This is a genomic window from Nocardioides sp. AX2bis (genome assembly GCF_902506435.1).
In the GTDB taxonomy this organism is placed as follows: Bacteria; Actinomycetota; Actinomycetes; order Propionibacteriales; family Nocardioidaceae; genus Nocardioides.
In genome coordinates, this window is sequence record NZ_LR733215.1 from 306,807 (window position 1) to 362,225 (window position 55,419).

57 protein-coding genes and 2 pseudogenes (1 of these 59 cut by a window edge) are annotated in these 55,419 nt (G+C 73.2%); 35 read left to right on the plus strand and 24 right to left on the minus strand.

Features of this window, described 5'->3' with window-relative positions:
* Positions 1-2,345: the 3' portion of an ATP-dependent chaperone ClpB gene (gene clpB / locus GV155_RS01485; protein ID WP_160004594.1), read on the plus strand. 244 nt of this gene lie to the left of the window's left edge; only the last 2,345 of its 2,589 coding nucleotides appear in the window; its start codon lies beyond the left edge, outside the window; the stop codon is at positions 2,343-2,345.
* A 106-nt stretch (positions 2,346-2,451) separates the two neighbouring features.
* On the opposite strand, the gene GV155_RS01490 is transcribed toward clpB, so the two are convergent.
* Together GV155_RS01490 and GV155_RS01495 are read right to left on the minus strand one after the other, a co-directional pair.
* Complete coding sequence (locus GV155_RS01490; RefSeq protein ID WP_201300015.1) at positions 2,452-3,762, minus strand: haloacid dehalogenase-like hydrolase; 1,311 nt, start codon at positions 3,760-3,762, stop codon at positions 2,452-2,454.
* A 110-nt stretch (positions 3,763-3,872) separates the two neighbouring features.
* Entirely contained in the window at positions 3,873-4,370 is a 498-nt protein-coding gene (locus GV155_RS01495) for a MarR family winged helix-turn-helix transcriptional regulator (protein ID WP_160004596.1), read from the minus strand.
* 93 nt (positions 4,371-4,463) lie between these two features.
* Between GV155_RS01495 and GV155_RS01500 the strand changes: the two genes are divergently transcribed.
* Together GV155_RS01500 and GV155_RS01505 are read left to right on the plus strand one after the other, a co-directional pair.
* Complete coding sequence (locus GV155_RS01500) at positions 4,464-5,099, plus strand: YceI family protein (protein WP_160004598.1); 636 nt, start codon at positions 4,464-4,466, stop codon at positions 5,097-5,099.
* 55 nt (positions 5,100-5,154) lie between these two features.
* Positions 5,155-6,057 (plus strand): dioxygenase family protein, encoded by a 903-nt coding sequence (locus GV155_RS01505; RefSeq protein WP_160004600.1) that lies wholly within the window; start codon positions 5,155-5,157, stop codon positions 6,055-6,057.
* Positions 6,058-6,163: 106 nt separating this feature from the next.
* On the opposite strand, the gene GV155_RS01510 is transcribed toward GV155_RS01505, so the two are convergent.
* On the minus strand, positions 6,164-6,634 hold the full coding sequence (locus tag GV155_RS01510) for a YdeI/OmpD-associated family protein (protein ID WP_160004602.1): 471 nt from the start codon (positions 6,632-6,634) through the stop codon (positions 6,164-6,166).
* A gap of 129 nt (positions 6,635-6,763) precedes the next feature.
* Here GV155_RS01510 and GV155_RS01515 point away from each other — a divergent pair, with 129 nt between their 5' ends.
* Positions 6,764-7,891 carry a zinc metalloprotease gene (locus GV155_RS01515; RefSeq protein WP_236553832.1) on the plus strand — a complete coding sequence of 376 codons (1,128 nt, stop codon included), beginning with the start codon at positions 6,764-6,766 and terminating at the stop codon, positions 7,889-7,891.
* A 269-nt stretch (positions 7,892-8,160) separates the two neighbouring features.
* Here the strand turns inward: GV155_RS01515 and GV155_RS01520 are convergent, their stop codons facing one another.
* From GV155_RS01520 to GV155_RS01530, 3 genes are all read right to left on the minus strand, one after another.
* Positions 8,161-10,257: a M14 family zinc carboxypeptidase gene (locus GV155_RS01520; RefSeq protein ID WP_160004604.1), complete on the minus strand. Its 2,097-nt coding sequence runs from the start codon at positions 10,255-10,257 to the stop codon at positions 8,161-8,163.
* An 84-nt stretch (positions 10,258-10,341) separates the two neighbouring features.
* Positions 10,342-11,763, minus strand: a complete 1,422-nt coding sequence (locus GV155_RS01525; protein WP_160004606.1) for an FAD-binding oxidoreductase — start codon at positions 11,761-11,763, stop codon at positions 10,342-10,344.
* A 31-nt stretch (positions 11,764-11,794) separates the two neighbouring features.
* A complete protein-coding gene (locus GV155_RS01530) occupies positions 11,795-12,709 on the minus strand; it encodes an AEC family transporter (RefSeq protein WP_160004608.1) in 915 nt (304 codons plus the stop codon).
* Between the two features lie 79 nt (positions 12,710-12,788).
* Here GV155_RS01530 and GV155_RS01535 point away from each other — a divergent pair, with 79 nt between their 5' ends.
* Complete coding sequence (locus GV155_RS01535) at positions 12,789-13,736, plus strand: 2-hydroxyacid dehydrogenase (RefSeq protein ID WP_236553834.1); 948 nt, start codon at positions 12,789-12,791, stop codon at positions 13,734-13,736.
* A 2-nt stretch (positions 13,737-13,738) separates the two neighbouring features.
* Here the strand turns inward: GV155_RS01535 and GV155_RS01540 are convergent, their stop codons facing one another.
* On the minus strand, positions 13,739-14,986 hold the full coding sequence (locus GV155_RS01540; RefSeq protein ID WP_236553837.1) for an alpha-hydroxy acid oxidase: 1,248 nt from the start codon (positions 14,984-14,986) through the stop codon (positions 13,739-13,741).
* A gap of 73 nt (positions 14,987-15,059) precedes the next feature.
* On the opposite strand from GV155_RS01540, the gene GV155_RS01545 reads away from it, so the two are divergent.
* From GV155_RS01545 to ppk2, 3 genes and pseudogenes are all read left to right on the plus strand, one after another.
* Positions 15,060-16,175 carry an L-talarate/galactarate dehydratase gene (locus GV155_RS01545; RefSeq protein WP_160004612.1) on the plus strand — a complete coding sequence of 372 codons (1,116 nt, stop codon included), beginning with the start codon at positions 15,060-15,062 and terminating at the stop codon, positions 16,173-16,175.
* Positions 16,176-16,243: 68 nt separating this feature from the next.
* A complete protein-coding gene (locus GV155_RS01550) occupies positions 16,244-16,933 on the plus strand; it encodes a FadR/GntR family transcriptional regulator (protein WP_160004614.1) in 690 nt (229 codons plus the stop codon).
* 93 nt (positions 16,934-17,026) lie between these two features.
* A pseudogene (gene ppk2, locus GV155_RS01555) lies at positions 17,027-17,845 on the plus strand (polyphosphate kinase 2).
* A gap of 143 nt (positions 17,846-17,988) precedes the next feature.
* Here ppk2 and GV155_RS21080 read toward each other — a convergent pair.
* Together GV155_RS21080 and GV155_RS01565 are read right to left on the minus strand one after the other, a co-directional pair.
* Positions 17,989-18,243 (minus strand): MOSC domain-containing protein, encoded by a 255-nt coding sequence (locus GV155_RS21080; protein WP_442938855.1) that lies wholly within the window; start codon positions 18,241-18,243, stop codon positions 17,989-17,991.
* On the minus strand, positions 18,132-18,791 hold the full coding sequence (locus tag GV155_RS01565) for an MOSC N-terminal beta barrel domain-containing protein (RefSeq protein WP_160004616.1): 660 nt from the start codon (positions 18,789-18,791) through the stop codon (positions 18,132-18,134). Before GV155_RS01565 ends, GV155_RS21080 begins: the two co-directional genes overlap by 112 nt.
* Before the next feature lie 157 nt (positions 18,792-18,948).
* On the opposite strand from GV155_RS01565, the gene GV155_RS01570 reads away from it, so the two are divergent.
* A complete protein-coding gene (locus GV155_RS01570; protein WP_160004618.1) occupies positions 18,949-19,536 on the plus strand; it encodes a hypothetical protein in 588 nt (195 codons plus the stop codon).
* Between the two features lie 39 nt (positions 19,537-19,575).
* Here GV155_RS01570 and GV155_RS01575 read toward each other — a convergent pair whose 3' ends face one another.
* On the minus strand, positions 19,576-20,793 hold the full coding sequence (locus GV155_RS01575; protein ID WP_160004620.1) for a hypothetical protein: 1,218 nt from the start codon (positions 20,791-20,793) through the stop codon (positions 19,576-19,578).
* Positions 20,794-20,886: 93 nt separating this feature from the next.
* On the opposite strand from GV155_RS01575, the gene GV155_RS01580 reads away from it, so the two are divergent.
* Entirely contained in the window at positions 20,887-21,822 is a 936-nt protein-coding gene (locus tag GV155_RS01580) for an ArsR/SmtB family transcription factor (RefSeq protein ID WP_236553841.1), read from the plus strand.
* Between the two features lie 99 nt (positions 21,823-21,921).
* Complete coding sequence (locus GV155_RS01585) at positions 21,922-22,518, plus strand: hypothetical protein (RefSeq protein ID WP_160004624.1); 597 nt, start codon at positions 21,922-21,924, stop codon at positions 22,516-22,518.
* A gap of 12 nt (positions 22,519-22,530) precedes the next feature.
* On the opposite strand, the gene GV155_RS01590 is transcribed toward GV155_RS01585, so the two are convergent.
* Together GV155_RS01590 and GV155_RS01595 are read right to left on the minus strand one after the other, a co-directional pair.
* The gene (locus GV155_RS01590; RefSeq protein WP_160004626.1) at positions 22,531-22,737 is read right to left on the minus strand and encodes a hypothetical protein; all 207 of its coding nucleotides are present in this window, start codon (positions 22,735-22,737) and stop codon (positions 22,531-22,533) included.
* A gap of 5 nt (positions 22,738-22,742) precedes the next feature.
* Positions 22,743-23,240, minus strand: coding sequence for a hypothetical protein (locus GV155_RS01595; protein ID WP_160004628.1), 498 nt, complete (start codon positions 23,238-23,240; stop codon positions 22,743-22,745).
* Positions 23,241-23,363: 123 nt separating this feature from the next.
* Here GV155_RS01595 and GV155_RS01600 point away from each other — a divergent pair, with 123 nt between their 5' ends.
* Positions 23,364-23,849 carry a hypothetical protein gene (locus GV155_RS01600; RefSeq protein ID WP_160004630.1) on the plus strand — a complete coding sequence of 162 codons (486 nt, stop codon included), beginning with the start codon at positions 23,364-23,366 and terminating at the stop codon, positions 23,847-23,849.
* 30 nt (positions 23,850-23,879) lie between these two features.
* On the opposite strand, the gene GV155_RS01605 is transcribed toward GV155_RS01600, so the two are convergent.
* Both GV155_RS01605 and GV155_RS01610 read right to left on the minus strand, forming a co-directional pair.
* The gene (locus tag GV155_RS01605) at positions 23,880-25,451 is read right to left on the minus strand and encodes an alkaline phosphatase D family protein (protein ID WP_236553842.1); all 1,572 of its coding nucleotides are present in this window, start codon (positions 25,449-25,451) and stop codon (positions 23,880-23,882) included.
* 106 nt (positions 25,452-25,557) lie between these two features.
* A complete protein-coding gene (locus GV155_RS01610) occupies positions 25,558-25,875 on the minus strand; it encodes a putative quinol monooxygenase (RefSeq protein ID WP_160004632.1) in 318 nt (105 codons plus the stop codon).
* A gap of 109 nt (positions 25,876-25,984) precedes the next feature.
* Between GV155_RS01610 and GV155_RS01615 the strand changes: the two genes are divergently transcribed.
* Together GV155_RS01615 and GV155_RS01620 are read left to right on the plus strand one after the other, a co-directional pair.
* A complete protein-coding gene (locus GV155_RS01615; RefSeq protein ID WP_160004634.1) occupies positions 25,985-26,881 on the plus strand; it encodes an NAD-dependent epimerase/dehydratase family protein in 897 nt (298 codons plus the stop codon).
* Between the two features lie 10 nt (positions 26,882-26,891).
* Positions 26,892-27,287 carry a hypothetical protein gene (locus GV155_RS01620; RefSeq protein ID WP_160004636.1) on the plus strand — a complete coding sequence of 132 codons (396 nt, stop codon included), beginning with the start codon at positions 26,892-26,894 and terminating at the stop codon, positions 27,285-27,287.
* A gap of 292 nt (positions 27,288-27,579) precedes the next feature.
* On the opposite strand, the gene GV155_RS01625 is transcribed toward GV155_RS01620, so the two are convergent.
* Positions 27,580-28,014, minus strand: a complete 435-nt coding sequence (locus GV155_RS01625) for a VOC family protein (RefSeq protein WP_160004638.1) — start codon at positions 28,012-28,014, stop codon at positions 27,580-27,582.
* A gap of 123 nt (positions 28,015-28,137) precedes the next feature.
* Here GV155_RS01625 and GV155_RS01630 point away from each other — a divergent pair, with 123 nt between their 5' ends.
* The gene (locus tag GV155_RS01630) at positions 28,138-28,317 is read left to right on the plus strand and encodes a hypothetical protein (protein ID WP_160004640.1); all 180 of its coding nucleotides are present in this window, start codon (positions 28,138-28,140) and stop codon (positions 28,315-28,317) included.
* Positions 28,318-28,473: 156 nt separating this feature from the next.
* Positions 28,474-29,930: pseudogene (locus tag GV155_RS01635) on the plus strand (benzaldehyde dehydrogenase).
* A 99-nt stretch (positions 29,931-30,029) separates the two neighbouring features.
* On the opposite strand, the gene GV155_RS01640 reads toward GV155_RS01635, so the two are convergent.
* Positions 30,030-30,632, minus strand: a complete 603-nt coding sequence (locus tag GV155_RS01640) for a helix-turn-helix domain-containing protein (RefSeq protein WP_160004642.1) — start codon at positions 30,630-30,632, stop codon at positions 30,030-30,032.
* Between the two features lie 105 nt (positions 30,633-30,737).
* Between GV155_RS01640 and GV155_RS01645 the strand changes: the two genes are divergently transcribed.
* From GV155_RS01645 to GV155_RS01665, 5 genes are all read left to right on the plus strand, one after another.
* Positions 30,738-31,703 (plus strand): NAD(P)/FAD-dependent oxidoreductase, encoded by a 966-nt coding sequence (locus GV155_RS01645; protein ID WP_160004643.1) that lies wholly within the window; start codon positions 30,738-30,740, stop codon positions 31,701-31,703.
* A complete protein-coding gene (locus GV155_RS01650; RefSeq protein ID WP_160004644.1) occupies positions 31,700-32,380 on the plus strand; it encodes a class I SAM-dependent methyltransferase in 681 nt (226 codons plus the stop codon). Before GV155_RS01645 ends, GV155_RS01650 begins: the two co-directional genes overlap by 4 nt.
* Positions 32,381-32,389: 9 nt before the next feature.
* The gene (locus GV155_RS01655; RefSeq protein ID WP_160004645.1) at positions 32,390-32,833 is read left to right on the plus strand and encodes a hypothetical protein; all 444 of its coding nucleotides are present in this window, start codon (positions 32,390-32,392) and stop codon (positions 32,831-32,833) included.
* On the plus strand, positions 32,830-33,501 hold the full coding sequence (locus GV155_RS01660) for a hypothetical protein (protein WP_160004646.1): 672 nt from the start codon (positions 32,830-32,832) through the stop codon (positions 33,499-33,501). The genes GV155_RS01655 and GV155_RS01660 overlap by 4 nt, the downstream gene beginning before the upstream one ends.
* Positions 33,502-33,600: 99 nt before the next feature.
* A complete protein-coding gene (locus tag GV155_RS01665) occupies positions 33,601-34,197 on the plus strand; it encodes a GIY-YIG nuclease family protein (RefSeq protein ID WP_160004647.1) in 597 nt (198 codons plus the stop codon).
* On the opposite strand, the gene GV155_RS01670 is transcribed toward GV155_RS01665, so the two are convergent.
* The 5 genes from GV155_RS01670 to GV155_RS01690 are packed head-to-tail and all read right to left on the minus strand — an operon-like array spanning position 34,178 to position 39,031.
* Entirely contained in the window at positions 34,178-35,455 is a 1,278-nt protein-coding gene (locus GV155_RS01670; RefSeq protein ID WP_160004648.1) for a glucarate dehydratase family protein, read from the minus strand. The genes GV155_RS01665 and GV155_RS01670 overlap by 20 nt on opposite strands.
* Positions 35,452-35,847: a universal stress protein gene (locus GV155_RS01675; protein WP_160004649.1), complete on the minus strand. Its 396-nt coding sequence runs from the start codon at positions 35,845-35,847 to the stop codon at positions 35,452-35,454. The genes GV155_RS01670 and GV155_RS01675 overlap by 4 nt, the downstream gene beginning before the upstream one ends.
* Entirely contained in the window at positions 35,844-37,388 is a 1,545-nt protein-coding gene (locus GV155_RS01680; protein ID WP_160004650.1) for a tripartite tricarboxylate transporter permease, read from the minus strand. Before GV155_RS01680 ends, GV155_RS01675 begins: the two co-directional genes overlap by 4 nt.
* Before the next feature lie 18 nt (positions 37,389-37,406).
* Positions 37,407-37,976 (minus strand): tripartite tricarboxylate transporter TctB family protein, encoded by a 570-nt coding sequence (locus GV155_RS01685; protein ID WP_160004651.1) that lies wholly within the window; start codon positions 37,974-37,976, stop codon positions 37,407-37,409.
* A gap of 53 nt (positions 37,977-38,029) precedes the next feature.
* A complete protein-coding gene (locus GV155_RS01690; RefSeq protein ID WP_201300018.1) occupies positions 38,030-39,031 on the minus strand; it encodes a Bug family tripartite tricarboxylate transporter substrate binding protein in 1,002 nt (333 codons plus the stop codon).
* 144 nt (positions 39,032-39,175) lie between these two features.
* On the opposite strand from GV155_RS01690, the gene GV155_RS01695 reads away from it, so the two are divergent.
* The 6 genes from GV155_RS01695 to GV155_RS20375 all read left to right on the plus strand — a co-directional run bounded on the left by GV155_RS01695 (position 39,176) and on the right by GV155_RS20375 (position 46,079).
* The gene (locus tag GV155_RS01695; RefSeq protein ID WP_160004653.1) at positions 39,176-40,111 is read left to right on the plus strand and encodes a LysR family transcriptional regulator; all 936 of its coding nucleotides are present in this window, start codon (positions 39,176-39,178) and stop codon (positions 40,109-40,111) included.
* Positions 40,112-40,207: 96 nt separating this feature from the next.
* Positions 40,208-41,134 carry a 5-dehydro-4-deoxyglucarate dehydratase gene (gene kdgD, locus GV155_RS01700; RefSeq protein ID WP_160004654.1) on the plus strand — a complete coding sequence of 309 codons (927 nt, stop codon included), beginning with the start codon at positions 40,208-40,210 and terminating at the stop codon, positions 41,132-41,134.
* Entirely contained in the window at positions 41,131-42,762 is a 1,632-nt protein-coding gene (locus GV155_RS01705) for an aldehyde dehydrogenase (NADP(+)) (RefSeq protein WP_236553845.1), read from the plus strand. The genes kdgD and GV155_RS01705 overlap by 4 nt, the downstream gene beginning before the upstream one ends.
* Positions 42,759-44,081 (plus strand): enolase C-terminal domain-like protein, encoded by a 1,323-nt coding sequence (locus tag GV155_RS01710; protein WP_268892562.1) that lies wholly within the window; start codon positions 42,759-42,761, stop codon positions 44,079-44,081. Before GV155_RS01705 ends, GV155_RS01710 begins: the two co-directional genes overlap by 4 nt.
* A gap of 126 nt (positions 44,082-44,207) precedes the next feature.
* A complete protein-coding gene (locus tag GV155_RS01715; protein ID WP_160004655.1) occupies positions 44,208-45,296 on the plus strand; it encodes a hypothetical protein in 1,089 nt (362 codons plus the stop codon).
* A gap of 21 nt (positions 45,297-45,317) precedes the next feature.
* On the plus strand, positions 45,318-46,079 hold the full coding sequence (locus GV155_RS20375; protein ID WP_201300019.1) for a hypothetical protein: 762 nt from the start codon (positions 45,318-45,320) through the stop codon (positions 46,077-46,079).
* A gap of 15 nt (positions 46,080-46,094) precedes the next feature.
* Here the strand turns inward: GV155_RS20375 and GV155_RS01725 are convergent, their stop codons facing one another.
* Positions 46,095-47,285, minus strand: coding sequence for a pyridoxal phosphate-dependent aminotransferase (locus GV155_RS01725; protein ID WP_160004656.1), 1,191 nt, complete (start codon positions 47,283-47,285; stop codon positions 46,095-46,097).
* 44 nt (positions 47,286-47,329) lie between these two features.
* On the opposite strand from GV155_RS01725, the gene pyrE reads away from it, so the two are divergent.
* From pyrE to GV155_RS01750, 5 genes are all read left to right on the plus strand, one after another.
* Complete coding sequence (pyrE, locus tag GV155_RS01730; protein ID WP_236553846.1) at positions 47,330-47,878, plus strand: orotate phosphoribosyltransferase; 549 nt, start codon at positions 47,330-47,332, stop codon at positions 47,876-47,878.
* 29 nt (positions 47,879-47,907) lie between these two features.
* Positions 47,908-48,846 (plus strand): proline dehydrogenase family protein, encoded by a 939-nt coding sequence (locus GV155_RS01735; protein WP_160004658.1) that lies wholly within the window; start codon positions 47,908-47,910, stop codon positions 48,844-48,846.
* Positions 48,847-48,859: 13 nt separating this feature from the next.
* The gene (gene proC, locus GV155_RS01740; protein WP_160004659.1) at positions 48,860-49,666 is read left to right on the plus strand and encodes a pyrroline-5-carboxylate reductase; all 807 of its coding nucleotides are present in this window, start codon (positions 48,860-48,862) and stop codon (positions 49,664-49,666) included.
* Between the two features lie 129 nt (positions 49,667-49,795).
* Positions 49,796-50,515 (plus strand): mycothiol-dependent nitroreductase Rv2466c family protein, encoded by a 720-nt coding sequence (locus GV155_RS01745; RefSeq protein WP_160004661.1) that lies wholly within the window; start codon positions 49,796-49,798, stop codon positions 50,513-50,515.
* A complete protein-coding gene (locus GV155_RS01750; protein ID WP_160004663.1) occupies positions 50,512-51,105 on the plus strand; it encodes a hypothetical protein in 594 nt (197 codons plus the stop codon). Before GV155_RS01745 ends, GV155_RS01750 begins: the two co-directional genes overlap by 4 nt.
* Here GV155_RS01750 and GV155_RS01755 read toward each other — a convergent pair.
* Positions 51,088-51,504 carry a hypothetical protein gene (locus tag GV155_RS01755; protein WP_160004665.1) on the minus strand — a complete coding sequence of 139 codons (417 nt, stop codon included), beginning with the start codon at positions 51,502-51,504 and terminating at the stop codon, positions 51,088-51,090. The two genes, GV155_RS01750 and GV155_RS01755, sit on opposite strands and share 18 nt — an antisense overlap.
* Positions 51,505-51,544: 40 nt before the next feature.
* Here GV155_RS01755 and GV155_RS01760 point away from each other — a divergent pair, with 40 nt between their 5' ends.
* A complete protein-coding gene (locus GV155_RS01760) occupies positions 51,545-52,498 on the plus strand; it encodes a haloalkane dehalogenase (protein WP_160004667.1) in 954 nt (317 codons plus the stop codon).
* A gap of 79 nt (positions 52,499-52,577) precedes the next feature.
* On the opposite strand, the gene trpS is transcribed toward GV155_RS01760, so the two are convergent.
* Complete coding sequence (gene trpS, locus GV155_RS01765; protein WP_160004669.1) at positions 52,578-53,543, minus strand: tryptophan--tRNA ligase; 966 nt, start codon at positions 53,541-53,543, stop codon at positions 52,578-52,580.
* A 277-nt stretch (positions 53,544-53,820) separates the two neighbouring features.
* On the opposite strand from trpS, the gene GV155_RS01770 reads away from it, so the two are divergent.
* Both GV155_RS01770 and GV155_RS01775 read left to right on the plus strand, forming a co-directional pair.
* Positions 53,821-55,011: an acetoin utilization protein AcuC gene (locus tag GV155_RS01770; RefSeq protein ID WP_236553848.1), complete on the plus strand. Its 1,191-nt coding sequence runs from the start codon at positions 53,821-53,823 to the stop codon at positions 55,009-55,011.
* 227 nt (positions 55,012-55,238) lie between these two features.
* The gene (locus GV155_RS01775; RefSeq protein WP_442938799.1) at positions 55,239-55,403 is read left to right on the plus strand and encodes a helix-turn-helix domain-containing protein; all 165 of its coding nucleotides are present in this window, start codon (positions 55,239-55,241) and stop codon (positions 55,401-55,403) included.
* Positions 55,404-55,419 lie beyond the last annotated feature (16 nt).

Consider the following 55,419-nt stretch of genomic DNA (forward strand, 5'->3'; position numbering starts at 1 on the left):
TCCAGCAGCCGTCCGCCTCCGCGGCCCTGACCCGCGTGCTGGCCGGCGCGCTCGACCTGGCCTCCTCGCTCAAGGACGACTACGTCGCCACCGATCACCTGCTGATCGCGCTGGCCGGCACCGAGTCCGGCGCGCAGCGGCTGCTGACCGACGCCGGCCTGTCCGAGCAGGGGCTGCGCGAGGGGCTCACGTCCGTGCGCGGGAACCGCCGGGTGACCAGCCAGGACGCCGAGTCGACCTACGAGGCGCTGGAGAAGTACAGCGTCGACCTCACCGCCCTGGCCGAGTCCGGCGACCTCGACCCGGTGATCGGCCGTGACGCCGAGATCCGCCGGGTCATCCAGGTGCTGTCCCGACGTACCAAGAACAACCCGGTCCTGATCGGCGAGCCCGGCGTCGGCAAGACCGCCGTGGTCGAGGGCCTCGCCCAGCGGGTCGTGGCCGGTGACGTGCCCGACTCCCTCAAGGGCCGCCGCGTGCTCTCCCTCGACCTGGCCGCGATGGTGGCCGGCGCGAAGTACCGCGGGGAGTTCGAGGAGCGGCTCAAGTCGGTGCTCGAGGAGATCAAGGACGCCGGTGGGCAGGTGATCACCTTCATCGACGAGCTGCACACCGTCGTCGGCGCGGGCGCGGGCGGCGACTCGGCCATGGACGCCGGCAACATGCTCAAGCCGATGCTGGCGCGCGGCGAGCTGCACATGATCGGTGCGACGACGCTCGACGAGTACCGCGAGCGGATCGAGAAGGACCCCGCTCTCGAGCGCCGCTTCCAGCAGGTGCTGGTCGGCGAGCCGAGCGTCGAGGACACGATCCAGATCCTGCGCGGGATCCAGGAGAAGTACGAGGCGCACCACGGGGTGCGGATCACCGACGCCGCCCTGGTCGCGGCGGCGACGTTGTCAGACCGCTACATCACCGGCCGCCAGCTGCCCGACAAGGCGATCGACCTCATCGACGAGTCCGCCTCACGGCTGCGGATGGAGATCGAGTCCTCCCCGGAGGAGATCGACGAGCTCCGTCGTCGGGTCGACCGGATGAAGATGGAGGAGTTCGCGCTGGCCAAGGAGTCCGACGACGCCTCGGTCGACCGGCTGGCCACCCTGCGTGGCGAGCTGGCCGACGCCGAGGAGGAGCTGCGCGCGCTCGAGGCCCGGTGGGAGCAGGAGAAGAGCTCGCTGGAGGGCGAGGGCGAGCTGCGCCGCCAGCTCGACCAGCTGCGCGGCGAGGCCGACCGGCTGCTCCGCGACGGCGACCTGGCTGCCGCCAGCGAGATCAACTACGCCCGCATCCCCGAGCTGGAGCGACAGATCGAGGCGGCCGCGGCCGCGGAGAAGAACGTCGTGGAGCCGCTGGTCGGCGAGGAGGTCGGGCCCGAGCAGATCGCCGACGTCGTCGAGGCCTGGACCGGCATCCCCACCGGCCGGCTGCTGGAGGGCGAGACCTCCAAGCTGCTGCAGATGGAGGAGGTGCTCGGCCGCCGCCTGGTCGGCCAGCGGGAGGCCGTGGCCGCGGTCAGCGACGCCGTGCGCCGCTCGCGCGCCGGCATCGCCGACCCCGACCGCCCGACCGGGTCCTTCCTGTTCCTCGGGCCCACCGGCACCGGCAAGACCGAGCTGGCCAAGTCGCTGGCCGACTTCCTCTTCGACGACGAGCGCGCGATCGTGCGCATCGACATGAGCGAGTACGGCGAGAAGCACTCCGTGTCCCGCCTCGTCGGCGCACCTCCCGGCTACGTCGGCTACGACGAGGGCGGCCAGCTGACCGAGGCGGTGCGGCGCCGGCCGTACTCCGTGGTCCTGCTCGACGAGGTCGAGAAGGCGCACCCGGAGGTCTTCGACGTGCTGCTGCAGGTCCTCGACGACGGCCGGCTGACCGACGGCCAGGGCCGCACGGTCGACTTCCGCAACACGCTGCTCGTGCTGACCTCGAACCTGGGCTCGTCCTACCTGGTCGACCCGACGCTGGAGCCGGAGAAGAAGCGCGACGCGGTGATGGCGACCGTGCGTGCCTCGTTCAAGCCCGAGTTCCTCAACCGGCTCGACGAGGTCGTGCTCTTCGAGGCCCTGGGCCGCGACGAGCTGACCCACATCGTCGACCTGCAGCTGGCGCTGCTGGAGAAGCGGCTGGCGGTGCGCCGGATCGCCGTCGACGTGAGCGCGGCGGCGCGCACGTGGCTGGCGGAGGTGGGCTACGACCCGGCGTACGGCGCGCGCCCGCTGCGCCGGCTGATCCAGACCACGATCGGCGACCCGCTCGCGCGGCTGCTGATCGGCGGCCAGGTCGGCGACGGCGCGACCGTGCGGGTCGACCTCGCCGAGGGCGGGGGCGGGCTGGTCGTCGGGTGACCGGGTCCGGTGCTCCTGCGTAGCAATCGGGCACGGGCCGCCTCGCGACCTGCGGTGATGCCGCGGCGGTCGTGGCGGCGGGCGTCATCGCTACGCAGGAGCAACCTCAGGGGTGGACGCGGTCCCGCTGGTCGGGGACCACGCTGCCGTCCGGGCGTCGCACCGGCCCGAACGACCCGTCGCGGCGCTCCGCGCCCTCGGTGGAGCAGGGGTAGGTGCCGGGCATCCGGGGCAGCGGCTTGATGAACATCGGCGTCACCAGCCAGCGGCCGTCGGCGTCGTCGTAGGCGCGGCACATCACCTCGTCGCTGTTGCGGTTCAGCACGACGTGGGCCAGCGTCGCGTCGGCGACCATCGAGACGTCGGTCGAGGCGTCGCCGACGGCGATCACCGGGCGTACGGCGGCCGGGGCGACGTCGAGCGCGGCGGGGCCCTGGATGCCGAGGACCTCCTGGTTGACCCAGCAGCGCTTGCCCTCGACGTAGGTCATGATCCGGTCGCTGCCGTCGGCGTAGCCGCCGCAGCCCTCGATCCCGGTGGTGACCCGGCCGTCCTCGAGCACCGTGCGGATCCCGATCGTGCGCGAGCGGGGGACGCCGATGCCCGGCGCCCAGACGTCGGCCCACAGCTGCGGCGACGCGCTGACCACCCACGGCGTGATCCCGGCGGCCTCGAGCGTGGCGACCAGGTCCCGCTGCTCGGCGTAGTAGCGGACCCAGCGGATCTGGCGGCTGCTGCCGACCCGCCAGGTGTCACCCCGGTCCGCGCGCAGCGCGGCGTCACGGGCGTCGGCGGCCAGCGCCCGGACCTGGCGCGGGGTGCGCCCGGCCATCAGCTGCGCCATCCAGGCGTAGCCCGCGTTCATCTGGCGGTGGTCGTAGCCGCCGGCGAAGCCCGGCCTCCCGTCGGTGGTGGTCTGCTCGAGGCGCATCGAGAGGATCTCGTCGGCGCAAGCCACCGCCTGCGGTCGGCGCTCACCGGTGGGCAGGGCCCGGCCCGGTCGGGCCAGCGACCCGCAGGCGTCGCGCAGCGCGCGGACGGCGGCCGGGGTGATCCACCGGCTCGTGGTCGACCAGTCGCGGCGCGGGGGCTGGCGCAGCAGCGACTTCCGCAGCACCCAGAAGGTGGTCTGGTCGCTGATGTCGTTCTTGATCATCGTGTTGTCCCAGTCGAAGACCGCGACCGGGGCGTCGCTGCCGGAGCCCTCGCAGGACCCGGCCTGGTCGATCGCCTGCTGGAGCCGCTCGCCGACGTCGCCGTACCAGTGGTCGGCCAAGCGCAGCTGGGGGCACGGACCGGCAGCCGCCGGTAGCGCGGCGGTCGCGGGTGATGCGGGCGACGCGGGGACCAGGCCCAGCGCGAGGACGAGGCCGGCGGCGCCGGCGACGAGGGAGCGGACGGGTCCAGGCAGGTGCACGGTGCCTCCACGGTGAGGCGGTCCCACCCCGAGCGGGCGCGGCCGTCCCGGCACCGTACGCCCGGCGGCGCGTCCCGGCCAGGGGTGAGGAGGGGACGTGATCCGGCCGGTCAGGTCGGCTCGGTGATCACCGAGCGACCCTCCGGGTCCACCCGGTCGAGCACCTTGAGCAGCGCGTTGCGCAGCTGGGCCAGCTCGCGGGGGCGCATCGCGTCGATCACCAGGTGGCGCACGTGCTCGACGTGGCCGGGCGCGGCGGCGACCAGCGCCTGCCAGCCGGCCTCCTCGAGGTGGGCGACCTTGACCCGGCGGTCCTCGGGGTGGCCGTCGCGGCGCACGTAGCCACGCGCCTCGAGCCGCTTGACCACGTTGGACAGGCGCGAGAGCGACCCGGCCACCACCGAGGACAGCTGCGACATCGGCAGCGCGTGGTCGGGCTGCTCGGAGAGCATCGCCATCACGACGTACTCGAAGTGGTTCAGGCCGGCGTCGCGCTGGAGCTGGGCGTCGAGCGCGGCAGGGAGCGTGATCAGGGTGCGGGAGAGGGCGAGCCAGCTCTGCCGCTCGTCGGCGGAGAGCCACCGGGTGCCGGGAGTGTCGTCGCTCACGTCGCCGAGCGTACGGCATTAGTTGCATCTTGAAGTTTCAACCGTTATGGTTACGTCAACGTTGAACCAATCACCGACACCAAGGAGCTCCCCATGGGCATCTTCAACCGCTCGAAGTCCGACACCGACACGACCGCCTCGAACCCGGCCCAGGCTGCCGGCGTCGCGACCGCCGTCGCCGACGCGCCCGTCTCGGTCGACCTGACCGGCGACTACACGATCGACCCGAGCCACTCGCGCCTCGGCTTCTCGGCCCGCCACGCCATGGTCACCACCGTCCGCGGCGCCTTCGGTGAGTTCACCGGCACCGCCCACATCGACGCCGCGAACGCCTCCGCCTCGACCGTCGCGCTGAGCATCCCGGTCTCGACCATCAGCACCGGCTCGGCCGACCGCGACGGCCACCTGGTCTCCGCCGACTTCTTCGACGTCGAGAACCACCCCTCCATCACCTTCACCTCGACCGACGTGAAGCGCTCGGGCGACGACTGGGCGATCACCGGCGACCTCGTCATCAAGGGCACCTCGAAGTCCGTCACGATCGACTTCGAGTCCACCGGCACCGCGACCGACCCGTTCGGCAACCAGCGCGCCGGCTTCGAGGGCAGCACCACCATCAACCGCAAGGACTGGGGCCTGACCTGGAACGCCGCGCTCGAGACCGGTGGCGTGCTCGTGTCCGAGAAGATCAAGCTCGAGTTCGACATCTCCGCCATCAAGAACGTCTGACCCACCCCGGCCAGACCCCACCGACCCGCCGTACCGGCCCGAGAGGGAGACACCCATGATCGACACCACGCTGACGTCGACCGCCCGGGCCGACGCGCGGATCGACCCCGGTCACCCGTTCGCCGCGCACCTGCGCGCCGCGACCGCGCTCGCCGGCTCCCGCCCCCACCGGGCGTGGACGCCGGAGGACGGCCCGCTGCCCGCGCTCTACCTGAGCCACGGTGCGCCGATGCTGTTCGAGATGCCGGGCTGGATGGACGAGCTCCACGCGTGGGCGCAGCGGCTGCCGCGCCCACGCGGGATCGTCGTCGTCTCGGCGCACTGGGAGCGGGCGCCGACCTCGCTGTCGACGCCGACCCCGAGTGACCTGGTCTACGACTTCGGTGGCTTCGCGCCGATGTACTTCCAGATGCGGTACGACACCCCGGACGCCACGGACCTGAGCCGCCAGGTGGCCGGGATGATGCCGGCGGGCGAGGAGCTGCACCAGCACCGCTCGCGCGGCCTCGACCACGGCGCGTGGGTGCCCCTGAAGATCATGTACCCCGAGGCCGACGTGCCCGTGGTCCAGATGAGCATGCCCACGCACGACCCGGGCCGCCTGATGCAGCTCGGCCGCCGGCTGCGCGACCTGCGGGCCCAGGGCGTCCTGGTCATCGGGTCGGGCTACATGACCCACGGCCTGCCGTACCTCGACTGGTCGCGCCCCGACCAGGTGCCCGGCTGGTCCTCGGACTTCGACCTGTGGGCGGCCGACGCGCTGCGCACCGGCGACGTGGACGAGCTGGCGTCGTACCGCGACAGGGCGCCCGGCATGCCGTACGCCCACCCGACCGTCGAGCACTTCACGCCGCTCTTCGTGACCCTCGGTGCGGCCGACGACCCCACCGCGCCGCCGGCCACCGCCATCGACGGGTTCGAGATCGGGCTGTCGAAGCGGTCGTTCCAGGTCGTCTGACCCGGCTCACCCGGCGCGGACGTCATGCGCGCCGCGGGACGTCATACGAACCGTGCACACGTCTGCACCATGCGTATGACGTCCCGGGCGGCCTCGCCCTGCTGGCTCAGTCCGGCGCCAGGTCGCGTACGAGCGCCGCGACCCGCCGCACGCGGGTCTCGGGCCGCGCGGCGTCCTCGACCGGCTGCAGAAGCCGGCGCCGGTCGGGCGGCGAGCGCTGCTCGAACGCCCCAAGCCGGCCGGCAGCCTCGAGCGCGGCACGCACGTCGTCGGGCACCGGGACGTGGTCGGGGTCGGCCGGCCGCAGCCGGCACCGGACGACGTCCCCGGGGGTGACGCCGAGACGCCGCTGCAGCGCCTTGCCGGCGTACATGAACGCCTCCGGGAGGACGTCGGCCCGGTTCAGACCGACGTTGACCGCCACGCCCTCGATGTCGCCCTTGAGCCGCCGGGTGCCGGCCGCGGTGGCCGCGTCGACCAGCAGCTCGTCGAGGCGCAGGACCGTGTAGACGTTGCGGCCCCACGGCAGGGGCTCGACGAGGGTGTCGAACTCGACCCAGGTGCCGTCCGCCGCCATGCCCCTCATCCTCCCGCAGGACCGCGACCGCCGGAACGCCTTGACTGCCCTCGGGCCCCCGAGGATTCTCGCTCGGAGGGCTGAACGCTCGTCCAGGTGCGCCGGTCCGCCCAGCTGAGGGGAGGGCCGATGGCCCCGAGACGTCGTCAGTGCGCCGCCATGCAGGAGTACGAGCGGCTGCTCGAGGAGCAGCCGTCCTTCCGCGGCAACCAGCAGCGCGCGGAGGCCTTCACCGCCCGCGCCGTCATGTCGGGCGAGGCCGAGCGGGTCGCGCGCCGGATGGTGACGATCCCGGTGGTGTTCCACGTCGTGCACCGCACCCCGGCCGAGGACCTCAGCGCGGCGCAGCTCCAGAGCCAGCTCGACGTGCTCAACCGGGACTTCCGCGCCACCAACCCGGACACCTCGAAGGTGCCCGCGCCGTGGCAGGGGCTGGTCGCCGACGCGAAGATCGAGTTCCGGCTCGCAAGGCGGGACCCGTCGGGGAAGAAGACCGACGGGATCGTGCGGGTGCCGACCGAGCGTCGCTCGTTCGGGCCCGGTGACGACGTCAAGCGGGCGGGCAGGGGCGGCTCGGTGGCCTGGCCGGCGGACGCCTACCTCAACATCTGGGTGTGCACGCTGGGCGGCGGCCTGCTGGGGTACGCCCAGTTCCCCGGCGGCCCCAAGGCGACCGACGGCGTGGTCGTGCTGAACACCGCGGTCGGGACCGAGGGCACCGCGGCGGCTCCGTTCGACGGCGGGCGGACGCTGACCCACGAGATCGGGCACTGGCTGAACCTGCGCCACATCTGGGGCGACACCCTCGACTGCAGCGGTGGCGACCGGGTGCCGGACACCCCGAACTGCGAGGGCCCCAACACCGGGCAGCCGACCTTCCCGGTGATCACCTGCAGCAACGGCCCGCACGGCGGCATGTTCATGAACTACATGGACTACGTCGACGACGCCGCGATGTTCATGTTCACCGCCGGCCAGGTGACCCGGATGAATGCGTGCCTGGCCGGGCCGCGGAAGTCGTTCGCGCCGGCACGAGGAGCGACGACGTCACCGGCCGGTGGGTGCACGTGCACGAGGAGGACGCCGACGGGGAGATGGTGTTCCGCCCGGTCGGCACCGTCCTGCCCCCGGCGCGTGGCCGGGTCGCGTTCGAGCTGCGGGCGGACGGCACCTTCGCCGAGTCCGGCCTCGGCGCGACCGACGCGCCCGAGGAGGCCAGCGGCAGCTGGGACCTCACCGACGACACCCTCACGCTGAGCGAGGGGGCGACCCAGGGCGTACCCCGCCGGATGGCGGTCGTGACCGCGGACGCCGACCGCCTGGTGGTCCGCAAGCGCTAGCGCCGCCAGCGCCCGGCGGGCCGCAGGACGTCATACGAACCGTCCACACGGGTGCACCCCTCGTATGACGTCCGGGGCTCGCCGGCACCCGTCCTACCCTGCCCGCGTATGCCCCCGACACGACAGCAGCGGATCACTGCCACCAGGTGGCAGTGATCCGCTGCTGTCAGTGCGGAGCCGGTCGGGTCAGCGGCGCTTGCGCGGCACGCAGACCTTGCCGACGTCGACCCTCTCGCCCCGGTCGACCACGACGCGGCGGCTGGCGTAGACCTCGCCGCGACGGTCGGTGCAGGTGAGCTGCCAGGCCTCCTTGATCCCGCTGGTCTGCGGGGGCTCGGGACCGTCGAAGGACACCTCGCCGGACCACTCGGCCACGCCGCCCTCGTAGTTCTCGGCCGTCACGGTGTACGTCCCGGCGACCGGGTCGGGGATCGTGATGACCTCGGGGTTGTCCAGCGTCGCGCCGGAGCCGACCGTCGTGCCGTCGGGGCCCGTGATGTAGAAGTCCCAGTCGGCGTCGTCGGGCCACTCGATGCTCACCCGGGCGAAGCCGTTGTCGGCGTCGGGCAGGCCCTCCACCTCGAAGGTCGTCTCCTCCGACGCACCCTCCGCGGGCACGCCCGCGGGGTTGGTGAGGGTGAGCGTCTCCTGGGGCGGCGCCTCGGGCAGGCGGCCGTAGCGACCGGCGACCAGGGGGCGCGTCGAGGGGTTGACGTCCATCCGGAACCGGCCGCCGTCGGAGCGGTAGTCGGTCGTCAGGTGGTCCTCGAAGTAGATCTGGCTGCGGGTCGTGCCGTCGGCCTGGAGCACCGGCGAGGTCGGCGAGATGGTGGTCTTGCTGACCGTCAGGGTGCGCCCGGCGGGCGCGCGCCCGGTGATCCGGGAGTGGTACTTCGGCGCCATCGCCGCCTCCATGGCCTGGAGGTAGGCCTCCCGGTTGCCGCCGCCGCTGCCGGCCGCCTCGGTGGCGCCGGTGTACTCGCCGACCACCCCGTCCTCGTAGGCCGGGTGGAAGGAGTCCGGGCCGATCTCGAAGGTGTAGCCGAAGCCGCCGGTGATCCAGTAGCTCCAGTCCTCGGTCGAGCCGGAGGTGTCGTAGAGCTGGTAGGAGGCCTGGCTGACGTAGCCGTTCTCCTCGGCCCACGAGTCGCCGAGCTCCTTGAGCGCGAGCTCGTCGGGGGACTTGCCGGTCGAGGCGATGGCCGGCGGGCGCAGGATCAGGTTCGAGTACGTGTGGTTGCTGATCATCATCGTGACCGCGCGCTCGGAGATGAGCTGGCGCACCGCGTCGCTCTCCGGCTCGCTGCCGGGGCCGTCGCCGCGGAAGGTGTCACCCGACCAGCTGGTGCTCGCGCCGCCGCCGCCCCAGAAGCCGGGGTAGTTGCGGTTCAGGTCGGTGCCGCGCAGCCGCCCGGCCGGGTTGTCCTCGCAGGTCCCGCCGAGGTACTGCTCGGGGGTGTCCTCGGAGATGGAGCAGTTCTTGCGCTTCATCTCGTAGTCGAAGGTCGAGAAGTCACCTAGCGGCTCGGCGCCGCGCGAGACCTTGAACCCGTCGACGTTGACGACCGGCACGATGATCAACCGGGAGCCCTCGAGGAGCCGCTCGGCGCGCGGGTCGCCCTCGGCGGACGACTGGAGCATGTCGAAGCCGAACTCGAGGGTGTTCTCCGAGCTGGGCCACTCCCGCGCGTGGTGCGCGCCGAGGAGCAGGAAGGTCGGCTTGCCGTCCTTGACGTTGTCGGCGCCGGTGGTGATCTCGAGACCCTTGATCGGCTCGCCGAGCACGGTGCGGTTCTCCAGCGTCAGCGGCTTGGTCAGCCTGGGGTAGCGCTGGGCCAGCATCCGCATGTCGGAGAGGTACTCGTCGTAGGTGCGGTAGGCCGTCCGGCCGCTGGGCAGCGGCGACTCGGCGACGCGGGCGGCGTACGCCTGGTCCGCCTTGCGCTGGCGCTCGCTGAGCGCCTCGAGGTCGCGGACCTCGACGGTCCAGGTGAAGCCCGCGTCGCGCAGCGTCTCGCGGTCGGCCTCGTTGTAGAGGACCACCTCGATGCTCTTCTTGTCGGCGTGCTCGGTCGGGTCCAGCCCGAGCGCAAGCACCTCGTTGCGCTTGTCGACGGTCGGGGCGTCGACCCGGACCACCTGCACGCGGTCGTCCGCACCGTTGCCCGGCTCGCCGGCGGCGGGGCCGGAGACCGCGGCCGAGGCCAGGGTGAGGGCGAGGGCACCGGACAGGCCAGCGCCGAGCACCGCCGCCCGGCGGCGCGATTGCAGTCTGAGACGCATGTATTTCCTCCCGAGAACGCGGTGCACCGGAGGCTCCGCAGTGTGAGACACCCAACACCGGACGGGGCCGGTTGTCGAGACCCCTCAGACGACCTTCCCCGGGTTCATCAGCCCCCGCGGGTCGAGTGCCCGCTTCACCGTCCGCATCAGCTCGCGCTCGACCGGGTCGCCGTAGGCGTCGGCGAGGTCCCGCTTGGCCGACCCGAGCCCGTGCTCGGCCGAGATGCTGCCGCCCAGACGCGTCACCTCGTCGTAGATCGCGGCCGAGAGCGCGTCCGCCTTCTCGAGCAGGACCGCGTCCGGGGCGCCGACCGGCTTCGAGAGGTTGTGGTGCAGGTTGCCGTCGCCGACGTGGCCGTAGGTGATCCGGCGTACGCCCGGCAGCACCGCCTCCAGCGCCCGGTCGGTGGCGGCCACGAGGGCGGGCAGCGCGGCGATCGGGACGGTGACGTCGTGCTTCAGGCTGGGCCCGGCGGCGCCCTGCACCTCGGAGACGCCCTCGCGCAGGAGCCACAGCGCCGTACGCTGCGCGGGCCCGCCCGCGACCACCGCGTCGGCCACGAGCCCGCGCTCGTCGGCGGCGACCAGCACCTCCTCGAGGCCGGACTCGAGCACTTCAGTGACTGAAGCGGCGAGCTCGAGCAGGACGTACCAGGGGTGCGACCCGGGGAACGGGTCCCGCGCGCCCGGGGCGTGGTCGAGCACCAGCCCGACCGCCTCCCGCGACACGATCTCGAAGGTGGTCAGGTCGCTGGCGGCATGCTCCTGGGCGACCGCCAGCAGGTCGACGGCGGCGGCGACGTCGCGCACGGCGACCCACGCCGTCGCCCGCGCCGGGGTCGCCGGGAACAGGCGGACGGTGGCCGCGGTGATCACGCCGAGCGTGCCCTCGGCGCCGATGAACAGCTGCTTGAGGTCGTAGCCGGTGTTGTCCTTGCGCAGTGCGCGCAGCCCGTCCCACACCTGTCCGTCGGGCAGCACGACCTCGAGCCCCAGGGTCAGGTCGCGCATCATCCCGTAGCGCAGCACGCCCGTGCCGCCGGCGTTCGTCGCCAGCACGCCGCCCACCGTCGCGCTGCCCTCGGAGCCGAGCGAGAGGGGGAAGAGCCGACCGACCCCGGCGGCCGCGTCCTGCAGTCCGCGCAGGGTCACCCCGGCCTCCACGGTCGCGCTGCCGCCGACCGGGTCGACGTCGCGCACCGCGCGCATCCGGCCGAGCCACAGCACCAGCTGGGACCCGGAGGCGTCGGGGATGCAGCCGCCGCACAGCCCGGTGTTTCCGCCCTGGGGGACGAGCGCGACGCCGGCCTCGTGGCACAGGCGTACGGCGGTCGCCACGTCGGCGGTCGAGCCCGGGCGGAGGACGGCCGGGGTGGTGCCGCGGTACGCCCCGCGCCAGTCGACGACGTGGCCGGCCACGTCGTCGGGGGAGGCGGCGGCGGTGAGGACGCCGGCGGGTCCGAGCGCGGCGGTGAGCGCGTCGAGCAGGCGGTCGGGGACGGTCATCGGAGCTCCGTGGTCGGGGTAGGGGGCGGCATCAGCCGAGCAGCAGGGCGATCAGCAGCGCCACCGGCAGGCAGCCGAGCGTGGTGACGAGGACGACCTCGCGGGCCAGCGTCTCGCCGACGCGGTAGCGGGTCGAGTGCAGGAAGATGTTCTGCGCCGTGGGCAGCCCGGCGACGATCACGACGCCGAGCAGCGCGCGGCCGTCGAGGCCGCAGGCGGAGCCGACCGCCCACGCGACGACCGGCATCACGGCGAGCTTGAGCACGGTCGCGGTGACGACCTCGCGGCGCTGCCCGGCCCGGCCGAGCGGGGGGCTGAGGCGGAGCGCGGCGCCGTACGACAGGAGCATCGCGGGGATGGCCAGCCCGGCCAGCAGCGCGACCGGCTGGCCGACGATCGCGGGCAGCGTCCACCCGGAGACGGCGAGGACCAGCCCGATCGCGGAGCCGATGGTCAGCGGGTTGCCGGCCAGCCGCTTCACCACCGACACGGCACTGGTGCCGCTGCCGGCGCGGCGGTCGAGGTAGGCCAGGCTCAACGGCTGGACCACCAGCACCTGCACCAGCAGCGTCGGCACGACGACGGCGGCGTCGCCCACGACGTAGGCGCCGACGGCGATGCCGAGGTTGCCGGCGTTGACGTAGGACGAGACCAGCGCTCCGATCAGGACGTCGCCGCCCTCGTTGCGCCAGACCAGCCGGGAGACCAGGGCGAAGACGAGGAAGCAGGTCGCGAGCGAGGCCGCGGAGGCGACGACGTTGGCGGTGGTGTCGGCGCCGATCTCGAGGCGGCTGATCGTGGTCAGCATCAGCGCCGGGGTGGCCACGAAGAACGAGACCTCGGCCAGGGTGCGCTGCGCGGCCCCGTCGATGATCCCGCGGTGGGCCAGGAAGGCGCCGGCGCCGATCACGGCGAGGATGGTGGTGAAGCCGGTCAGCAGGTCCACGCGGTCACTTTCCCGAGGTGGTGCGGTGATGCCCGGACGGCACTGGACGATGCTCGCCGGCGCTGCCTACGGTCCGGCCGTGACCCACTCTCCCGCAGTCGTGACCGTCGGCCCGCTGATGCCGGACCTGGTGGCCGCGCTCGAGGAGCGGTACGCCGCCCGCCCGCTGGAGTCGCTCGACTCCGCGGCGGGGAGCGGCGCCGGGGTGCGGGTGGCAGTGACCACGGGACGCACGGGCGTGCGCGCCGACACCCTCGACCGGCTGCCCGACCTCGGCGCTGTCGTGCACTTCGGGGTCGGCCACGACCGCACCGACCTCGCCGCACTGGCCGCGCGCGGGGTGGTCGCCTCGACCACGCCCGACGTGCTGACCGACTGCGTCGCCGACACCGCGGTGGGGCTCGTGATCGACGTGATGCGGCGGCTGAGCGCGGCCGACCGGTTCGTCCGGCGCGGGGAGTGGGCGCGGCCGGGCGGCGGGTCGTACGCCTTCCCGCTGGCGCGGCGCGTGAGCGGAGCCAGGGTCGGCATCCTCGGCCTGGGCCGGATCGGCAAGGCGGTCGCGGCGCGGCTGGAGGCGTTCGGGTGCGCGGTGTCCTACACCGGCAGCGGCCCGCAGGACGGTGTCGACCTGCCCTTGGTCGCGGACCTGGTCGAGCTGGCCCGGGAGGTGGACGTGCTGGTGCTGGCCTGCGCGCTCACCGACCGCACCCGCGGCGCGGTCGACACGGCCGTGCTCGACGCGCTCGGCCCGGACGGGTTCCTGGTCAACGTCGCCCGCGGCGCCGTGGTCGACGAGGCCGCGATGGTCGCCGCGCTCGAGGCCGGCCGGCTCGGCGGGGCGGGGCTCGACGTGTTCGCCGACGAGCCGCACGTGCCCGCCGCGCTGCTGGAACGCGACGACGTGGTGCTGCTGCCGCACCTGGCCAGCGGCACGGTGGAGACCCGGGCCGCGATGCGCGACCTGGTCCTGGCCAACGTGGCGTCGTTCCTCGACGACGGTCGGCTGGTCACCCCGCTCGGCTGAGGTCATGAGTCGCGCAGCCGGACGTGCGCGTCGGTGATCGAGGCGACGTCGGGCGTGCCGAGCAGGCACATCGTGCGGCGCATCTCGGCGACCAGCAGCGCGAGCGCCTTGTCGACGCCGCGCTGCCCGCCGACCATCAGCCCGTAGAGGTAGGGCCGCCCGATCAGCACGGCGCGGGCGCCGAGGCCGAGGGCCGCGACGACGTCGCCGCCGTGGCGCACCCCGGAGTCGACGTAGACCTCGGCGGTGCCGCTGACCTTGGCGACCGCCTCGACGACGGGCGCGACCAGCTCGAGCGGGGCGGGGGAGCGGTCGAGCTGGCGCCCGCCGTGGTTGGAGAGCACGACGGCGTCGGCGCCGGCCTCGACGCAGGCGACCGCGTCGCCGACCGAGAGGATCCCCTTGACCACGACCGGGCCGCCCCACTGCTCCTTGATGCTCGCGACGTCGGCCGGGCGCAGGGTCTGCTCGCGCAGCTCGTTGGACATCCCCCACCGGCCGTAGGGCGACCCCTCGGGGAAGGTCGCGAACCGCAGCGGCTCGGTGGTGAGGATGTTCGAGACCCAGCCGGGGTGGCGGGCCAGCCCGGCGAGGGTGCGCGCGGTGAGCGCCGGCGGGATGGCGAACCCGTTGCGCACGTCCTTGCGCTTGAGCCCGGTGACCGTGGTGTCGACGGTGATCATCAGCGCCTCGTAGCCGTGCTCGCGGGCCTGGGCGACGTGCTCGGCGGTGACCGCACGGTCCTTCATGACGTAGAGCTGGAACCAGTTCCGCCCGCCGGGCGAGGCGTCCGCGACGTCTTCGGCGGAGGCGGTGGCGTAGGTGGAGAGCGTGTACGGCAGCCCCGCCCCGGCGGCGGAGGCCGCGACCGCGCGCTCGCCGGTGTGGTGGGACAGGCGGGTGTAGCCGGTGGGCGCGAGCACGACCGGCGCGGCCGCGGGCCGGCCCAGGATCGTGGTGGCGGTGCTCGGCTCGGGGACCTGCCCGAAGGTCGTCGGGCGCAGCTCGACCCGGTCGTACGCCGCCCGGTTGCGCGCCAGGGACACCTCGGACTCGGAGCCGCCGGCGACGTAGTCCCAGACCGCGGCCGGCACGCGCCGCCGGGCCCGCTTCTCGAGGTCGTCGATGCTCAGGCAGCGGGCGAGGCGGCGCTCGACGGGGTCGCGGTGGGCGTCGCGCAGCTGGAGGAACGGGCGCAGGTCGTCCCAGCGGGGGAGCTGGCGGGGCGGGGGCTGGATCGGCGCACTCACTGGCGCTCCTGACATTCGTAGGATAACTTCTGCACTCATCATACAAGTTGCTCCACTCCGAGGGGAACCGCCCGTGTCCGACAAGATCCGCAGCCTCAAGCTCTCCCACGTCGTCCTGCCGCTGGAGACGCCGGTCAGCGACGCCAAGGTCCTCACCGGGCGCCAGAAGCCGCTGACCGAGACCGTCCTGCTCTTCGTGGAGATCACCACCGAGGACGGCTTCGAGGGCATGGGGTTCAGCTACTCCAAGCGCGCCGGCGGCCCGGCGCAGTTCACGCACCTGCGCGAGGTCGCCGAGGTCGCGATCGGCCAGGACCCCTCCGACATCGACCGGATCTACCAGTCGCTGATGTGGGCCGGCGCCTCCGTCGGCCGCTCCGGCGTGGCGACCCAGGCCGTGGCCGCGCTCGACGTGGCGCTGTGGGACCTCAAGGCCCGCCGCGCCGGCCTGCCCCTGGCTAAGCTGATCGGGGCTTACCGGGACTCGTGCCAGGTCTACAACACCTCCGGCGGTTTCCTGCAGGCGTCGGTCGAGGAGATCAAGGAGAAGGCGACCGCCTCGCTCGAGATGGGCATCGGCGGGATCAAGATCAAGGTCGGCCAGCCCGACTGGCGCGAGGACCTGCGCCGCGTCGAGGCGCTGCGCGAGCACCTCGGCGGCGGCCCCTTCATGGTCGACGCCAACCAGCAGTGGGACCGCGCCCGCGCCCGCCGGATGTGCCGCGAGCTCGAGCAGCACGACCTGGTCTGGATCGAGGAGCCCCTCGACGCCTGGGACGCCGTCGGCCACGCCGACCTCAGCCACGTCTTCGACACCCCGATCGCCACCGGCGAGATGCTGACCTCGGTGCCGGAACACATGGCGCTGATCGATGCGGGCTACCGCGGGATCGTGCAGCCCGACGCCCCCCGCATCGGCGGCATCACCCCCTTCCTGCGCTTCGCGACGCTGGCCGCGCACGCCGGCCTGGCGCTGGCCCCGCACTACGCCATGGAGATCCACCTCCACCTCGCCGCCGCCTACCCAACCGAGCCGTGGGTGGAGCACTTCGAGTGGCTCAACCCCCTCTTCGACGAGCGCGTCGACATCCACGACGGCCGCATGTGGGTCCCCGAGCGCGCCGGCCTCGGCTTCACGCTGAGCGACCAGATGCGCGCGCTGACGAAGGAGACGGTCACCATCGGTTGACGGTGGTCGAGGAGCGAGCGAAGCGAGCGTCACGAGACCCCGTGACCACGACGTGATGAGGTACCCCCGTGAAACCCACCGGCACCCTGACCCACCGCGTGGTCTCCGGCCTCAAGGACGCCATCCTCGGCGGCGAGCTGAACCCCGGTTCCAAGCTCCCCTCCGAGGCCGCCCTCGTCGCCGAGTACGGCGTCTCCCGCACCGTCGTCCGCGAGGCGGTCTCACGCCTCCAGGCCGAGGGCCTGGTCGAGACCTTCCAGGGTCGCGGGTCGTTCGTGCTGACCGTCCCCGAACCGTCCACCTTCTCGCTCGAGTCGTCCGCGATCCGCACCCACCACGACGTCCTGGCGATGGTCGACTTCCGCATCGGCGTGGAGAGCGAGGCCGCTGCCCTGGCCGCCGCGCGGGTGACGCCGGAGTCGGCCAAGGCCGTGCAGTCAGCGCTGGCCCAGCTGACCGAGGCAGGCCACGAGGGGGCGGTCGAGGCCGACTTCGCCTTCCACCGTGCGGTGGCCGCCGCGACCGGCAACCGCTTCTACGTCGACCTGCTCGACTCGCTCGGCCCGATGATGATCATGCTGCCGCGCACCAGGCTCTCGGACGAGTACTCGCTCTCCGACGCCGCCCACGTAGAGCGGGTGCATCGCGAGCACGAGCAGGTCGCGGCTGCAGTGGCAGCGGGGGACGCCGAGACGGCGCGGGCGGCGATGCGGGTCCACCTCGGGAGCACCCGCCGTCGGTTGTCGGCGGGCGGCTGAGGAGTCCGACTAGTCTCGGGGGACCCGGTCTCGACCTCAGGAGGTCTCGTGGCTCGCGAATCGACAGGCAGGCCGCCCGCTGGCCCCGACGACGTGGCCCGGACGGCCGAGCCGAGCGACGAGCGGTACAACAAGCAGGGCAAGCTCCGCTCCGCCGTCTACGACGCGGAGATGGAACGGCTGCAGGAGCAGCTGGTGCTGCTGCAGTACTGGATCCAGCGCCAAGACCTCAAGGTGCTGGTGATCTTCGAGGGTCGTGGTTCAGCCGGCAAGGGTGGCGTGATCAAGCGGATCACCGAGCGCACCTCGCCGCGCACGGTGCGGGTGGTCGCCCTTCCCAAGCCGACGGAGCGCTAGCGGACGCAGTGGTACTTCCAGCGGTACGTGGAGCACCTCCCGGCCGCGGGCGAGATGGTGATGCTCGACCGCTCCTGGTACAACCGCTCGAACGTGGAGTGGGTGATGGACTACTGCTCCGAGGAGGAGCACCAGGAGTTCCTCCGCAGCTGCCCGGAGTTCGAGCGGATGCTGGTCCGATCGGGGATCCAGGTCATCAAGTACTGGTTCTCGGTGTCCTTCGACGAGCAGCGCAAGCGCTTCGAGGCTCGGAACGCCGAGCCGCTCAAGCGCTGGAAGCTCCCGGACATGGACCTTGCCGAGCATGAGCTCTACGTGCGCTACTCGATGGCCAAGGACACCACCTTCCAGTTCACCGACATCAAGCAGGCGCCGTGGTTAGTGGTGCCCAGCGACGACAAGAAGGCGGCGCGGCTCAACTGCATCAGCCATCTGCTCTCGCAGTTCGACTACGTGGACATGGCCCCCGACGTCGTCGAGATTCCGGAGATGCGCCAGGAGCCCTACGTGCGTCCGCCGATCCACGAGCAGACCTTCGTCCCGCACCTCTTCTAGACGCCTGGTCACTCGTCCTGGTCGCTCGTCTGCCGGTTGGGGGTCCGGCGTAGCGACCGAAGGGTGGCCCGGGCCGCAAGCTCGCTGACCTGGGAGGACGTCGGCGTCGTTGGTCGCAGACGCCCGATCGCTACGCCGGACGACTACGCAGGCGTTGCAACCGGACCGGTCGCGGGCCTCAGAAGGTCACCGACCGCGACCTCGCCCGGCTCGACCACCTCGGCGTACACCCCGAAGCAGGCGCCCATGCCGAGCACGGACTCCTGACGGCCGCGGTAGTTCGTGATCATCCGCAGTGTCTGGAGGTCAGCCACGCCCGAATCGGGATCCCGGGTCGTCGCCACGCAGCGCTTGACCTGACCACGGACGCGCAGGACCGCGCCGCCGACCTGCAGCAGCTCCCCGTCCCAGGAGCCTCGACGTGTGGGTCGCCTCCGTCGACCTCGATCAGCATCCGGAACCGCCGCGAGTCGACCTCGGTCAGCCCCGCCCTGGTGGCCAGCTCCGCGACCGAAGCGGTTCCCAGCAGCGTCACGGGCTCGACGTCGAACGCCGAGCCGCGGGCGCGTACGAGCTGGACCCGGCGGCCCACGAGGTCGGAGAAGAAGCTGCTCCACGTCGGGTCGGCGACGAGGTCCCCCGCCAGCCTGCGGAGCCCCCACATGTCGGTGTCGACGCGGACGCCGGCCACGACGGAACCGCTGTGGAGGATCTCGTCCGCACGACTCACCTCGAGGTGACGGGTCTCCGCGTCGTACGTCGCACTCAGGCCGTACAGGCCGGGGTTGCGCGTACAGCTTTGCAGGCCGCCTTCGTCGTCGACCAGGAAGAAGAGCCGGTCGCCGGCAGCGCCCTGCGTCGTCAGCTCGATCGAGTCGGGGTGGTCGAGCATCAGCCCCTTGACCGGTGTGGTCGAGAGGCGGGTGACGGTGTACTCGGGCGGCACGTGTGCAGCCTTCCACGGCGGCCCGCCACAGCGTCGGGTCAGCCGAGGACCTTCTCCTGGTCGCGGACCAGGGGCGGCGGACGCTCGACCGACGCCGCGTCGCACCGAGTGAGGCGAAACCCTCACTCGCCACCCCATCTGCTCCTACGCTCTGCGCATGGGCGCAGCGACGGCTCGGACACTGGTCGCTCGGCCGCGCCCGGCCGGATCCCTGGCGGAGCTGCCGGCGGCGTACTGGTCGCAGATGCGCCGGGTCTGCTCGCCCGGCCGCCCGGACGTGCTGATCGACCACGTGCTCGTCGGCCCGAGCGGCATCTACCTCATCCGCTACCTGACCGCAGAGCCCGACGGGTCGTGCCTGGACGCGGCGGCGCTCGCGGACTACGCCGCCGTCGTCACCGGTCTCGCACCGCCTCGCTACCGCGACCGGTGCCGGCCGGTCCTCTGCGTGCGGGGCGGTGCCGAGCGTGCCGACCACGTGGACGGCGTGCTGGTCGCCTCGGTGGGTGCGCTCGAGCAGGTCGTGCGCTTCGCGACGCCGGTGCTGTCGTCCTCGGAGGCGCGCCAGGCGTCCGCCGTGCTGCGCAGGGACCTGATCGACGTGCCGGCCGAGGCCGGTACGTCCCGCCGCCGGCTGCGGGCCCTGGTCCGGATGGCGGCGGCGTCCGCCGCGGTGGCCGCCGTGTCCGTCGGCGCGCTGGTGCTCGGTCCGGAGGCGATCGAGCTGCTCGCCGGCCGGGGGTGAGGATGGAGGCGCCGGTCACGACGCGGATCGGGATGGGGGTCAGGCTCGTGCGGACCCCAGGGTCAGGACCGCGGCCGGCTGGTCGGCGCGGCTACGACGGAGACCGGGCGTCAGCGCGAGGGTGACCGCGACCGAGGCCACCGCCATGAGTGACATCGCCGTCCCGGCCGCGTGGGCGTCGGCCCCGAGCAGGGTCGCGACCAGGCCCGCCACGAGGGCGCCGATCCCCTGCATCGCCATCAGGCCGAGGCCGTTGAGACCCAGGACGTGTCCCCGGATGTCGGCGCCGGTTCGGGTGATCAAGCGTTCCTGCAGCGGCAGGCTCGCGCAGTAGCCGACCGACGCGACGGCGGCGAGGAGGCAGGCCGTCACGACGCCCGGCTGCAGGAAGAACAGCAGCCAGGGGACGGCGAGCAGGAGCCGTGCGGGTTCGACCAACCGGTCCCGCCAGGCCGGCGGCACGAACCGACCCATCGCGACGTCGCCCGCGAGCATCCCGACAGCCGTCGCGGCGAAGAGGAACCCGGCCCGCTCGCCGGCGTACGGCACGATCAGCGCCTCGCAGCCGACCACCAACCCGTTGGGCACCCACAGGGCGAGGTAGACCGGGCGGAGCGTCGGGGACCCGAGGAGAAGCCGGTTGACCGCCCTGCTCCGGGGCACCGCCCGACCCGTGCTCCGGGGCGGGTGGTCCGTCAGGCCGAGGCGCACCAGCACGACGACAGCCAGGGCGGTCGCTGCGGCACCGAGGAACATCTCCGACGTGCTGAACACCAGGACGAGCGCCCCGCCGAGGCCGTACCCGGCGATCTGCATGACGCCGACCGCGATGTTGATGGTCGCCCGGCCGAACACGAAGGCCCCCTCGGGGAGGATGTCGGCCACCAGCGCCATGGTGCTGCCGCCGAAGGCCGACAGCAGGACCCACGGCACGAGCAGCAGACCGAACCGCGCCACGAGGGGGAGACCCGGGATCGCCTGTGCGGCGAACGAGGCCGCCTCGATCGCCGCGACCAGCGCGATCGACGTACGCGGACGCCACAGGTCTGCCAGCGAGAGCAGGAACCACGAGCAGACCAGCCGGACCAGCGGACCGCCGAACATCACGAACGCGGTGACCAGCGGCGACCCGGTCTCTGCGTAGGCGAGCGTGCCCAGGGCGAGGCTCCCGACCGAGGCTGCGCCGACCATCAACGACGTCGCGCCGAAGAGAACGCGGAACTCCGCGACGCCGAACAGCTCCCGGTAGGTCCGCATGGGTCGAGCGTCGACCAGTCGCCGACGCGGCGCTAATGTTTCGTCGGGAGGCGAAACGTGGGGACCTGGAACGTGCCGGCCGACGTTCTTGCTGTGAGCGGCTTCGGCATCTCCCCGAAGGCCGAGGTCGTTGCTGCGCTGGGTTCCCTGCTCAACCCGCGTTCACCCGAGCAGCGGGTGTTCAACACCGCCCACCGGGCGGCGTTCGAGCAGTGGCTGACCGCCCACCCCGCCGCGCGCGACCTGCTGGGTGCCAGCTTCCGTCAGTCCAGGCCCGGGGTGCCCGGTTGGATCGCCGACTACCTGGCCGATCCCGCAGACGTCCCCGACCCCACCTTCGACCACGAGGTCGCCCTGATCGCCGGGCTGACCGACGACGACCTCCGCACCGACCTGCTCGAGACCACCGGCGCTCCGCTCACGCGGCACCTGCTAGAACCGGGTGTTCGCGACGTCGCCATCGAGGTGGTCCGGTGGCTGTGGACCCACACCGTCGAGACCGACTGGCCCCGGCGCGAGCGGATCCTCCGCGCCGACGTCGTCGCGCGTACCGCCCAGCTCGCCTGGCACGGCTGGGCCGCCGTCCTCCGCGACCTCGGTCGGGACCGGGAGTGGGACGGCGACGGACACCTCCGGATCAACCGCTACGACCTGCCGGCCCGCACGCTGCCCCCGAACGCCCGGTTGACCTTCGTGCCCACCCACGCCGACGGCAGCTGGGTCGGCTGGCGGGACGAGCGCTACGCCGTCTACTACCCGGTCGCAGGCCGGCTCGCCTCCGTCGACGCGGCCCAGGCCGAGGGGCTCGGCGCCCTGATCGGCGCGAACCGCGCCCTGGTCCTGGCCCTCCTCGACGTGCCGCGCAGCACCTCACAGGTCAGCGCCCTCAGTGGCTTGGTCCTGGGCTCGGTCGGCAGTCACCTGCGCATCCTGCTGGGGTCCGGTGCTGTCACCAGACGGCGCTCCGGACGGGAGGTCCTCTACTGGCGTACGGCACTCGGGGACGCGCTCGTTGCCTCCGGCTCCTGACGGAGTCCCCGCTCGGCGAGCGGGTGCGCCCGCCGTGCTCTGCCAGCACACTTCCGCGTTCTCCAGCGGTGCGCCGCCCCCGGTGGCGACACTGTCGTCGTGGCGAAGCGCACGAGGCCGGTGACCAGGCGCGACCCGCGCGACGTACCAGGGTTCGAGCGAGCCGCCGAGCTCGGTCTGCTCCCGCAGGTGCCGCCGTCCCCGCCGGAGCCGGTCGCGCCCAACTCCCGCCACCTGCTGCTCGCGAGCGTGGGTGCTGCGACGGCCGGGGTCCTGACGGTCCTCGTCGCCGCAGGCCCGCTCGACGCGCCGGGCTGGGCCCTGGGGCTGTTGAGCGCGGCAGTCGTCGGCGTCGTCGGCGCCGTGCTCCTCATGATCCGGGGCGCGCAGTGGAAGGAGCTCCAGGCGGGGTACTGCCGCCTCGACCACATGGTGGCGTCGTTCGCCCGCGACCACGAGGTGCGATTCCCGGCCTCGGGGATGCGGGGCGCGCCCTGGGACCTGCAGGGTCTGTGGCGCCTCGACGACGCGGGGTCCGTCCAGCGCGCTCCCGTGCCGCACGTCCTGCCGCCCGGGCACTACCCGTCGCCGAACCGTCCGGGCGAGCTGGAGCTGTGGACCGGCGAGGTGTGGGCCTACCTGTACCGGCAGCCCCGTACGTCGTTCCTGCCGACCGAGGACGAACTGACGCCGTGACGCGTTCCGCGACTACCGACCGCCGAGCCGTTCGCTGAGCCACGGCAGCAGCAGCGTCGCCGACGCCACCCCGATCAGCATCACCGCGAACACCCAGTACGACGCGCCGCTGCTGCCCCGCGCGAACCCGGCCACCACCATCACGCCGCCCGCGACGTACAGGACGATCGCGGAGGTGAGGCTGCCGGCGATCCGGATCCGGCGGGGCAACGACGACACGACGATCAGCTGCTGGTGAGGGACGACGCCTTCTTGCTGGCGTTCTTCGCGGCCCGCTTGGTGGCCTTGCGCGACGACTTCACGCCCGACTTCGCGGCCGAGGTGACGCCCTGGGCGACCAGGGTCATCCCGGCGCCGACGAGCCACACGTCCTTGGCGACACCGATGCCCTCCTGGCTGGGGCGGATGCCGTCGTCCAGGGTCATCGACGGGGTCTTGAGGTACATCCCGAGCAGGCTCGCGCCGAACCCGGTCAGTGCGGCGCCGGCGACCGTCGCGTTCACCTTCGGCAGCAGCAGCGCGCCGCCGACGGCGATCTCGCTGTAGGCGAGCACCTGGGCGAACGTCTTCGGCTTCATGTCCTTGAACACCGAGGGGTACGTGCCGGCGGCCGCGCCGTGCAGGAACTGCGCCGTGCCCTCGTCGGCGCCGAGCTTGCCGATGCCGGAGTTGAGGATGTAGGCGCCGGTGGCGACGCGGATCGGGATGTGGGTCGGGTTCATGCGGACTCCAGAGTCAGGAAGCAGGGAAGTCCCGACCATAGTTCGACCCCGGGGCGGTCGGACTAACCCCTTGAGGGTGCGCAGCGCACTGGGTGTTCCTCCTGGACGCGGCAACATGTCAGCATGTGCGACGAGCAGCAGGACAACGACCTGGGCCGTGCCCCGAGGGGGCGGCCCATGGAGTTGACCGTGCCTGAACCCGCATCGGAGGGGCGTCGCAGGGCGACGCCGGGCTTCCTCGGGTACGCCTTGGCCATCGCGGTCAGCCTCGTGATCTTTGCGTTCGGGCTGGCTGCGGTCGACGCCTGGGAGGCCGGCAACCTCCGGGACTTTCCCGACATCGTCTTCGTCGTCGTCCTCTTCGGCGCCATCCCCGCGGCCGTCGTCGGCGCGGTGGGTGCCCTCGTGGTGCACCTCCTGACGTGGCGGGCCACCTCGCAGAGCTGGGGCGTGGGAGGAGCTACGGTCGCGGGTCTGGTGGCCGGGTACCTCCTCTACGGGGATGAGGTCGGTCCCGTTCTGGTGCTCTCCTTATCCGCCGGCTTGGGCCGCCTCGCTGTCGTCCCACTTGCGACTGCGAGGGGTGCCTCGCTGAGATCCCCTCATTGAACGCACCTCGTGGGGCAGGTTCGAACTCAGTCAGACCTTCATCGCCCCTGGTACCCCGTCCTGCACCGCGAACGACGCGTACGTGTAGCGCTCGGGGTCGCGCCGGGTGACCGTGCGGACCATCTGCAGGTCGCTCCGGAACTGCTCGCGGTCGACCGTGCAGCGCACGTGCCCGCGCCGGTCGCCGTCGAAGAACTGGATGTGCGGGTTGAACGTGATCATCGGTCCGTAGTAGGGCCCGTACGGCGTCCGATCGCCGTTCGAGCTCACCGACGTTCCGACGAACTCGGTCGCCACGACCGGCGACTCGGGACGGTCGTGGTTCGCCAGGACGTCGTTGACGAAGGTCGAGTGCCAGTCGCCGGTGATCACGACCGGGTTCCGCGTCCCCGCGTCCTTCCAAGCGCCGATCAGGCGCTGTCGGGCGGCGGGGAAGCCGTCCCACGCGTCGTGCCACAGCCGGTCGCCGCTGGGGCCGTCGTGGTCGAGACGGGCCACCATCACGTTGCTGGCCAGCACGTCCCACTGCGCGCGCGAGCGACGCAGCCCGTCGTACAACCAGCGCTCCTGCTCGGCGCCGAGCATGCTCACGCCGGGGGCGTACGCCGCGTCGCAGGCGGGGGCCTCGCCCCAGCCGCACGGCGGCACGTCGCGGTACTGCCGGCCGTCGACGAGGTCGACCTGCGCCAGGCGGCCCCAGCGCAGCCGCTTGTAGATCCGCGCGCCGCCGTCGACCGGGCGCGAGGCGATCCGGACGGGCTGGTGCTCGTACCAGGCCTGGTAGGCCGCGGCCCGCTTGGCGCTGATGTCGCCGTCGCCGTACTGCGACTGCTCGCCGGCGTAGTCGTTGACGGCCTCGTGGTCGTCCCAGGTGACCAGCCACGGGAAGCGGGCGTGGGCGCGCTGGAGGTCGGGGTCCTGCTTGTAGAGGGTGTAGCGCAGCCGCCAGTCGCGCAGCGTCTGCGTGTCACCGCGGTAGACCTCGGGGATCGCCACGTCGCGCTCGCGACCGCGCGCGGCCATCGTGCCCTCGTAGACGTAGTCGCCGAGGAAGACCACGAGGTCGAGGTCGTCCTCGGCGATCTGGCGGTACGACGGCCAGTAGCCGTCGGCGTAGTTCTGGCAGGACGCGAACGCGAAGTCGAGGCGCTCCACGTCGGCGCCGGGCGCGGGGGCCGTGCGCGTGCGGCCGACGGGGGAGAGACGGCCGTTCCAGCGGAACCGGTACCACCACTCACGGTCGGGGGCGAGCCCACGGACCTCGGCGTGCACCGAGTGCGCCAGCGCCGGGACGGCCCGCACGCTGCCCGAGCGGACGACGCGGCGGAACCTCGAGTCGGCGGCGACCTGCCACTCGACCGCCGTTCCGCGGCGCGGCATGCCGCCGTCGGGCGCCAGCGGGTCCGGCACCAGCCGCGTCCACAGCACCACGCTGCGGTGGTCCGGGTCCCCGCTGGCTACACCCAGGGTGAACGGGTTGCCGCGCGGCATCCCGGGCCCGGCCATCGCGTGGTCGAGGGGCAGGCCCGCGACGGCCGCCGCGCCGGCGACGGCGCTCACGGTGCGCAGGAACGTACGGCGGTCTCCCGAGACGAGGTTCACGCCTGGCACCGTAGGTGCCGGGAGCGGCGTCGCGGTGAACGCGCGGTAAGCGCCGTCGGTCGGCTCAGGTCGGCTGGCTCAGGTCGGCTGGCTCAGGAAGGTCGGCTCAGAACTCCGCCATCTTGTCCCAGCCGTCGCGGTCGACGTCGATGTACATGATGTCTGGGCGCTCGGCGATGTACTGCTTGGCGTCGCCCTCGACCCCGTTCTGGAAGTGGTCGGTCGCGACGTGCGCCTCGCCGGCGGCCTTGTCGACGAACGCCTCGATCGTGAGGATTGTGTCGGGGTCGTCGACGCTGCGGTAGTGCTCGTAGAACATGTTGCCGGGCTCGGCGCGGGTCGCGTCGGTGTAGGCCTGGCTCGCCGCGAGGTAGGCGTCCGCGGTGCCGGGCTTGAGCTGCTTCTTCACGGTGATGTAGATCAAGGTCGCTCCTCCATCGGGGGTGTACAGGTCAGGGTTCGCACTCTCGCACGCCCGGCCCGCCTGCCGGCCGGGTGAGAGCCGCCTGCCGGGCGCACGGTTGACTCGCCGCATGCGCATCTTCTTCACCGGCGGCAGCGGCAAGGCCGGCAAGCACGTCGCCCCCTACCTCGCCAGCCAGGGCCACCAGGTCACCAACGCCGACCTCACCCCGCTCGGCCACCCCGACGTCAACGACCTGAAGGTCGACCTCACCGACGCCGGGCAGACGTACTCCGCGATGGCCCAGATGGCCTCCATGGACGAGCTCGACCTGCCGTCGGTCCCCTCCTACGACGCGGTCGTCCACTTCGCGGCCATCCCGCGGATCCTGCTGACCCCCGACGCCACGACGTACGCGATCAACATCCTGTCGACCTACCACGTGCTCGAGGCGGCCACCCGGCTCGGCATCCCGAAGGTCATCTTCGCCTCGTCCGAGACGACGTACGGCATCTGCTTCGCGCAGGGTGAGCGCAAGCCGCTCTACGTGCCGGTCGACGAGGAGCACCCGGTCGTGCCGGAGGACTCGTACGCGATGTCGAAGGTCGCCAGCGAGGTGACCGCCCGGTCGTTCCACGCCCGCACCAGCAGCGACATCTACGGTCTGCGGATCAACAACGTGATCGAGCCGCACGAGTACGAGGAGTACTTCCCCGACTACCTCGAGGACCCCTCGCTGCGCCGCCGCAACGTCTTCGCCTACATCGACACCCGCGACCTCGGGCAGATGGTGCAGCGCTGCCTGACCACCGACGGGCTGGGCTTCGAGGTCTTCAACGTCGCGAACGCCGACATGTCGGTGGCCGCGACGACCGACGAGATCCGCGAGAAGTTCTACGAGGGCGTCGAGCTGCGCCGCGAGATGGGCCGCGACGAGACGTTTTACTCGATCGACAAGGCGCGGGAGATGCTCGGCTTCGACCCGCAGCACTCGTGGCGGGACGTGCTGGCCGACCCGCGGGCCTGAGGCTGCTGCCGTGACGTGGGGGATCGAGGAGGCGCTGCGGCCGGTGCTCGACGACCTCCAGGCTGCTGAGGGATGGATCCCGCCGGTCGACCCCACGCCGTGGCAGGACTGGCAGCCGTCGGAGTCCTGCACCCTGGTGGCGTACGGCAGCAGCGCCGGCGTGTGGCTGGACATGTCGCTGGACCCGGCGTCGGGTCTGGCCAGGCTCGCGGACCAGGTGCAGGACTGGGTGGTCGAGCAGCTGCCCGGGATGCACCGCCCGGCCGTCTGGCCGACCTGCCCGGCGCACCCGGACTCCCACCCGCGGCAGGCGGTCGTCGAGGGCGGCCGCGCGGTGTGGGCGTGCCCGCGCGGGGCTGCGGTGTCGACGCCGATCGGGCGGCTGGGCGAGGCCCCGCCCGGCTGACACCGGTGGGGAGGGAGTCGTGTGCTCGAGAACCAGCCCCGCACCGGGCTCAGGCACACGACTTCCGTCTGCAGGTGGCCGGCCCGACGTACAAGGTCCGTCGGGCGGTCATGGGTCAACTGACGCGCTGGGGCGCGTCGACCGACCCACGACTGCGTGGGCCCAGCCCGGCCAGTCGAGGTCGTGTGCCTGATACCGAGCCCTTGACCGTGCTCAGGCACACGACTCCTGCTGGCGGCCCGCCCGCCCGACCCCCACGACCCCGCGGCCCAGTACGGCCGGGCGCTCGTCGTCAGTCCAGGCAGAACTCGTTGCCCTCGACGTCCTGCATCACCAGGCACGACTCGTTGACGCCGGTGGCCCGCATCAGCCGCACCCGGCGTGCGCCGAGCGGCTCCAGCCGGTCGGCCTCGGCCTCGAGCGCGGCGACGCGCTCCTCGCCGGTGAGGCCGACCCCGACGCGTACGTCGAGGTGGATGCGGTTCTTGCCGGCCTTGGCCTCCGGCACCCGCTGGAAGAAGAGCCGCGGGCCGGCGCCGGTCGGGTCCTGGCAGGCCCAGACGCCGCCCTGGCGGTCCGGGGGCAGGGTGGCGTCGACGGCGTCCCACGAGTCGAAGCCGGGCGGGGGCGGCGGGTCGACGTAGCCCAGCACCTCCTTCCAGAACGCGGCGACTGCGCGGGGGCTCGCGCAGTCGAAGGTCACCTGCACCTGCTTCACCTCGGCCATGGGTCCACGGTGGCCCTGACGTGCGCCGGGCGTCCAGCCCCACTGGTCCTCGGGGGTGAGCGGCGCGGTCGTGGCGGGTGGCAGCGTGGGCGGGAGCCAGAGACATCGACGAGAGGGGCACGCATGAGCAGCCAGGACTCCGAGAACATCGGACGACTCGACGACGCCGCCGAGGAGCAGGAGGAGTCGTCGACCACCGACGGCGCCGCCGCCGAGGGCGAGTACGACCCGGCCCAGGGCTCGCCTGCCGGCACGCACCCGGTCGGGGAGACGTACCCCGACGAGGCTCCCAAGGCGGAGTAGCCCGCGGGAGTCGTGTGCTTGAGGACGGTCCCTACCGCGTTCTCAGGCACACGACCCTGAGCTCCCGGGCCGGGGGCAGGTCGCCCACCGGCCTGATAGGCATCAGCAGAGCCGCCTGCACGCGCGGGACGGCGTACCCCACCGACAGGAACCGTCATGACCCTGCTCGACCCCGCCACCTGGACCGGCAAGATCCACCTCGACGGCTGGACCACCGGCTCAGGCGGCGTGCAGGACGTGGTCGAGCCCGCGACCGGCAAGGTCCTCGGGCAGGTCGGGGTGGCCGGGCCCGACGACGTCACCCGGGCCGCGACGAGGGCGGCGGCGGCGCAGGAGGAGTGGGCGGCACGGCCGCCGGAGCAGCGCGCGGCCGTGCTGCGTCGCGCCGGTGAGTTGTGGGAGACCCACGCCGAGGAGGTCCAGGGATGGATCGTGCGCGAGGCGGGGTCCGTACCGACGAAGGCCGGGCTCGAGACGCACATCGCGGCCGCCGAGTGCTTCGAGGCCGCCTCGCTGCCGACGCACCCGCAGGGCGAGGTGCTGGCCTCCAACGCGCCGCACTGGTCCTTCGCGCGCCGCCGCCCGGTCGGCGTGGTCACCGTGATCGCGCCGTTCAACTTCCCGCTGATCCTCTCCATCCGCTCCGTCGCGCCGGCGCTCGCGCTCGGCAACGCCGTGCTGCTCAAACCCGACCCGCGGACCGCGGTCTGCGGCGGGGTCGCGCTGGTGCGGGTCTTCGAGGAGGCCGGGCTGCCGGCGGGCCTGCTGCAGCTGCTGCCGGGCGGCACGGAGGTCGGCGTCGCCGTCGTCGAGGCCCCCGAGGTCGCCGTCATCTCCTTCACCGGCTCCACCGCCGCCGGCCGCAAGGTCGGTGAGGCCGCCGCCCGCCACCTCAAGCGCGCGCACCTCGAGCTCGGCGGCAACAACGCGCTGGTGGTCCTGCCCGGCGCCGACCTCGCGCTCGCGGCCTCGGCCGGCGCGTTCGGGTCGTTCCTCCACCAGGGTCAGATCTGCATGACGACGGGACGGCACTTCGTGCACGAGTCGCTCTACGACGACTACGTCGCCGCGCTGGCCGCCAAGGCCGAGCACCTGCCGGTGGGCGACCCCTCGACCGACCAGGTCGCGCTCGGTCCGATCATCGACGGCAAGCAGCTCGACAACATCGACGCGATCGTCACCGAGTCGCAGTCCCAGGGCGCGCGCCTGGCCGCCGGCGGTCGGCGTGAGGGGCCGTACTACTACCCGACCGTGCTCGCCGACCTCACGCCCGACAACCGCGCCCTCGCCGACGAGATCTTCGGCCCGGTCGCGCGGTCATGTCCTTCTCCACCGACGACGAGGTCGTGGGGCTGGTCAACGCCAACGAGTACGGCCTGTCGGTCGGCATCCTCGGCGACGTCGGGCGGGCGATGAAGATCGCGGACCGGGTCCACGCCGGCAAGGTGCACATCAACGAGCAGACTGTCTCCGACGAGGCCAACGCCCCGTTCGGCGGCGTGGGTGCCTCGGGCACGGGTTCGCGGTTCGGTGGGGCGACGGCCAACATCGAGGCGTTCACCGAGGGTCAGTGGCTGACCGTGCGTCCGGACATCGCGCCGTACCCGTTCTGAGGCGTGCTCGCCGCGGGACGTCATACGGTCCGAGCGGGGGCTGAGCGCTGCGGCGTATGACGTCCCGGGCCGGTCGTCGACCCTGGCCCGGACCCGCGCTCAGGCCCGCGCGGTCGACGCCCGCACGTGCGCCCGCTCGCCCTGCCGCCCGATCAGGCTCAGGAACTCGACCGGCCCGGCGCTGGTCGCGCCGAACCAGTGCGGGGTGCGGCAGTCGAACTCGGCCGCCTCGCCGGGCTTGAGCAGCAGGTCGTGCTCGCCGAGGACCAGTCGCAGCGTGCCGTCGAGGACGTAGACCCAGTCCCAGCCGTCGTGCGTGCGCTGCTCGACCACCGCGTCGTCGTCGCCTCGCGGGACCACGAACTTGTACGCCTGGATCCCGCCGGCCCGCTTGGTCAGCGGCAGCATCACCCAGCCCATGTCGTTCCTGATCGGGCGCAGGTTGACCCGGGGGTTGCCGGTGGCGGGGGCGTCGACCAGCTCGTCGAGCGTCACCCCGTGCACCCGCGCCAGCGGCAGCAGCTGCTCGAGCGTCGGGCGCCGCAGACCCGCCTCGAGCCGCGACAGGGTGCTGACCGAGATCCCGGTCTGCGCCGCCAGGTCCGCGAGCGTGATGTCTCGGCGGGTGCGCAGCTGCTTGAGACGGGTGCCGACGGCGTCGAGGGCCCGGTCGGTGTCGCTGGTCGTGAGGGGGTCGGTCATGACCTGAGCCTACGCCTCATTTTCCGTTCGGCAACATCGCTTGCCGATCTGCTGGGTCGCGACGCAGGCTGGGGGCACACACCGAGCAGCGAGGAGGTGGCCGGGATGACCGACCACAACGAGAACACCACCGATGTCCTGGACGTCGTCGTCATCGGCGGCGGGGCGGCCGGGCTCAGCGGGGCCCTGACCCTGGTACGCCAGCGCCGCAGCGTGGTCGTCGTCGACGCGGGAGCACCGCGCAACGCCCCGGCCGCGGGCGTGCACGGTCTGCTCGCCCTCGACGGGACCCCGCCGGCCGAGCTGGTCGCGCGAGGTCGCGCCGAGGTCGAGGGGTACGGCGGGCGCGTGGTCGACGACCGGGTCGTGTCCGTCACCCACGTCGACGCGGGCTTCGAGGTGACCCTCGCCGAGGGGGCGCCGCTCCTGGCGCGGCGGCTGCTGGTCGCGACCGGCCTGGTCGACGAGCTGCCCGACGTCCCCGGTGTGGCCGAGCGGTGGGGGCGCGACGTCATCCACTGCCCGTTCTGCCACGGCTGGGAGTCGCGCGACCGCCGGATCGGCGTGCTGGCCGCAAGCCCGATGTCGGTGCACCAAGCACTGATGCTGCGCCAGCTCAGCGACGACGTGCGCTTCTTCGCCCACGGCGTCGCGCTGTCCGAGGACGACCGGGCCACTCTCGATGCGCTGGACGTCCCGGTCTTCGACGGGGCGGTCGAGCGGCTCGAGATCGACGACGACGCGATCCGCGGGGTCCGCCTCGCTCACGGCGCCGTCGTCGAGGTCGACGTCGTCGCGGTCGGGACGCGGCTGCACGCCCGCGCCGACTTCCTGGCCGGGATCGGCCTCGAGCCGGTCGAGCACATGATGGGCACGATGGTCCCCGCCGACGAGGCCGGTCGCACCCCGGTGCCCGGGGTCTGGGTGGCCGGCAACGCCACCGACCTGATGGCCCAGGTGAGCGGCGCCGCGGCGGACGCCGCCCGGGTCGCGGCCCAGATCCACGGGGACCTGATGATGACCGACCTGCAGGCGACCCTCGCCGCGCGGGGCGGGAAGGTGTCGGCATGAGCGACCGCGAGCACACCTTCGACCGCGACTACTGGGACGAGCACTACGCCGGCCCGGGCGTGGAGTCCCACCGCCGCGAGCCGAACCCGTACGTCGTCCGCGAGACCGCCGACCTGACCCCGGGCGCCGCGCTCGACGCCGGCTGCGGCGAGGGTGTCGAGGCCACCTGGCTGGCCGCGCAGGGCTGGGACGTCACCGGCGCCGACATCGCCTCCGAGGTGCTGCGGCGGGCGCGGGGGCGTACGGCACCCGAGGCCGCAGGGCGGGTGCGCTGGGTCGAGGCCGACCTCTCGACGTGGGAGCCGGCGGTCGCCCTCGACCTGGTCACCACGTTCTACGCCCACCCGACGATCCCGCAGCTCGACTTCTACGACCGGCTCGCGGGCTGGGTCGCACCTGGAGGGACGCTGCTGGTCGTGGGTCACGGGCAGGGCCACGCGGGCGGCCACGGGCACGGCCACGGGCAGGGCCACGGGCACGGGCACGGGTCGGGGGAGGGGGACGGGCCGCCGCCGGAGGCGACGGTGACCGCCGCGGCCGTCGCGGCCCGGTTCGACCCGGAGCTGTGGGAGGTCGTCACGGCCGAGGACACCTCGCGGGTGTACGTCTTCGAGGGAGGGGAGAAGGTGCTCGACGACGTCGTCGTGCGCGCCACCCGGCGTGCCTCCTCGGCCTAGGCTCGGGACATGGTGCACGACGGGATGGGTCGGTGGAGCTGGCGGAGGATCGGCCTGGTCGCCGCCGCCCCAGCGGTCCTGGCGGGCGGCCTCGCGTTCTCGCTCCTCGGCCAGCCCGCGCCGGAGGATGTCGTCGAGTCCTACGCCAACGACGTCCGCGACGCGGACTGCACCGCCTACTTCGGCACCTACAGCGTGGACGAGGCGGACGAGCTGTCGAGCAAGCTCGACGTGTGCGGGCGCGGCGACGGGAGCCTCGAGCTCGGTGAGTTCACGGTGACCGAGGTCGACGAGTCGCCCGCGGGCGTGCCGGTGCCCGACGGCGCGACAGAGGTCGCCCGGGTGGCCTACACGGCGGAGTCGGCCGCGGACGGCGCGAAGACCAGCTTCGACGGCGCCTTCGTCGTGGCGCGCTTCGACGGCGAGTGGGAGATCGTGGACGACGACGCATGAGCGCGTCGTGGTGGATCGGACTCGACGGCTGGGTCCTGCAGGACGGCAACGACACCGACGTCGCCCCGGGTCAGCGGCGCGAGTTCGCGGTCGAGTTCGGCTACGCGCGACATCGTCGCCTCCGGCCGGCCCCGGACGCCGCCGGCACGAGCTGCCGGTGGACCGGGCGGGACACGACGTACGAGGTCACCGGCCGGCTGCTGCGCGCCTCGTCGTCGCCCCGCGCGAGCGACGCGTTCGTGCTCGACATCGGCCCGCTCCAGGCGTACGACACCTGGATGGTCCTCGACGACCTCCAGCCGCCGGCCGCGGGTGCGTGGCTGACCGGCGAGGTCGGCCTGCACGTGGACCACTTCGCCTACATGGACCACCTCGCGACGCTGCCCGGGATGCCGCCGCTGATCCGCACCTGGACGATCGAGGAGGTCCAGCTCGACACCACGCCGACGATCCGGGTGGAGTACGGCCACCCGCTCCACGTCGCCCCCGAGGGCGAGGGCCCGATGTGGGTCCGTGACCCGTCCCGCGAGAGCCACGAGACCGTCGACCGGACGCGGACGTGGGACCACGACGGCGGGTACCGGCTGCGCTGCACCCTCGAGGACGACGAGCCGACCAGCTCGATGGAGCGCAGCGGACCGCGGTCGCCGTACGGCCCGCTGTCGTGAAGGGGCGTCGAGTCGTGATCTGGAGTCACCTGGTGGCACCAGATCGCGAGTCGACCGGCTCGCCGTGCTCCGGCACGGGTCGTGCGCGAGGATCAGCGCATGGTCGACCCTGACGCCGTTGACGCCGCCCTGCATGCCCTCGCGGGCCCACGGCACGCCCGTGCCGAGGCGGCCGATGTGGTCGCTCGGGAGCGTGGTCTTTACGCGTTCCACGGTAGCCCGAGAGCGTGGTCGGACCTCGGCCTCGAGCCGCAGCTCGACGATCAACCGCTCTACGTCGGCAAGGCCGAGGCGAGCCTCCGCGACCGCGACGTCGGCACCCACTTCGCGACCGGCAGGACCGGGTCGTCGACCGTGCGCCGTAGCCTCGCCGCGCTGCTCGTCGACCGGCTCGACCTGGTCGCCGTACCCCGGAACCTCGCTCGTCCTGACGGCAGTGCCAGCTTCGGCCTCGAGCCGCGCGGTGATCTGCGGCTCAGCGAGTGGATGGAGCGGCACCTGCTGCTCGCGACGTGGATCGGGCCGGGAGGTGTGTTGCTGGGCGAGGTCGAGACCGCCGTCCTGCTCCGGCTCCGACCGCCGCTGAACCTCGCCAAGGTCGGGGAGCCGCGCGTACGGCTGAAGGCGGCGCGGGCGCAGATGGCGCGCACGGCGCGGGCGTACCCGCCGGGGGCCGTCACCAGCGGGACGTGTTGACCTCGAAGCCAGGCTCGATGCTGCGCATGTAGACGGTGTCCTCGCGGCGACGGACGCCACAGGTCACCCACTGCTCGTGCAGCTCGGCCAGCCTGTCGCGGTCGAGCTCGACGCCCAGGCCCGGGCCGGTGGGCACGTCGACGGCGCCGTCGCGGAACTCCAGCACCCCGGGGACCAGCAGGTCCTGGGTCTTCCACGGGTAGTGGGTGTCGCAGGCGTACGTCAGGTTCTCGCTCGACGCGGCCAGGTGCACCATCGCGGCCAGGCTGATGCCGAGGTGGGAGTTGGAGTGCATCGACAGGCCCAGCCCGAAGGTCTCGCAGATGCCGGCCAGCAGCGCCGAGCGGCGCAGCCCGCCCCAGAGGTGGTGGTCCGACAGCACGACCTGGACGGCGTCGGCGGCGATCGCGGGCGGGAGGTGCTCCATCGCGATCACGCACATGTTGGTCGCCAGGGGGAGGTCGGTGTGGCGGGCGACCTCGGCCATGCCGGGGATGCCCGGGGTGGGGTCCTCGAGGTACTCGACCACGCCGGCCAGCCGCTCGGCGACCTTGACCGAGGTGGCCGGGGTCCAGCCACCGTTGGGGTCCAGGCGCAGCGGGTGGTCCGGGAAGGCGGCGCGCAGCGCCTCGATCGCCTCGCACTCGACCTCGGGGGCGAAGACGCCGCCCTTGAGCTTGAGCGAGGTGAAGCCCCACCCGTCGACCATCCGGCGGGCCTGGGCCACGATCCCGTCGGCGTCCAGGGCCTCGCCCCAGGCGTCCGGCTCCTGGCCGGGGTGCGCGGCCCACTTGTAGAACAGGTAACCGGCGAAGTCGACGCGGTCGCGGACCCGCCCACCGAGCAGGTCGCTGACCGGGACGCCGGCGCGCCGCGCCTGGACGTCGAGGCAGGCCACCTCGAACGGTGAGTAGACCGTCTCCAGCGCCGAGTCGACGTCGAGCATCCCGCCGAAGCTCATCCCGGCGTCGCCGTCGCCGGCGGCCAGGACCAGCGCCACGAGGCGGCGCAGGCCGGCCAGGTCGTACGGGTCGTGCCCGCCGAGCCGGTCGGCCACGGCCTGCAACCGACCGAGCTGCGTCTCGTCGCCGTACGTCTCGCCGAGCCCCAGGAGACCGTCGTCGGTGTGGACCTCGACCACCGCACGCAGCGCCCAGGCCTGGTGCACGCCGACGACGTTGAGCAGCGGCGGGTCGGCGAACGCGACCGGGGTGACGACGACGCGGCTGACCCGCGAGCCGCTGCCCACCGTGCTCACCGGGGAGGCTTGACGGCCAGGATCGGCACGTCGAGGTCGAGCAGCAGGCGCTGCGCGTCGCTGCCCATGACCAGCTTGCCGATCGGGGAGCGACGCTTGACGCCGATCACCACGAGCCGGGCGCCGCTGGCCTCGACCGCCGAGGTGAAGGCGGCGACCAGGTCGGCGCCGTGGTCGGCGCGGTCGACGCGCAGGGTCACGCCGAGGGCGCGGGCCCGCTCGACGAGCCCGGCCTCGGTCGTCTCGTCGACGAGGTGGCCGTCGACCAGCTGACCCCGACGGGGGCTGTTGAGCAGGACCACCTCGTCACCGCGGGCAGCGGCCTCCTCGAGGCCGGCGGTGAGCGCGGCCTCGCCGCGCGGGGTCGGGACGTAGCCGATCAGGATCGTCATCGCAGGCTCTCTTCACGCTCGGGAGTGGTGGGGGAGGCAGGGCCGGACGGTCCGCCGGGCCGGGTACGCCGGGCCAGCAGCTTGCGCAGCAGCGGCAGGAGGATCACCAGCACCAGGAAGGCGAGGATCGTCCCGGAGATCGGGCGGGTCACGAAGCCGGTCGGGTCGCCGCCGAAGATCAGCAGCGAGCGGCGGATGCTGCTCTCGACCAGGATGCCGAGGACGAAGGCCAGGACCAGCGGGCCGGGCTCGAACCCGGCCTTCTTCATCAGGTAGCCGATGATCCCGAAGGTGATCATCACGAAGATGTCGAAGACCGAGTTCCGGATCGTGTAGACGCCCAGGATCGTGATCAGGGCGGTGATCGGGGCCAGGATCGCCGGACGCACCCGCAGCACGCGGACGAAGACGCCGACCAGCGGGATGCTGAGGACCAGCAGCATGATGTTGCCGATGTACATGGAGTTGATGACGCCCCAGAAGACGTCGGGGCGCTCGTCGACCAGCGCGGGGCCGGGCGTCACGCCCAGGACCAGCAGCGCGCCGAACAGGATCGCCATCGAGGCGTTGGCCGGGATCCCGATCGTCAGCAGCGGGATGAACGACGAGGTCGCGGCGGCGTTGTTGGCCGACTCGGGGGCGGCCACGCCCTCGATCGCACCACGGCCGAAGCGTGAGGGATCCTTGGCCCGCTTCTTCTCGGCGGCGTAGGCGACCAGCGAGGCCATCACGGCGCCACCACCGGGCAGGACCCCGAGGAAGAACCCGATCACCGAGCCGCGGCCGATCGCGCCGGAGGACTGCTTGAGTTCGCCGCGGGAGGGCCAGACGTTGGCCACCGGCGCGGGCGCCTGGACCTTGCCGTGGCGCTGCTCGAGATTGTGCAGGATCTCCCCGACGCCGAAGAGGCCCATCGCCACGACGACGAAGTCGATGCCGTCGGAGAGCTCCAGGCTGTCGAAGGTGAAGCGGCTGGCACCGGTGAAGCTGTCCCGCCCGACCGTGGCCAGGAGGAGCCCGATGGCGGCCGCGATCAGCGCCTTGATCATGTTGCCGTTGCCGACCGTGGCGACGAGCAGGACGCCGAGCAGGGCCAGCGCGGCGTACTCCGGAGGACCGAAGTCGAGCGCGAAGCTCGCCACGACGGGCGCCAGGAGGGTCATCCCGACGATCGCGATGGTGGCGCCGACGAAGGAGCCGATGGCGGCGATGCCGAGCGCGGTGCCGGCCTTGCCCTGCTTGGCCAGCGCGAACCCGTCGAAGACGGTGACCACGCTCGACGCCTCACCGGGCAGCCGGAGGAGCACTGAGGTGATCGTGCCGCCGTACTGGGCGCCGTAGTAGATCCCGGCCAGCATGATGATGGCCGAGACGGGCTCGACGTTGTAGGTGATCGGCAGCAGGATCGCGATCGTCGCGGCCGGGCCGAGGCCGGGCAGGACGCCGATCAGCATGCCGACCAGGACACCGATCAGGCAGTACATCAGGTTCGTCGGCTCGACGGCGACGGCGAAGCCGTCCAGGAACGCGTTGACATCCATGCGGGACTCCGGTGGCCGTCAGAAGAGGTGGGGCAGCGGGATGCTGAGCCCGTAGAGGAAGAGCAGGTAGAAGGCGACCGTGGTCACCAGCGCGACGACCACGGTGGAGCGCCAGGTCTCACCGCCCAGGAAGCGCAGCCAGACCAGGCACAGCAGGAACGAGGGGATCTCGAACCCGATCACCGGGAGGAGGAAGGCCATCACCAGGAAGGTCGCGGCGCCCGCGAGGGGCAGCAGGCTGGAGCGGGTGAAGGCCTCGGCGTCGTCGAGACCGCGGCCGACGAGGAGCAGCAGCAGCGACAGGCCGGTGATCAGCACGCTGGTCGCGAAGGGCCACAGCCCGGCGCCCGGCTCGCTGAGCGAGCCGAGGCCGTAGCCCAGGCTCATCACGACCCCGGTGACGCCCACCGCGACCCCGACGAGGGCCGCGACGACCTGGTACGCCGGGCCGCCGGCGGGCGGGCGCTCGTCCTCGAGGTCCTGCGCGACCTCGGCCTGGAGGTCGGCGAGCAGGTCCGGCTCCGGCGACCCCGAGGTGCCGGGGACGCCACCGGGGGCGTTCGGCCCGGTCGGTGGGGTGGTGCTCATCGTCGGCTCCTCGGGGTCGTGCGGGGGGTGGTGCTGCGGGACGTCAGGTCAGGTCAGGACGCGCTGCCCAGGCTGATGCCGTACTCGTCGAGCAGGTCGGCGTAGCGTTGGCCGTCCTCCTCGAGCATGGTGACGATCTCGTCGCCGGAGACCTCGAGCGGGGCCAGGTTGTTCTGCTCGTTGAACGCCTGGTACTCCTCGGTCGCGAAGGTCTCCTCGAGGCCGCCGGCGAGGGTGTCGATGACGTCCTGGGGCGTGCCGGCCGGCACGGTGAGGAAGCGGTACTGGGCGACCTCGACCTCGAGGCCCTGCTCGGTGGCGGTCTCGACGTCGGGCAACGACTCGACGCGTTCGGGGCCGAAGACGGTCAGCGGGGTGAGCTTGCCGGCCTCGATGTTCTCGACGGCCTCGCCGATCTGCAGCGCGGCGGCGTCGACCTGGCCGCCGAGGACGGCGGTCAGCGCCGGCGCGCCACCGTCGAAGGGCACGTCCGTGGCTTCGACGCCGAGGTCGCCGAAGAGCAGCGCCTGGGCGACCTGCGAGCCGGTGCCGACGCCGGTGGTGCCGTACTTCAGCGAGTCGGCGCCCTCGAGGTCCTCGATGGTCTGGTACTCGCTGTCGGCATTGGTGACCAGGACGTAGTCGTCGCGCGAGACGCCACCGACGACCTCGAAGTCCTCGATGCTGGTGACCTCGTCCTCGGAGACCGCGAGCGGGGTGATGGCGAACAGGGAGGCGTTCTGGACCGCGATGGTCGAGCCGTCGGGCTCGGCAGAGGCGACCTCGGCGGCGGCCAGCGCGCCGTTGGCACCGGAGGCGTTGATCACCGGGAAGGACGCGTCGAGCGCGTCGGACAGGCCGGTGGAGACCTGGCGGCTGATCAGGTCGCTGGAACCGCCCGGGTCGGCACCGACGTACATCTCGACCGTGCCCGACGGGTACGAGCCGCCGTCGTCGCCGCCGGTGCTGGTGGAGACGCCACCGCAGGCGGAGAGGAGGAGCGTGGCGGCCGTGGCCGCGCCCGCGAGGCTGATGGTGGTCCGGTGGCTGGCCATGGGAATCACTCCTGGAGTCATCTGCGCCCGGGCTCGTGACCCCGGGTCCGCTGAACCGGTCGCTGTGGCCGGCGTCACTGACCGTACGAGCCGTCGGCGATGCCTGTCCAAGTGAGATCCGGCATTGCTTGATACCGTCGCAGCATGGACGTCACGCTGGACCAGGTCCGCTGCTTCGTGGCCGTGGCGGAGGAGCTGCACTTCGGCAGGGCCGCCGAGCGGCTGAAGATGACCCAGCCACCGCTCTCGCGGCAGATCCAGAAGCTGGAGCGGATGGTGGGCGCCCAGCTGCTGGACCGCGACAACCGCCGGGTCGTGCTGACCGCCGCGGGCGCCGCCTTCCTGGAGGACTGCTACCGCCTGGTGACCACGCTCGACGAGGCGGTCGCGCACGCCCGGCGGGTCGAGGGCGGCTGGGCCGGCACCCTGCACCTGGGCTTCACCGCGGTCTCGGCGATCGGGGTGCTCGGGCCGCTGCTCGGCCTGCTCGGACGGGAGCTGCCCTCGGTCGAGGTGATCCTGCACGAGCGGGTCACCGGCGGGCAGGTGGACGGGATCCGCCGCGGCGAGATCGACCTGGGGCTGGCCCGACCGCCGTTCGACACCAGCGTCCTCTCGTCCAGGGTGGTGGCGCGTGAGCCGCTGCGGGCCGTCGTCGCCCGGGACCACCCGCTGGCCTCCTCGCGCGGGCCGCTGGGGCCGGAGGACTTCGACGGGGTCCCGGTCATCGGCTACCACCCCACGACCGCGCGCTACTTCCACGAGATGACCGTCCGCTTCCTGGTCAACGGGCACTCGCGCATCGAGCAGCACGTGCAGCAGGTCCTCACGGCGGTCATCCTCGTCGCCGCGGGCCAGGGTGTCGCGTTCGTGCCGGCCAGCGCCGCCGCGCTCGGTGTCGAGGGCGTCGTCTTCAAGCCCCTGACCGACCTGGGGGGTGGCCATCCCGACTCCGAGCCGGCTCGTCCGGTGGAGCTCCACGCGATCTGGTCCCGGGGTGCGCTGACGCCGATGCTGCGCCAGGTGCTGCACCTCGTGCAGCGATCGGCGCAGGAGGTCGACGATGCTCTAGGCGAATGAGTGGATGCCGATCGAGTGTTGGACGAGCATCGTGGCCGCTGCCTAGCGTGGGCGGCGGAGGGCGACGGTCGTCACTCCGCACGAGAGGAACCCACCGTGGCGCACGTGACCCCCGACGAGCTGGCCGGCACCCTCGGCAGCGGACTGCTGTCCTTCCCCGTCACCCACTTCACCGAGGACGGGGAGCTCGACGAGGCGGCCTACCGGGAGCACCTGTCCTGGCTCAGCACCCACCCCGTCGCCGGCCTGTTCGCCGCCGGCGGCACCGGCGAGGGCTTCTCGCTGACCCCCGCCGAGACCGACCGCGTCGTGCGCGCCGCCGTGGGCGCCGTCGACGGTGCCGTCCCGGTCCTGGCCCCCGCGACCGGCTCCACGGTGAACGCCGTCGCCCAGGCCCGCGCGGCCGAGGAGGCCGGTGCCGACGGCCTCCTGCTCATGCCGCCCTACCTCACCGAGGCCAGCCAGGCCGGTCTCGTCGACCACATCACCGCCGTCTGCGAGGCCAGCTCGCTCGGCGTGGTCTTCTACAGCCGCGCCAACGCCGTGCTGCACGCCGACGCCCTCGAGCAGGCCTGCGAGCGCAACCGCACCCTGGTCGGCTTCAAGGACGGGATCGGCAACATCGAGCAGATGACCCGCACCTACGCCCGGATGGGCGACCGGCTCACCTACATCGGCGGCCTGCCCACCGCCGAGGTCTTCGCGCTGCCGCTGCTCCAGCTCGGCGTGACCACCTACTCCTCGGCGATCTTCAACTTCGTGCCCGAGTTCGCGCTGGCCTTCTACGACGCCGTCCGCGCGCAGGACCAGGCCCGCGTCTACGCCATGCTGAACGAGTTCGTCATCCCCTACACCCAGCTGCGCGACCGGCAGCAGGGCTACGCGGTCTCGATCGTCAAGGCCGGCATGAAGGTGATCGGCCGCCCCGCGGGCCCGGTCCGCACCCCCCTGACCGACCTGAGCGAGCTCGAGCTCGCCACCCTGACCGACCTGGTCAAGCGCATCGGAGGAGTCCCCGCGTGACGTCTGCAGACAGCACCAGCACCCCCACCGTCCCCGGCTCGGTCCGCGGCGTCTCGGTCGTGGCCGGCGAGGAGCTCAGCGGCACGGCCGGCACGCTCCGCGCCCGCGCCGCCGCCACCGGTGTCGAGATCGGCCCGGAGTTCGGGCTGCTCGACCTCGACCAGCTCGACCGCGCGGTCGCTGCCGCGGCCGAGGCGTCCGCGACCTACCGCGCCACCAGCCCGGCCGAGCGCTCGGCCCTGCTGGTCGCGATGGCCGAGGAGATCGAGGCCGACCGCGACGACCTGGTCGCCTGTGCCGTGGCCGAGAGCGGCCTGCCCGAGGGCCGGATCGCCGGCGAGGTCGGCCGCACCACCGGTCAGCTGCGCCTCTTCGCCGGGGTCGCCGCGAGCGGCGACCACCTAGGCGTACGCCTGGACCCCGCGCTGCCCGAGCGCGCCCCGCTGCCCCGCGCCGACCTGCGCCAGCGCTGGGTCCCGCTGGGCCCGGTCGCGGTCTTCGGTGCCAGCAACTTCCCGCTGGCCTTCTCCACCGCCGGCGGTGACACCGCCTCCGCCCTGGCTGCGGGCTGCCCCGTCGTGGTCAAGGGACACCCCGCCCACCCCGGCACCGGCGAGCTCGTCGCCCGCGCGGTCACCCGGGCCGTGGCCCGGGTCGGGCTGCCGGCCGGCACCTTCTCCTTCGTGCTCGGCGCCGGCAACGAGTTCGGTGCCGCGCTGGTCGTCGACCCCCGGATCAGGGCGGTCGGGTTCACCGGCTCCCGCGCCGGTGGTCTCGCCCTGGTCGACCTCGCCCGCGGTCGCCGCGAGCCGATCCCGGTCTACGCCGAGATGTCGTCGGTCAACCCCGTCGTCGTGCTCCCCGGCGCCCTGACGGCGCAGGACCCGGCCGCGCTGGCCCAGGCCTTCGTCGGCTCGCTGACGCTGGGATCCGGACAGTTCTGCACCAACCCGGGCCTGGCGCTCGTCCCCGCCGGCGAGGCCGGTGACGCGTTCGTCGCCGAGGCCGGGCGCCGCATCGCCGACGCCACCGGTCAGCGGATGCTCACGCCCGGCATCGCGGAGGCGTACGCGCGCGGCGTCGCCGACCTCGCGGGCGCCGACGGCGTCGAGCAGGTCGCGACCGGCGCCGCCGGCGGCGAGGGCGCCCCCGCCCCCGCGCTCAGCGTGGCCGACTGGCAGCGCGCTGCGCACACCGCCGAGCAGGAGGTCTTCGGCGCCTCCGGCGTCGTCGTGCGCTGGTCGGACCTCGACGAGCTGCTCACCATCCTGCGCGGCATCGAGGGCCAGCTGACCGCCACCGTCCACTGCGACGCCGAGGACGCGAGCGACACCGAGCAGGCCCGCGCGCTGCTGCCGGTGCTCGAGGACCGCGCCGGGCGGATCCTCTTCAACGGCTGGCCCACCGGCGTCGAGGTCGGCCACGCGATGGTGCACGGCGGACCGTTCCCGGCGACGTCGGACTCCCGGACCACCTCGGTCGGCTCGCTCGCGGTCGAGCGCTTCCAGCGCCCGGTCTGCTACCAGGACGTGCCGGCCGGCCTGCTGCCCGCGGCCGTCGCCGACGACAACCCGTGGGGACTCACCCGGCGCGTCGACGGGGTGCTCGAGCTGGGGGACCCCGCGTGAGCGTGACGATCACCGGCATCGAGGTCGTGCCCGTCGCCGGCCACGACTCGATGCTGCTCAACCTCTCGGGCGCCCACGGGCCGTACTTCACCCGCAACATCGCGCTGGTCACCGACGCCGACGGCCGCACCGGCCTCGGGGAGGTGCCCGGCGGCGAGGCGATCAAGCAGACCATCGAGGACGCCGCCGACGTGCTCGTCGGGCAGCCGGTCGCGCGCTTCCGCTCGCTGCTGCGCGAGGTCGCGGCCCGCTTCGCCGACCGCGACGCGGGCGGGCGCGGCCTGCAGACCTTCGACCTGCGCACGACGGTGCACGCCGTCACCGCGCTGGAGTCGGCCCTGCTCGACCTGCACGGCCAGGACCTCGGCGTCCCGGTGGCCGAGCTGCTCGGCGACGGCCAGCAGCGCGACACGGTGCCGATGCTGGGCTACTTGTTCTTCGTCGGCGACCCCGACCGCACCGACCTGCCCTACCTGCGCGAGCCCGACGGCGCCGACGAGTGGGAGCGGGCGCGGCGCGAGGAGGCGATGACGCCCGAGGCCGTCGTGCGCCTGGCCGAGGCCACGTCGGCGCGCTACGGCTTCCGCGACTTCAAGCTCAAGGGGGGCGTGCTGCCCGGGGCCGAGGAGGTCGAGGTCGTCCGTGCCCTGCACGACCGTTTCCCGGACGCGCGCATCACGCTCGACCCCAACGGCGGGTGGTCTCTCGCCGAGGCCGTCGAGCTGTGTCGCGACCTCGGCGACGTGCTGGCGTACGCCGAGGACCCCTGCGGCGCCGAGGGCGGCTTCTCGGGCCGCGAGGTGATGGCGGAGTTCCGCCGCGCCACCGGTCTGCGGACCGCGACCAACATGATCGCCACCGACTGGCGACAGATGGCGCACGCGGTGCGCGAGCACGCCGTCGACATCCCGCTGGCCGACCCGCACTTCTGGACCATGGCGGGCTCCGTCCGCGTGGCGCAGCTGTGCCACGAGTTCGGCCTGACCTGGGGCTCGCACTCCAACAACCACTTCGACGTCTCGCTGGCGATGTTCACCCAGGTCGGGGCGGCCGCCCCCGGCGAGATCACCGCGCTCGACACGCACTGGATCTGGCAGGACGGCCAGGGCCTGACCACCGCGCCGCCGCCGATCGCCGACGGCGAGATCGCCGTGCCGACCGGGGGCGGGCTGGGCGTGGAGATCGACCGGGACCGGCTCGCCGCCGCGCACGAGCTCTACGTGGAGCACGGTCTCGGCGCCCGCGACGACGCCGCCGCCATGCAGCACCTCGTGCCGGGGTGGACCTTCGACCCGAAGCGCCCCTGCCTGGTCCGCTGAGCGGGCGCCGGCCCTACGCCCCCGGGACGTCATGCGGCCCGGTCCGCGGCCGGGCGCGCCGAGGGATGACGTCCGAGGCGTCGGGGGTCCGGGCGGCGCGCTGGGTCGGCCTGGGAGGATGGGGACGTGCCAGCAGCTGACGCCCGCCCGCGCCAGGTCACCTGGTCCGCGGCCATCATCATGATCGGGTCCGCCTTCATCCTGCTCTCCGCGTACCAGGTCGTGGCCGGGATCGGCACGCTGGAGACCCGCGAGAGCGTCGAGGAGTTCCTCGCCGACGCGCCCGACGGCCTCGGGCTCGGGGTCGGCGACGCGCTGGACGTCCTGCGTGTCACCGCGATGGCCGCGGCCGCGCTCGCGGTCACGACCGCCATCCTCGGCTGGCAGGTGCTGCTGAAGTCCCGGAGCGCGCGGGTCGTGCTGAGCGTGCTCGCGCTGCCGGTCTTCGTCACCGGCACGGTCACCGGGGGGCTCATCTCCGCCGTGGTCGTCGCCTCCGTCATCACGCTGTGGCTGAGCCCGGCCCGCGAGTGGTACGCCGGGCTGCCGATCCCCGACCCGCCCGCCCGCCGACCGCGCGAGAAGGCGACGACGCCGACCCCGCAGCAGCAGGCGTTCCTGCCGCCGGCGACGCCGCCGACCCAGGAGCCGACCCAGCCGCCGACCCAGGAGGGCGCTCCGCCGGTCGGCCCCACCGGCCCAGCCAGCGGGCCTGCGCCGTACGCCCAGCCGTTCGGGCAGCCCGCGCACCCGGGCACCGGCCAGCCGGTGGCGCACCAGCCCGGTCGACGGGGTCCGCGGCCGGCGGCGTTGATGGTCGCCTGCCTCGTCTCGTGGTCGCTGTGCGCGCTGACGATGATGCTGGTGCTCGGCAGCATCGCCTACGTCTGGGCCTCGCCGGACGCGGTCCTCGATGCCGTGCGCGAGCAGGACCCCTCGGTGCTGGAGCAGGGGGTCACCGTCCGCGGGCTGCAGGTGACGATGACCGTGATCTTCGGTCTGCTGGCCCTGTGGTGCGTGGGGGCCTCGGTGGCGGCAGCCGTCGCACTGCGCGGGTCCGCGCCGGCCCGGGTGACCCTGCTGGTCTGCGCCGCCCTTGCCGGCGCCGTCGCGCTGCTCGCCACCCTGGCCTCCCCGGTGCTGGCTGTCCCGCTGCTCGGCTGCGTGCTGGTCGTGGCGCTGCTGATGCGTCCCGAGGTCCGTGCCTGGCGCTGAGCGCTGTGGTTCAGTTCTGCCATGAGTGATCCGCAGAACCCGTACGGCTCGTCCCAGGACCCGACCGGGCAGCCGCAGCAGCCGCAGCAGCCGGTCCCGCCGTCGCAGACGAACCCGTACGGCCAGCCGCCGCAGGACCCCTACGGCCAGCAGAGCCCGTACGGCCAGCCGCCGCAGGACGGCTACGGCCAGCAGGGCCCGTACGGTCAGCCGCCGCAGGACCCGTACGCGCAGCAGAACCCCTACGGCCAGCAGCAGTACGGCCAGCAGCAGTACGGCCAGCAGCAGTACGGCCAGCCGTACGGCGGCTACGCCCCCTCCGGACCGCTCAAGCGGCCGGGCACGGTGACCGCGGCGGCGATCACCACCTTCATCCTCTCCGGCCTGATGGCGCTGCTCTTCGGCGTCGGGGTGATCGGCGTGGCGGTCACCGGCGACGAGATCACCCGCGAGTTCAACCGGAGCTTCTCGCAGGAGTCCGGCATGGAGGGGTTCTCCGGCTCCGGTGTCGCCGTCGGCCTGATCGTCCTCCTGCTGGTGTTCCTGGTCTGGTCGGTGATCGCGATCGTGCTGGCCGCGCTGGCGATGAAGGGCCGCAACTGGGCGCGGATCACCCTGGTCGTCTCCGCCGCGGTCGCGGCGGTCCTCTCGCTGCTCGCGATCGGCTCGCTGCTCTCCGGGATCTGGCTGATCGGTGCGGTCGCGGTGATCGTGCTGCTCTTCACCGGCGGCGCCAACGAGTGGTACGCCGAGCAGTCGCGCAAGGGCGCGCCCACCGCCTGACCGGACGGGCGACCCTCAGCCGGGTCCGGCGAGGTCGGCCCCGGCCAGGCGTGCCAGCGCGTCCTCGAGCACCTCGGTGCGCTTGCAGAACGTCCAGCGCACGAGGTGCCGGCTGGCGTCCTGGTCGTCGTAGAAGAAGGCCATCGGGATCGCCACCACCCCGGCCCGCTCGGGCAGGGCCGCGCAGAACGACCGTGCGTCGGGCCAGCCGAGCGCCCGGGTGTCGGTGACGGCGAAGTAGGTGCCCTCGGGCACCCGGACGTCGAGCCCGGTACGCGCCAGGCCGGCGCACAGCAGGTCCCGGCGGCCCTCGAGGTCGGCGGCGAGCCGCCGCGGGAAGTCGGGCTCCTCGTCCAGCGCCCACGCCACGGCGGGCTGGAGCGGGGCGCCGGAGGTGAAGGTCAGCCACTGCTTGGCCGAGACCATCGCCCCCACCAGCGCGGCCGGGCCGGTCGCCCAGCCGACCTTCCAGCCGGTGAACGACCAGGACTTGCCGACGCTGGAGATTGTCAGGGTCCGCTCGGCCATCCCGGGCAGGGTGCTGATCGGGACGTGCTCGTGGCCGGTGAAGACGAGGTGCTCGTAGACCTCGTCGGTGATCACGACCAGGTCGTGCTCGACGGCCACCGCGGCGACGGCCTCCAGCTCGGCGCGGGTCAGCACCGTGCCGGTCGGGTTGTGCGGGCTGTTCAGGAGCACGTACCGCGTCCGCGGGCCGATCGCGGCGCGCAGCTCGTCGACGTCGAGGCGGAAGTCCGGGGCCCGCAGCGTCACCGGGCGGCGCACCCCGCCGGCCATCTGGATCATCGCGGTGTAGGAGTCGTAGTAGGGCTCGAGGACGACGACCTCGTCGCCGGGGTCGACCAGGCCGAGCACGGCCGCGGCGACGGCCTCGGTGGCGCCGGTCGTCACCGCGACCTCGGTCGTCGGGTCCAGCTCGATGCCGTAGTGGCGGCGCTGGTGGCGGGCGACGGCCTCCCGCAGCGCCGGGACCCCCCAGCCGGGGGCGTACTGGTTCGCACCGTCCTCCATCGCCCGCGCCGCCGCGGCCACGACCGAGGCGGGGCCGTCGACGTCCGGGAAGCCCTGGCCGAGGTTGACCGAGCCGGTGCGCAGCGCGAGCGCCGACATCTCCGCGAAGACGGTGGGCGGGATGCCCGCGAGGCGGGCCGCGGGCCGGACGGTCGGGCGGGCGGACGGCGGCATCGGGCCACCGTAGCCGGAACGCCGGGTGCGGCATCATGGCCCGCGTGACCGCTGACGCCCTCCCGACCGACCCCGCCCTGGCCGCCGACGTCGACGCCTGCTGCCGCCTGACCGGGGAGTTCACGCTGCGCTCCGGGCAGGTCGCGAGCGAGTACTTCGACAAGTACCTCTTCGAGTCCGACCCGTTCCTGCTCGGCCGGGTCGCCCGGGCGATGGTGCCGCTGCTGCCCGACGGCACCGAGCTGCTCGGCGGCCTGGAGCTCGGCGGCGTCCCGATCGCCACGATGGTCTCCACGATGACCGGCCGCCCGGCGCTGTTCGTGCGCAAGCAGGCCAAGGAGTACGGCACCTGCAAGCTCGCCGAGGGCCCCGACGTCGCCGGGCGCCGCGTCACCCTGGTCGAGGACGTGATCACCACCGGCGGCGCCGTCCGCGACGCCACGAACGCCCTGCGCGCGGCCGGCGCCGTGGTCGAGGTCGTGGTCTGCGCGATCGATCGCTCGCCTGCGGGGGAGAACCCCCTGGCCGACGTGGGGCTCGAGGTCCGGGCCGTGCTCACCAAGGCCGAGCTGGACGCCGTCCGGGCGGGCTGAGCACCACCCGCCCGGCGTACGGTGTCCGCATGTCGCCGATCCGTGGCCCCCTGCTCCTCCTCGCCCGCAGCGGACGGGTGAAGCGCCTGGTCAGCACGATGCCGGTGTCGGCCGGGATCGTGCACGGCTACGTGCCCGGCGAGGACACCGGCGCCGCGGTCCAGGCGACCGCGGGCCTGGTCGACGACGGGCTGCGGGTGACCCTGGACTACCTCGGCGAGGACGTCACCGACCGCGCGCAGGCCGACGCCACCGTCGAGGCCTACCTCGACCTGCTGCGCGAGCTGTCGTTGCGCGGGCTGACCCGCCACGCCGAGGTCTCGGTGAAGCTGTCGGCGATCGGCCAGGCCATCCCCGACGCGAGCGCCGCCAAGGTCGCGATCGAGAACGCGCGCACCATCTGCCGCGCCGCCCGCAACGCCGGCACCACGGTCACCCTCGACATGGAGGACCACCGCACCACCGACCGGACGCTGGCGGCGCTGCGCGAGCTGCGCCAGGACTTCCCCGAGACCGGCGCCGTGCTCCAGGCGATGCTGCACCGCACCGAGTCCGACTGCCGGGCGCTGGCCCACGAGGGCTCACGGGTCCGGCTGTGCAAGGGCGCCTACGCCGAGCCGGCCGAGGTCGCCTTCACCGACAAGGTCGACATCGACAAGTCCTACGTCCGCTGCCTGAAGGTGCTGCTGGCCGGGCAGGGCTACCCGATGATCGCCACGCACGACCCGCGGATGGTCGACATCGCCGCGTCGCTGGCCAGCCGCTACGGCCGCGCGCAGGGCACCTACGAGTTCCAGATGCTCTACGGCATCCGCCCCGACGAGCAGAAGCGGCTGGCCGCGGAGGGGGAGTTGGTGCGCACCTACGTCCCCTACGGCGAGGAGTGGTACGGCTACCTGATGCGGCGCCTGGCCGAGAAGCCGGCCAACCTGGCCTTCTTCGCCCGCTCGCTGGTCTCGAAGTCCTGAGGAGGACGGTTCCGTGGTGCAGGAGAAGCAGACCGCCATCATCGGCGCCGGTGTCATGGGCGAGGCCCTGCTGTCGGGGCTGGTGCGCGCCGGACGCCGGGTCGACCGGCTGCTGGTGGGGGAGAAGCGGCCCGAGCGCGCCCGCGAGCTCGAGGACCGGTACGGCGTCGCCGTGGTCGGCAACGCCGACGCGGCCGCTCGCGCCGACACCGTCGTGCTGGTCGTGAAGCCGCAGGACATGGCCGACGTGCTCGCCGAGCTGGCCGGGAGCCTGCGCGCGGGCCAGCTGGTCGTGTCCCTGGCCGCCGGGATCACCACCTCGTACATCGAGTCGCGGGTGCCCGACGGGGTCGCGGTGGTGCGGGTCATGCCCAACACCCCGGCCCTGGTCGACGAGGGCATGTCGGCGATCTCGCCCGGCTCGGCGTGCTCCGAGGACGACCTGGCCGAGGTCGAGCAGATGCTGCGCTCGGTCGGCAAGGTGCTGCGGATCCCCGAGCGCCAGCAGGACGCGGTCACCTCGATCTCGGGGTCGGGCCCGGCGTACATCTTCTTCGTCGTCGAGTCGATGATCGAGGCCGGCGTCCACCTCGGCCTGCCGCGCGCCACCGCGACCGACCTGGTGATCCAGACCGTCGTCGGCTCCGGCCGGATGCTCCAGGAGACCGGCACCCACCCCACCGTCCTGCGCGAGCAGGTGACCTCGCCCGGCGGCACCACCGCGAGCGCGCTGCGCGAGCTCGAGGTGCATGGGGTGCGTGCGGCGTTCCTGGGCGCGATGGAGGCCGCGCGCGACCGCTCCCGCGCCCTCGGCCAGTAGCCGAGATGACGCTCGCGGACAGCCGAGATGACGCTCGCGGACAGCCGAGATGACGCTCGCGGCGTGTCGAGGTGACGATTCCGGACAGCCCGAGGGTCGCCGTCACCAGGGTGGCGCGAGGATGACGGCATGAGCGAGCAGCAGCCCGACGTCCGGTTCTGGTTCGACCCCGTGTGCCCCTTCGCGTGGATGACGAGCAAGTGGCTGCGCACGGTGCAGCGCCAGCGCGGCGACACCGTCGAGTGGCGGTTCATCTCCCTGCGGCTGCTGAACGCGCACGTCGACTACGACAGTCACTTCCCGCCGGAGTACGAGGCCGGCCACACCGCGGGGCTGCGGATGCTCCGCGTGTGCGCCCAGGTGCGTGACGACCACGGGCCCGAGGCGGTCGCGCGGCTCTACCCGGCGCTGTCGAGCCAGGTCTTCGAGGTCGGCCCCGACCACTACGACCCGACCGACCTCGACGCGCTGGTCCGCGGCGCCCTCGCCGAGGCCGGGCTGCCCGAGGACCTCGTGCGCCACCTGGACGACACCGACCGCGACGCGCAGATCCAGGCCGAGACCGACGAGGCGCTGGCCCTGACCGGCAAGGACGTCGGCACCCCGATCCTGCACGTCTCCCCGCCCGAGGGCGCGGCGTTCTTCGGCCCGGTGATCAGCCGGCTGCCCAGCGACGAGGACGCCCTGCGGCTGTGGGACCACGTCGTCGGCCTGGCCACCTTCCCCGGCTTCGCCGAGCTCAAGCGGAGCCTGCGCGAGCGCCCGCAGCTGCCGTCCTTCGGCGTCACCGAGCAGGAGGCCGGCCAGGCCGAGGACTGGCACGCCGGCAGCCGACGCCAGAAGAAGTGACCCCCGGCGAGGGCGGCCTGCCCTGGGTCTGGGGCGCCACGGCCGACGAGGCGTCCCGGCACTACCCGGCCGACGACGTCGTGGCCGCCCGCGCCCCCGGTCGGCCGCTCCTGCGGATGACGCGCGCGGTCACCGCCGACGCCCCGCCCGAGGCCTGCTGGCGCTGGCTCTGCCAGCTCGCCGTCGCGCCCTACTCCTACGACCTGGTCGACAACCTCGGCCGCCCCAGCCCGCGCACCCTCACCCCCGGCGCCGACCGGCTGGTCCCCGGGCAGCGGATGGTCAAGGTCTACGAGCTGCTCGAGGTCGACGAGGGTCGCTCCTGGACCGGCGTGACGACCGCGGCCGGCAGCCTTCCGTTCGGCCCGCTCGCCGCGACCTATGCCGCGGAACCGCTCGCGGGCGCCGGCGGGCGGGGCGGTACGCGCACCAGGCTGGTCTGCCGGATGACGCTGCCCGGCGGCGGACCGCTCGTCCGCGCCAAGGCCTCCGCGCTGGCCTGGGGCGACGTGCCGATGGTGCGCAAGCAGCTGCGGACGCTGGCGTCGTACGCCGGCTCGGGCCGGGCCGGCTCAGACCGCCAGGGCTGACGCCACGAGCGCCACCACCGCGCCGAGGGTGCGGACCCGGTCGGCGAGGAGCAGCGAGCGTACGAGCCCCGGGTCCGGGCCCTCACGTCCCAGCCGGCCGTGCGTCGGCGCGGCACGGGCCGCGGTGACCAGGGCCGCGACCGCGTTGCCGGTCAGCGCCACCCACGCCCAGCCCTCCGGCCCGGTGAGCAGCGTCCACACGCAGGCGGCCGCGACGAGCGGGTAGAGCGGCGCGACGACGGCGCCGATCCGGCGGGAGTGCGCGTCGTGCCGCGCCGCCCACTGGCGCGGCGACTCGCGGGCGACGTCGGCCAGTGCGGGGTAGACCACGACGGTCACGACGACGGAGAACCCGGCGTGCGCGGCGCTCGCGGCCAGGAGCGCGGTCGTGGGGTCCACGGGGCGACGCTAGCCGGTCGGGGTCGGGCAGACTGCGGCGATGGAGACCTACCGCACGCCCGACGACCGGTTCGCCGGCCTCGCCGACCTGCCCGCCGGCACGACGTGGGAGCCGTCGTACGCCGACGTGACCGACCCGGACGGCGGCATGCTTCGGATGGCCTACGTCGACGTCCGCCCCGACGGCTGGCGCGAGGACGCGACGACCGTGCTGATGCTGCACGGCGAGCCCACCTGGTCCTACCTCTACCGCCACGTCGCGGCCGAGGTCGCGGCCACCGGGGTGCGCTGCGTGGTGCCCGACCTGATCGGCTTCGGCCGCTCCGACAAGCCGGTGTCCTCGCGCGACCACTCCTACCAGCGCCACGTCGACTGGACCCGCGAGCTGGTCCTCGACCGCCTCGGGCTCGGCGGTCCGGGTGCAGGCGAGCTCACCCTGCTCGGCCAGGACTGGGGCGGGTTGATCGGGCTGCGCCTGGTCGCCGAGCACCCTGACCGCTTCAGCCGCGTCGTCGCCGCCAACACCGGCCTGCCGACCGGCGACGTCGACATGCCCGAGGTCTGGTGGCAGTTCCGGGCGGCCGTCGAGAAGGCCGAGGTGCTCGACGTGGGCCGGCTCGTCGCGTCGGGGTGCGCCCGCGGTCTCGACGCCGGCGTCCGCGCGGCGTACGACGCCCCGTTCCCCACCGAGGAGTCCAAGGCCGGGCCGCGGGCGATGCCCTCGCTGGTCCCGACCCGCCCGCACGACCCGTCGACCGAGGCCAACCGGGCGGCCTGGGCGGGCCTGGGGGAGTGGCGCGCGCCGTTCCTGACCGCCTTCGGCGACTCCGACCCGATCACCGGGGCGATGGCGCCCGTGCTCCAGCGCCACGTGCCGGGCGCGGCGGGTCGTGAGCACCCGACCCTGGAACGGGCCGGGCACTTCCTGCAGGAGGACGACGGCGCCGAGCTGGGCAGGATCGTGGCTGCCTTCGTCCGCACCGTCACCCCGTAGCGGCTCGGGCGGCGGTGTCCGGAACCGTCACCTCGAGGCGCCGCGAGCGTCATCTCGGCTGTCCGCGAGCGCCATCTCGTCACAGGCCGAGGGCCTGCTCGACCGCGGCCAGGACGGGCGCGGTGACCTCGCGGCAGCGTTCCTCCCCGCGGGCGTAGACCTCGTCGACGTGGTCGGGTGCGGCGAGCAGGGCGGCGTACCGCTGCTGCACCGGCTCCAGGACCGCGACCACGGCGTCGGTGACCGCCTTCTTCAGTGCGCCGTAGGTCGTCAACCCGTCCGCCGACCCGCCGCAGGCGACGAGGACCTCGAGCAGGTTGGTGACGCCCGGCTTCGTCCCGCGCTCGGTGCGCGCCGCGTCGGCGCCGGTGTCGGAGTCGGTCACCGCCCGGGCGACCTTGCGACGGACGACGTCGGGCGGGTCGAGGAGCCGGACCACGCCGGCCTCGTCGTCGGCGCCGACGGACTTGCTCATCTTGGCCGTCGGTCGCTGCAGGTCCATCACCCGCGCCCCGGCCGCCGGCACGACGGCCTCGGGCACGACGAGCACCGGCCCGTACGCCCGGTTGAAGCGCCGCGCGAGGTCCCGGGTGAGCTCGACGTGCTGGCGCTGGTCGTCGCCCACCGGCACCTGCTGCGGCGCGTGCAGCAGGATGTCGGCGGCCATCAGCACGGGGTAGGTGAACAGCGAGGCGCGCGTCGACTGCTCCGCGCGGCCCTTCTCCTTGAACTGCACCATCCGGCCGAGCTCGCCGGTGGTGGCCACGCACTCCAGCAGGCAGGTCATCAGCCGGTGGGCCGGCACCCGGCTCTGGACGAACAGCGTGCTGCCGTCGAGCCCGCAGGCCAGCAGCAGCACCGCCAGCTCGCGGGTCCGGGCACGCAGCGCGGCCGGGTCGTGGGCGGTCGTCATCGCGTGCAGGTCCGCGACGCCGACCCGGGTGTCGTACGCGTCCTGGCGCGCCGCGAGCGGGCGCAGCGCGCCGAGCAGGTTGCCGAGGGTGAGGTGGCCGCTCGGGGTGAGCAGGGAGAGCTGGGTGGTCATCGGGTCCTCCGTGGTGGGTGCTGCCCACGGGAGGGTCCGGAGTCACGCGTACGGCCGCCTCGTGGGCGGCCGTGGGTGGGGTGGGTGCGTCGACGAGGTGGGCCGCCTGGTCAGGCGGGCCACCACTGCTGGCAGGAGCGAGCGCGGGTCGTCGGCACGCAGGCATCGTGCCACGGGGCCGCCCGCGGTGTCCGGAAGCGTCATCTCGAGGGCGCCGCGAGCGTCATCTCGGCTGTCCGCGAGCGTCATCTCGGCGGGGGTCGGTTAGCGTGCGGACGTGACCGAGACCTCCTGCCCCGGGCCGGCGACGGTCGTCTTCGACGACGGCCTGACCGCCTACGACTTCGGGGCGGGTCACCCGATGTCACCGCTGCGCGTCGACCTCACCATGCGGCTCTCCCGCGAGCTCGGGGTGCTGGACCACCTGCGCGCCGTCGACGCCCCGATGGCCGACCTCGACCTGGTCGCGACCGTCCACGGCGACGCGCTGATCGAGGCCGTGGGCCGGATGGGCCGCGAGCCCGGCGCGGGCGAGGAGGCCTTCGGGCTCGGCACCGACGACAACCCGGTCTTCCGCGGGATGGACGTCGCGGCCGCGCACGTCGTGGGCGCCACGGTGGAGGCCTGCCGCCAGGTGTGGAGCGGGGAGTCCCTGCACAGCGTCAACGTCACCGGCGGGCTGCACCACGCGATGCCGGACCGGGCCAGCGGGTTCTGCGTCTACAACGACGTCGCCGTCGGGATCCGGTGGCTGCTGGACCAGGGCGCGCAGAAGGTCGCCTACGTCGACGTCGACGTCCACCACGGCGACGGCGTCGAGGCGATCTTCTACGACGACCCCCGGGTGCTGACGATCTCGCTGCACGAGAGCGGGCAGTTCCTCTTCCCCGGCACCGGCTTCGCCGGCGACACCGGCGGCCCGGACGCCAAGGGCAGCGCGGTCAACGTGGCGCTGCCGCCGGGCACCTCCGACGAGGGCTGGCTGCGGGCCTTCCACGCCGTGGTGCCGCCGGTGCTGCGCGAGTTCGCCCCCGACGTCCTGGTCACCCAGCACGGCTGCGACTCGCACGCCGACGACCCGCTGGCCGACCTCACGCTCAGCGTCGACGGCCAGCGCGCCAGCTACCTCGCACTGCACGACCTCGCCCACGAGGTCGCCGGCGGGAGGTGGGTCGCGCTCGGCGGGGGCGGGTACGCCGTGGTCGGCGTCGTCCCGCGCTCCTGGTCGCACCTGCTCGCCGTGGTCGGCGGTGCCCCGCTCGACCCGGCCACGCCCACCCCGCCGGCGTGGCGCGAGCACGTGAAGGAGCTGCTGGGGGCGACCGCACCGCTGCGGCTCACCGAGGGGCGCACCCCGACGTACCGGCCCTGGGAGGAGGGGTACGACCCCGACAGCTGGCTGGACCGCCTGGTCCAGGCGACGAGGACCGCGACGTTCCCGCTCCACGGCCTCGACCCGGTGCTCTGACCAGCACTCAAGGGACCGGCCGCCCGGCGCCGAGCACGGCGAGTCAAGGCGACACGCCGTGTCCCACGAGTCAGTCGAGGCATTCTCTTCCCCACCAGTCACTCCAGGCCCTATCCTCCGGTCAAGCGCTGGTGTGAGTCAGCGGAGGGAGTTCATCGGCGCGTGCCGAGGAAGACAGGTGCCACATGGTCTCGAGCTCGTCCGGGCCGGGAACCGAGCCGGAGTTCATGACCGTCGCCGAGGTCGCGACCCGCATGCGGGTCTCGAAGATGACGGTCTACCGGTTGCTGCACGGCGGGGACCTCCCCGCCGTCCGGGTGGGCCGGTCCTTCCGGGTCCGCGAGGAGGACGTCGACGAGTACCTCCGCAAGAGCTTCTACGACGCCGGCTGAGCCCGGGGCGAACCCG

What these genes read in the sequence shown, in the direction of transcription:
- GV155_RS01615 (WP_160004634.1), top strand. Translation starts at nt 25,985, where the DNA reads ATGCGCATCTTCTTCACCGGCGGCAGCGGCAAGGCCGGCAAGCACGTC.
- GV155_RS01665 (WP_160004647.1), top strand. Translation starts at nt 33,601, where the DNA reads ATGGTCGACCCTGACGCCGTTGACGCCGCCCTGCATGCCCTCGCGGGC.
- GV155_RS01660 (WP_160004646.1), top strand. Translation starts at nt 32,830, where the DNA reads ATGAGCGCGTCGTGGTGGATCGGACTCGACGGCTGGGTCCTGCAGGAC.
- GV155_RS01645 (WP_160004643.1), top strand. Translation starts at nt 30,738, where the DNA reads ATGACCGACCACAACGAGAACACCACCGATGTCCTGGACGTCGTCGTC.
- GV155_RS01570 (WP_160004618.1), top strand. Translation starts at nt 18,949, where the DNA reads ATGGGCGCAGCGACGGCTCGGACACTGGTCGCTCGGCCGCGCCCGGCC.
- GV155_RS01600 (WP_160004630.1), top strand. Translation starts at nt 23,364, where the DNA reads ATGTGCGACGAGCAGCAGGACAACGACCTGGGCCGTGCCCCGAGGGGG.
- GV155_RS01695 (WP_160004653.1), top strand. Translation starts at nt 39,176, where the DNA reads ATGGACGTCACGCTGGACCAGGTCCGCTGCTTCGTGGCCGTGGCGGAG.
- GV155_RS01575 (WP_160004620.1), bottom strand. Translation starts at nt 20,793, where the DNA reads ATGCGGACCTACCGGGAGCTGTTCGGCGTCGCGGAGTTCCGCGTTCTC.
- GV155_RS01650 (WP_160004644.1), top strand. Translation starts at nt 31,700, where the DNA reads ATGAGCGACCGCGAGCACACCTTCGACCGCGACTACTGGGACGAGCAC.
- GV155_RS01675 (WP_160004649.1), bottom strand. Translation starts at nt 35,847, where the DNA reads ATGACGATCCTGATCGGCTACGTCCCGACCCCGCGCGGCGAGGCCGCG.
- GV155_RS01500 (WP_160004598.1), top strand. Translation starts at nt 4,464, where the DNA reads ATGGGCATCTTCAACCGCTCGAAGTCCGACACCGACACGACCGCCTCG.
- GV155_RS01680 (WP_160004650.1), bottom strand. Translation starts at nt 37,388, where the DNA reads ATGGATGTCAACGCGTTCCTGGACGGCTTCGCCGTCGCCGTCGAGCCG.
- GV155_RS01505 (WP_160004600.1), top strand. Translation starts at nt 5,155, where the DNA reads ATGATCGACACCACGCTGACGTCGACCGCCCGGGCCGACGCGCGGATC.
- GV155_RS01745 (WP_160004661.1), top strand. Translation starts at nt 49,796, where the DNA reads ATGAGCGAGCAGCAGCCCGACGTCCGGTTCTGGTTCGACCCCGTGTGC.
- GV155_RS01510 (WP_160004602.1), bottom strand. Translation starts at nt 6,634, where the DNA reads ATGGCGGCGGACGGCACCTGGGTCGAGTTCGACACCCTCGTCGAGCCC.
- GV155_RS01760 (WP_160004667.1), top strand. Translation starts at nt 51,545, where the DNA reads ATGGAGACCTACCGCACGCCCGACGACCGGTTCGCCGGCCTCGCCGAC.
- GV155_RS01655 (WP_160004645.1), top strand. Translation starts at nt 32,390, where the DNA reads ATGGTGCACGACGGGATGGGTCGGTGGAGCTGGCGGAGGATCGGCCTG.
- GV155_RS01690 (WP_201300018.1), bottom strand. Translation starts at nt 39,031, where the DNA reads ATGGCCAGCCACCGGACCACCATCAGCCTCGCGGGCGCGGCCACGGCC.
- GV155_RS01735 (WP_160004658.1), top strand. Translation starts at nt 47,908, where the DNA reads ATGTCGCCGATCCGTGGCCCCCTGCTCCTCCTCGCCCGCAGCGGACGG.
- GV155_RS01525 (WP_160004606.1), bottom strand. Translation starts at nt 11,763, where the DNA reads ATGACCGTCCCCGACCGCCTGCTCGACGCGCTCACCGCCGCGCTCGGA.
- GV155_RS01515 (WP_236553832.1), top strand. Translation starts at nt 6,764, where the DNA reads ATGGCCCCGAGACGTCGTCAGTGCGCCGCCATGCAGGAGTACGAGCGG.
- GV155_RS01625 (WP_160004638.1), bottom strand. Translation starts at nt 28,014, where the DNA reads ATGGCCGAGGTGAAGCAGGTGCAGGTGACCTTCGACTGCGCGAGCCCC.
- GV155_RS01520 (WP_160004604.1), bottom strand. Translation starts at nt 10,257, where the DNA reads ATGCGTCTCAGACTGCAATCGCGCCGCCGGGCGGCGGTGCTCGGCGCT.
- GV155_RS01685 (WP_160004651.1), bottom strand. Translation starts at nt 37,976, where the DNA reads ATGAGCACCACCCCACCGACCGGGCCGAACGCCCCCGGTGGCGTCCCC.
- GV155_RS01640 (WP_160004642.1), bottom strand. Translation starts at nt 30,632, where the DNA reads ATGACCGACCCCCTCACGACCAGCGACACCGACCGGGCCCTCGACGCC.
- GV155_RS01775 (WP_442938799.1), top strand. Translation starts at nt 55,239, where the DNA reads ATGACCGTCGCCGAGGTCGCGACCCGCATGCGGGTCTCGAAGATGACG.
- trpS (WP_160004669.1), bottom strand. Translation starts at nt 53,543, where the DNA reads ATGACCACCCAGCTCTCCCTGCTCACCCCGAGCGGCCACCTCACCCTC.
- GV155_RS01630 (WP_160004640.1), top strand. Translation starts at nt 28,138, where the DNA reads ATGAGCAGCCAGGACTCCGAGAACATCGGACGACTCGACGACGCCGCC.
- GV155_RS01595 (WP_160004628.1), bottom strand. Translation starts at nt 23,240, where the DNA reads ATGAACCCGACCCACATCCCGATCCGCGTCGCCACCGGCGCCTACATC.
- GV155_RS20375 (WP_201300019.1), top strand. Translation starts at nt 45,318, where the DNA reads ATGAGTGATCCGCAGAACCCGTACGGCTCGTCCCAGGACCCGACCGGG.
- GV155_RS01725 (WP_160004656.1), bottom strand. Translation starts at nt 47,285, where the DNA reads ATGCCGCCGTCCGCCCGCCCGACCGTCCGGCCCGCGGCCCGCCTCGCG.